This is a genomic window from Halomonas caseinilytica (assembly GCF_001662285.1).
Lineage (GTDB): Bacteria > Pseudomonadota > Gammaproteobacteria > Pseudomonadales > Halomonadaceae > Halomonas > Halomonas caseinilytica.
Map to the genome: position 1 here is coordinate 56,116 of NZ_BDEO01000007.1, position 57,671 is coordinate 113,786.

The following is a 57,671-nucleotide window of genomic DNA, read 5'->3' on the forward strand; positions in this document are numbered from 1 at the left end:
CAGCTATGGCGACGGAAGTTGCGGATCAGGTCGAAGTAACGCGACGAGCGGTAATCCTGCATGGACGTCTGCTCATCGCCGTCCAGCGTCTTGAGCAGCGCCCAGAAATCGTCCGGCAGGGAGACGTTGTAATGCACGCCGGCAATGGCCTGCATGATGCGCCCGTAACGCACGTCCAGCCCCTTGCGGTAGACATGCTTCATCATGCCCACGTTGGAACGGCCGTAATCGGCAATGGGAATGCTCTCGTTGCCGTCGAGCCGGGCCGGCATGCTGGCCGGCCAGATCAGCTCGCCGTTCAGGCGGCGATAACTGAACCGATGCAGGTCGGCGAGAAAGGCCAGCGCCTCCTCGGGCCGGCTGTAGACCGGCGTGATGTACTCGAGCAATGCCTCGGAATAATCCGTGGTGATATGCGGATGGGTCAGCTTCGAGCCGAAATCGGCGGGATGCGGCGTCTGGGCGATGCGCCCTTCGGCGTCGACGCGTAATCCCTCTTTCTCGATGCCTCGTCGCAGGCGGCCGAAGCGCCCCTGGCTGGCCGGCCCGCTGAGTCGTTCGATGAGGGTGGAGAGCGATTCGGACAAGATGACACCCCATGTCGTGGCGGCCGGTCGGGCGAACGGCCGGCTTCCCGGTTATCGGTCAGGCGCCGCGGCACCCATAGAATTCCAGATTATGGCGCCGAAACACGGCGATTCAAGGCTGCCGGCCCGGCGGCGGAATATCGAGCCATGCACGGCTCGGTATGCCTCACCGTATCCTGCGGCTCGCCGCGGGGCTTGCCAGACCTTGCCTGCAAGATTTTCGAATCGTGCCTAGCCATTGCGCTTGGCCTTGAGCAACGCCGCTCCCAGGGCACCGAGCTGTCCCTCGTCCCGGGACGCCTGTCCCTTCGACTTGCCCCCTCCCTTACGAGGCGCCTTGCCACGCCCGCGGGACTCACCACCCTTGCGCGGCCCGTCGCTCTCGACCTCGCCCGGCTGATCATCGAGGCGCATGGTCAGACCGATACGCGAACGCTCCAGATCCACGCTCATGACCTTGACCTTGACGATATCGCCGGCCTTGACGACCGAGCGGGGATCTTCGACGAAGCTGTTGGACAGCGCCGAGATGTGCACCAGGCCATCCTGGTGGACGCCGATATCGACGAAGGCGCCGAAGTGGGTGACGTTGGTCACGCTGCCTTCCAGCACCATGCCCGGCTCCAGATCCTTGAGCGTCTCCACGCCTTCGCGGAATTCGGCGGCACGGAATTCGGGACGCGGATCACGACCGGGCTTGTCCAGCTCCTTGAGAATATCGTTGACGGTGGGCACGCCGAAGCGTTCGTCGGCGAAGTCGGCCGCCTTGAGCGACTTGAGAGTCGCGCTGTCGCCGATCAGTCCTGCCAGTTCACGGCCGCTGCGGCTGGCAATGCGTTCCACCAGCGGGTAGGCCTCGGGGTGCACGGCACTGGCATCCAGCGGATTGTCACCGTTCATGATGCGCAAGAAGCCGGCGCACTGCTCGAAGGTCTTGGGTCCCAGGCGGCTGACATCCAGCAGCTGACGACGCGAGCGGAAGGCCCCCTCGGCATCACGGCGGGCCACGATGTTCTCGGCCAGCCCGGCGTTGAGGCCGGCCACCCGCGACAACAGGGCCGAGGACGCCGTATTGAGGTCCACGCCCACGGCATTGACACAATCCTCGATCACGGCTTCCAGGCTACGCGAGAGCTGAACCTGGGAGACATCGTGCTGATACTGGCCCACGCCGATGGACTTGGGCTCGATCTTGACCAGCTCGGCCAGCGGGTCCTGCAGGCGACGGGCGATCGACACCGCCCCGCGGACGGTCACATCGAGATCCGGCAGTTCACGGGCGGCATATTCCGATGCCGAATAGACCGAGGCGCCGGCCTCGCTGACCATCACCTTGGAGAGTCGTCGCGTCCCGGCCATGGCCTTGACCAGCTCGCCCGCCAGCTTGTCGGTCTCGCGGCTGGCCGTGCCGTTGCCCACGGCAATCAGGGAGACGTCGTGGGCTTCCACCAGCCTGGCCAGCTCGGCCAGCGACTCCTTCCACTGGTGGCGAGGCGCATGGGGAAAAATGGTCGACTGGTCCAGGAACTGGCCGGTGGCACTGACCACGGCCACCTTGCAGCCGGTCCGCAGGCCAGGATCGATGGCCAGGGTCGCCTTGGCACCGGCCGGCGCGGCCAGCAACAGATCCTTGAGATTGGCGGCAAAGACGCCGATGGCCTCGGTCTCGGCACGTTCGCGCAGACGGCCCATCAGCTCGGTTTCGAGATGGGTGTAGAGCTTGACCCGCCAGGTCCAGCGCACCACTTCAGCGAGCCAGCGGTCGGCGGCACGTCCTTGATCCCGGATCTCGAAGTGCCTGGCGATGGCCACCTGCGCCGGATGAACGGTGGCCTCTTCCTCGCCCGGCAGGCGAATGGCCAGCGACAGCACCCCTTCGTTACGCCCTCGGAACATGGCCAGGGCACGATGCGAGGGCACCTTGGCGATGGCCTCGTCATGCTCGAAGTAATCGGCAAACTTGGCGCCTTCGCGCTCCTTGCCGTCGATCAGCCGAGCACTGAGCACCCCTTCGCTCCACAGCCGCTCGCGCAATTGCCCCACCAGCTCAGGGTCCTCGGCGAAACGTTCCATGAGGATCTGCTTGGCGCCGTCCAGCGCCGACTTGGCATCCTCGATGGCCGGAATATCGCCATCCGCCGCGCGCAGATAACCGGCGGCCTGCTCCTCGGGCGAGAGGGTCGGGTCGGCGAGCAGCGCCTCCGCCAGGGGCTCCAGCCCGGCCTCACGGGCGATCTGCGCCTTGGTACGACGCTTCTTGCGATACGGCAGGTAGAGATCTTCCAGGCGCTGCTTGGTGTCGGCCGCGCGGATGCTGGCGGCCAGCGCCTCGGTGAGCTTGCCTTGTTCGTCGATGCTGGCCAGCACCGCCTCGCGGCGCTCTTCCAGCTCGCGCAGATAACCTAAGCGCTCTTCCAGCTGCCGCAGCTGGGTATCGTCCAGGCCACCGGTCGCTTCCTTGCGATAACGGGCGATGAAGGGAACGGTGGCACCACCGTCGAGCAATTCCACGGTCGACGCCACCTGGGGCGCGCGAACGCCGAGTTCCTCGGCGAGACGATCGATGATCTTGGCTTGTGCGTCCATGAAGTCCTTGGCAATCCAGGTCCAGATGATCGCGACAAGGTATCACAAGCCCGTCGCTGACGGCAGACGCTATCGGCAGGCCACTATCCGGGGGCGAGATACACCAGGCAAGTGCTCACCGCTCACGCCCCGAGTTTCGTCTCAGCGCTGCCCCGCCCCTCGCTGCCGTACCGCCTCGAACAGGCAGATGCCGGTGGCCACCGACACATTGAGGCTGGCCACCTGTCCTGCCATGGGCAACTTGACCAGGCCATCGCAGGCTTCCCGGGTCAGCCGCCGCATGCCCTTGCCTTCGGCGCCCATCACCAGTGCCGTGGCGCCGGTGAAGTCCGCATCATACAACTCCGCCTCGGCCTCTCCAGCAGTGCCTGTCACCCAGACGCCCATCTCCTTCATCCGGGCGAGCGCACGCGCCAGATTGGTCACTCGATAGACGGGCACGCTCTCGGCAGCCCCGCAGGCCACCTTGCGCACCGTGGCATTGAGCGGCGCGGCCCGATCCTTGGGCACCACCACGCCATGGGCGCCGGCGGCATCGGCACTGCGCAGACAAGCGCCGAAATTGTGCACATCGGTGATGCCATCGAGCACCAGCAGCAGCGGCGCGGCCTCGGCCGACCAGCCCTGGAGACGGTGCCAGAGCGATGCTTCGGGTTCGAAGGCCAAGGGCGGGCAGAAGGCCACCACGCCCTGGTGCACGGCGCCCTGGGCGAGACGATCGAGGGTGTCACGCGGCTGTGTCACCACCTTGACGTTGCCGTCGCGGGCGAGCGCGACCAGCTCGGCCAGACGCTCGGATGCGTCACCGTCCTGGACCCAGAGCTCGCGAGGCATCTCGCCACGTTCGATCAGGGCGCGCACGGCGTGAACGCCATAGACCGCATCTAGCCCGCCGGGGGCCTGGGCCCCTCGGCGGCGGGAGTGCTTGCTCATGAGAAATGTCTCGTCGCTGGAAGAGGCCTCACCGCTCAGCGGCGACGCGGACCACGGCGGCGGCGCTTCTTGCCGCCCTCTTCGCCCTTGTGGCTGCCATCGTTGCCCTTGCCGCCATCGTTGCCCTTGGCATGTGACGGGGCCTTCGGCTTGTCGGCGGCGTCATTGCGCTTGGAGCGGCGCTTGGGCGCGCGGCGCGGACGCGGCTTCTCGTCGGCCAGCTCGAAATCGATCTTACGGTCGTCCAGATCGACCCGTGCCACCTGGACGGTCACGCCGTCGCCGAGCCGATAGCTCATGCCGCTGCGCTCGCCCTTGAGGCGATGCTTCTCCGGCTCGTAGTGGTAGTAGTCGGAAGGCAGCGAAGTGACGTGCACCAGCCCCTCGACATACACCTCATCGAGGCGCACGAAGATGCCGAACTGGGTCACCGAGGCAATGGTGCCTTCATAGACCTCGCCCAGCTTGTCGGACATGAACTCGCACTTGAGCCAGCCCTCCACGTCGCGTGTGGCGTCGTCGGCACGGCGCTCGGTCATCGAGCAATGCTCACCCAGCTCCAGCATCTGCTCGAAGGTATAGGGACACCACTTGCTGGGTGGCTCCACCGGCGGATTCTCGGCACGCAGCACGGTGTTGGTCTGGCGCGGTCCACGGATCACCGAACGAATGGCCCGGTGCACGAGCAGGTCCGGGTAGCGGCGAATCGGCGACGTGAAGTGCGCATAAGCCGGATAGGCCAGGCCGAAGTGCCCCTCGTTCTGGGGCGAATAGACCGCCTGGCTCATGGAGCGCAGCATGACCGTCTGGATGATGTCGGCGTCATCGCGCCCCTTGATCGTCTCGGCCAGGTCCCGGTAATCCTGCGGCGTCGGCTCGTCACCGCCGCCCAGCGAGAGCCCGAGCTCGGCCAGGAACAAGCGCAGCTTGTCGAGACGCTCCGGCGAGGGGCGTTCATGAATGCGATACAGCGCCGGCAGGTCATGCTTGTCGAGGAAGCGAGCGGTGGCGACGTTGGCCGCCAGCATGCACTCCTCGATGATCTTGTGGGCATCGTTGCGAGAACGCGGCACGATCTTCTCGATCTTGCGCTCGTCATTGAAGACGATGGCCGTCTCGGTGGTCTCGAAGTCGATGGCGCCGCGCTCCTCCCGAGCCTGGCGCAACACCTTGTAGAGCGAATGCAGGTTCTTCAGCGACGGCACCAGGTCACGATACTGCTCGCGCAGCGCATCGGCCTCTTCTCCCTCATCCTCGAGGATCGAGGCGACCTTGTTGTAGGTCAGCCGGGCGTGGGAGCGGAAGACCGCTTCGAAGAAACGATACCGGCTGATGGCGCCGCTCTTGGAGATATTCATCTCGCAGACCAGGGCCAGGCGGTCGACATCGGGATTCAGGGAGCACAGGCCATTGGAGAGCAGCTCCGGCAGCATCGGCACTACCTGCCCCGGGAAGTACACCGAGTTGCCGCGGACGATGGCTTCCTGATCCAAGGGGCTGCCCGGACGCACATAGTGGGAAACGTCGGCGATGGCCACCAGCAGCTTCCAGCTACCGGACTTGGTCTTCCAGGCGCAGACGGCATCGTCGAAGTCCTTGGCGGACTCGTCGTCGATGGTCACCAGGGGATAGTCACGCAAGTCGATCCGCTGCTGCTTGTCGTCCTCGGCCACCTCGTCGGACATGCTGGCGATCTGGTCCAGCACTTCCGGGGGAAACTCCGAGGGAATCTCGTAGCTGCGCAGGGCGATGTCGATTTCCATGCCGGGATCCATGCGCTCGCCGAGCACCTCGCTGACCTCGCCGACCGGCTGCACGCGGGTATCGGGTTGCTTGACGATGTTCGCCGAGACCACCTGTCCATCCTGTGCACCGCCATTGGCGTTATGCGGGATGATCACTTCCTGGGTGATACGCGAGTTCTCGGGAATCAACACCCCGAACTCGGGCGTGTTCTGACGATATACGCCAACAATGGTCTGGGTATTGCGCGCCAGCACCTCGACGATGGTCGCCTCGTCACGTCCGCGCCGATCGCGCCCGCTGATGCGCACCAGCACATGATCATCATGGAAGACGCGACGCATCTGGCGCGGCGGTATCACCAGGTCGGGTTTCTTGCCATCGTCGCGCAGCAGAAAGCCGAAACCGTCACGATGGCCAAGCACCTTGCCCTTGATCAGATCGAGCTTGTCGATCAGGGCATAGGCGCCGCGGCGATTGCGCAGCACCTGCCCATCGCGCTCCATGGCCGCCAGTCGCCGACGTACCGCTTCCTGGAGATCCTCGTCCTCGAGGCCCAGCATCTGGCTCATGGCCTCGTGAGTGATGGGTTTGCCGCATTCTTCCAGGCGCGCCAACAGGTATTCGCGACTGGGAGCGGGCTTGTCGTACTTGTGGGCCTCGCGACTGGCGTGCGCGTCGTCTTCGAGCGTCCAGTGGGTCATGCGGGGAGCATCCTTGGCAGGGTCGGGGACGGCATGCGTTGCGTGACGCGCGGGTGCCGCGGGCAATCGTTGTGGCAATCGGAATATGGTGTCATGGGCGGCAGTATAGCGCCGCCACGCCCATCACCCAACCATACTGCAACTATACCGAGAGACCAGCGCGTCTCAGCCCGCACTCGAGCACGCACACGGGGCTTGCATTATCGCCAGAATTCGGTAACATACGCGCCACTTGCCCAGATGGCGGAATTGGTAGACGCGCTAGCTTCAGGTGCTAGTGTCCTTACGGACGTGGAGGTTCAAGTCCTCTTCTGGGCACCATCGATACCCTCTCGATCATGTTTTGGGTATCATGCTCTTTATCAGCTCGATTCGTTCGTGTTCGCCCAGGTGGCGGAATTGGTAGACGCGCTAGCTTCAGGTGCTAGTGTCCTTACGGACGTGGAGGTTCAAGTCCTCTCCTGGGCACCATAATCGCGCCAGCGATGCCCGGAACACGACGATGCATGATGCGCCCAGGTGGCGGAATTGGTAGACGCGCTAGCTTCAGGTGCTAGTGTCCTTACGGACGTGGAGGTTCAAGTCCTCTCCTGGGCACCACACCCGCGTCATGCAGCTGTGAATGAAAGAGCACCACACGAAGCACCCCACAGGAAACCGCGACGACAGATCGCGGTTTTTTTGTGCCTGAATGTCAGCGTCCCGACAGTCAGAAGCGGCCTGGCAATCGCGCCACTTCCTCGAGCCCCCAGCCCTCGGTGGCCACGCCGGCTTCCAGCGACTCGGCCGCCGCCGGCGAAAGCTGCGGAAAGAAATCCAGCCCAGTGCGCGCCTCGATCTCGTCGATACTGACCACGAAGCGATCCAGGGGCTCATCACCGTTCACGTCCTGGGGCATCAGGAATGCCAGCGCCCGAGGCCGCTCCCCAGGCACCACCAGGATCTTGTAGAAGGCCTCCGGCACTTCCACCAACCCCACGCGATTCAGCATGCCATCCAGGAAATCGTCATCGAACACAGGGCCGGCGATCACCTGGAGCGTACCCAGACGCGGCACGAAGCGATCGATCACCACCTCCTCGAGACGCTGCCAGAGACGGCGATTCAGATCCGGGCGCTGCGGCGTCATGTTGCTCATCAGGAAGGTATCGCGCTGGGCATCACGACCATGCACCACGGCAATGGCATAATTGGGCGCCAGATGTCCCCGATCATAGCCGCTGTGCGCGTAACTGTCCGGCGTGACCGGCCAGAGGCTGCGCCAGTCCTGTCGAAATCCCGGGCGCTCCCCCGCATGGGGATTCTCCACCTCATGCAGAACATTGCTCACCCATAGCGGACTCACCCGCAGATCCGACCAGCCCAGCAGATAGCCGTCGTTGCGCAGGACGCGATGCAAGCTCAGCGGCGTCACCTCCGCCCAGGTCGGCACGCCCATCCAGCTCAGCCGATCGCGCACCTCGCGCTCCTGCATGTACCACAGGCCGCTGCCAACCGCCGCGAACAGCACGGCGACGCCAGCGCGCCGCATCATGCGACGCAGGAAAGTATGACGCAACATCCGGGGGAATCCGTTCCAGTCAGGGTACCGAGACACCTTGCCTCGGCAACGAAGGGGGCGTGTTACCAACCGAGCGAGAACATGGTCTCGAGGTCGTGGCGTGAATGCACCTGCATGGCATTGAGGGTCTCGGTCTCGCGAATCCCCTCCACCTCATCGAGCCGTCCGGTCACCAGCTCGGCCAGGCTCTCGAAGTCCCGGGTGCGCGCGATGGCCACCAGGTCGTAACGACCGCAGGTGGAGAACACCTCGCTGATGCCCTCGACCTCCGCCAGGCGCTCGGCCACCGACTGGATCTTGCCCTTCTCGGCATTGATCAGGATCACGGCATTCTGCATCGGGCACTCCTCGGCTGTCCTTGGCTGAACGATACGCGATAGTGCAGACCACCGCGACTGCGGCGATTATAGCAGCGTCGCGCCTCGCCATCAGCTTGACCCAGGCGACTCCGAATCCTCGTCCTCAGGCAGCGGCCATTGATAACGACGCACCACCTCGCCCTGCTCGATCGACTCCAGCTTGACCGGGAAGCCCCACAGCTGGTGCAGGTGGCGCATCACCGGGTAGACGCTGCGCGCCAAGGGCCGACGATTGTCCTGGACATGGCGCAAGGTCAGCGAACGATCACCTCGTATGTCCGCCGAATAGACCTGGATGTTCGGCTCCCGCACCGAGAGAGCATACTGGGACGCCAGCGCCTCCCGGATACGCCGGTAACCACGCTCATCGTGTATTGCCGTCACCTCGAGCATCTCGTCCTGGTCATCGTCGACGACCTTGAACAGCTTGAGATCGCGAATCACCTTGGGTGACAGGAACTGCTGGATGAAGGATTCGTCCTTGAAGTTGCGCATGGCGAAGTGCAGCGTCTCCCGCCAGTCGCTGCCGGCGGTATCGGGAAACCATTCGCGATCTTCCTCGGTGGGCGACTCACAGATGCGCCGGATGTCGGAGAACATGGCAAAGCCCAGGGCATAGGGGTTGATGCCATTGAAGGCCGGGCTGTCGAAGGGTGGCTGCTGCACCACGGCGGTGTGCGACTGAAGGAATTCCAGCATCAGCCCCTCGTCCACGACACCATCGTCGAACATGCGATTCATCAAGGTATAGTGCCAGAAGGTCGCCCAACCTTCGTTCATCACCTGCGTCTGGCGCTGCGGGTAGAAGTACTGCGCGAGCTTGCGCACGATGCGCACCACTTCACGCTGCCAGGGCGCCAGCAGCGGCGCATTCTTTTCGATGAAGTAGAGCAGGTTCTCCTGAGGCTCGGGCGGATAGCGCCCACCGGCGTGCAGCCCCAGAGGATCTTCCTCATCATCGCGCTCCCCGACTCCCTCGCCTGCCGAGGCGCGCTCGGGAATCGTCCGCCACAGGGTATTCACCTGGGCCTGCAGGTAGGCTTCTCGTTCCTTCTGGCGACGCTCCTCCTCCTCGGCGGAAATCGGCGAGGGTCGCTTGTAACGGTCGACCCCATGGTTCTGCAGGGCATGGCAGGCGTCCAGAAGCTGCTCCACGGCAGTCACGCCGTAACGTTCCTCGCACTCGGCGATGTAACGACGGGCGAACAACAGGTAATCGACGATGGAGCCGGCATCGGTCCAGGTCCGGAACAGATAATTGCCCTTGAAGAAGGAGTTGTGTCCATAGCAGGCGTGAGCCATCACCAACACCTGCATCATCAGGGTGTTCTCCTCCATCAGGTAGGCGATGCAGGGGTCGGAATTGATCACCAGCTCATAGGCCAGCCCCATCTGTCCGCGCCGGTAGGCTTGCTCCACGGCCAGGAACTGCTTGCCGAAGGACCAGTGGTGATACCCCACCGGCATGCCGACGCTGGCGTAGGCATCCATCATCTGCTCGGTGGTGATGATCTCGATCTGGTTGGGATAGGTATCCAGCCGATACTCGTCGGCCAGACGTGCGATCTCCTCCTCGAACTCGGTGAGGATCTCGAAACTCCAGTCGGAACCGGTGGCGATGGGCTTGCGATCGGTCATGCTGCCTCCTTGGCCTCGCCTCAGGACTGGGCGGCGCGACGCCGGAACAACTCGCGGAACACCGGGTAGATGTCGCCGGCCTCGACGATCTGGCGCATGGCGAAGCGGTCGGCATACTCGGCTTCCACACGCTCGTATTCCTCCCACAGTGCCTGATGGGCATGGGGCGTGATCTCGACATAGGTGAAGTACTGCAGCCTCGGCATCAGCGAATTCACCAGCAGGTCGCGACAGGTCAGGGAGTCATCGTCCCAGTTGTCGCCATCGGAGGCCTGGGCCACGTAGAGATTCCACTGGCTCGGCGGATAGCGTGCCTCGATGATCTCGTCGACCAGCGTCAGGGCGCTCGAGACGATGGTGCCGCCGGTTTCCCGGGAGTAGAAGAACTCCTCCTCGTCGACTTCCTTGGCGGCGGTATGGTGGCGCACGAAGACCAGCTCGACCCGCTCGTAGTTGCGCTCAAGAAAGAGGTAGAGCAGCAGGAAGAAGCGCTTGGCGATGTCCTTGTGGGCCTGGGTCATCGACCCGGAGACATCCATCACGCAGAACATCACCGCCTTGCTGGACGGCTGGGGCTGATTGATCACATTGTTGTAGCGCAGATCATAGGTATCGATGAAGGGCACCGCCTCCAGGCGCTTCTCGAGCCGCTCGATCTCGGCCTTGAGTTCGTCGATACGCGCCGGATTGCGCAGCACCGGGTCCTTGCGCTCCTCGGCTTCCAGCGCTTCCCGCGCCTCGCGCAACGCCCGCTTGATCGGCCCGCGCATGGCGATGCGACGGGCATGCGCCTCACGCATGGAGCGCACGATGTTGATGCGTGCCGGCACCCCATCCCGGGTCAAGCCGGCGCGCACCGGTTTCACCTCGTCCAGATCGACCAGCGGCTTGCGCTCCAGGTGCGGCAGCTCCAGCCCATCGAAGACGAAATCCAGGAACTCCTCACGGGTCAGGGTGAAGGCAAACTCGTCCATGCCTTCGCCCTGATTCGAGGCACCACCCTCGCCGGCACCGTCTCCACCGCCGCCGCCACCGGGGCGACGCAGCCGGTCCCCCTCGACGAACTCCTTGTTGCCCGGCGCGATGATGGTGCGCCGACCACCGGGACCATGCTGGAACACCGGCTCGGAAATGTCCCGAGTCGGTATCGAGACTTTCTCGCCACGTCCCATGTCGGTGATGGAACGGCGGTTGACCGCTTCCTCGACGGAACGCTTGATGTGTCCGCGATAACGATCGAGGAACCGCTGGCGGTTGACCGCACTCTTGTTCTTGGCATTGGCCCGACGGTCGATGAAATACGTCATGCTGACCTCCTCTGGGCGCTGCTCACCACGGGGAGCGACGGCCCAGGCCGCCCTCCCCGCGCTTGACCGGTAGCATCAGGTCGCCGCCCGCAGCCCGGGCTACTGCGACTTGCGCACCCGCAGATACCATTCGGAGAGCAAGCGCACCTGCTTCTCGGTGTAACCGCGGTCGACCATGCGTGCCACGAAGTCTTCATGTTTCTTCTGGTCGGCCGTCGATGCCTTGGCGTTGAAGGAGATCACCGGCAGCAGCTCCTCGGTGTTGGCGAACATCTTGTGCTCGATCACCCCGCGCAGCTTCTCGTAGGACTGCCAGCTCGGGTTCATGCCGTTGTTCTGGGCCCGGGCCCTGAGCACGAAATTCACCACCTCGTGACGGAAATCCTTGGGATTGGAGATCCCGGCCGGTTTCTCGATCTTCTCCAGCTCCTCGTTGAGGGACTGACGATCGAACAGCTCGCCGGTCTCGGGATCACGATACTCCTGATCCTGAATCCAGAAGTCGGCATAGGTGACATAGCGGTCAAAGATGTTCTGGCCGTACTCGGAGTACGACTCCAGATAGGCCGTCTGGATCTCCTTGCCGATGAAGTCCACATAGCGCGGCGCCAGGAATTCCTTGATATAGCGCAGGTAGCGCTCGAAGGTCTCGCGGGGCAGCTGCTCCTGCTCGAGACGCTGCTCGAGCACGTAGAGCAGATGCACCGGATTGGCGGCCACCTCGTGGTTATCGAAGTTGAACACCTTGGACAGGATCTTGAAGGCGAAGCGGGTCGAGAGGCCGTCCATCCCCTCGTCCACGCCGGCATTGTCGCGATACTCCTGGATCGACTTGGCCTTGGGATCGGTGTCCTTGAGGTTCTCGCCATCATAGACACGCATCTTGGAGTAGATGCTGGAGTTTTCCGGCTCCTTGAGCCGCGAGAGCACCGAGAACTGCGCCAGCATGCGCAGGGTATCCGGCGCACAGGGCGCCTCGTTGAGCGAGGAATGCTCGAGCAGCTTCTTGTAGATGTTGATTTCCTCGCTGACCCTCAGGCAATACGGCACCTTGACGATGTAGACGCGGTCGAGGAAAGCCTCGTTGTTGCGGTTGTTGCGGAAGGTCTGCCACTCGCTCTCGTTGGAATGCGCCAGGATGATGCCATCGAAGGGAATCGCCCCCATGCCTTCGGTGGGGTTGTAGTTGGCCTCCTGGGTGGCAGTGAGCAGCGGATGCAGCACCTTGATCGGCGCCTTGAACATCTCGACGAATTCCATCAGCCCCTGGTTGGCCTTGCACAGCCCGCCCGAGAAGCTGTAGGCATCGGGGTCGTCCTGGGAGTAGAGCTCCAGTTGACGGATGTCGACCTTGCCGACCAGCGAGGAAATGTCCTGATTGTTCTCGTCGCCCGGCTCGGTCTTGGAGATGGCGATCTGGTTGAGCCGCGACGGGTAAAGGCGCACGACCCGGAACTGGGAGAGATCGCCGCCGAATTCCTGGAGACGCTTGGCCGCCCAGGGCGACATCACGCTCTTCAGGCAACGCCGGGGAATGCCGTATTCCTTCTCCAGCAGCTCACCATCCTCTTCGGGGGAGAACAGGCCGAGCGGCGATTCCTGCACCGGCGATCCCTTGAGCGCATAGAAGGGCACCCGCTCCATCAGGAGCTTGAGACGCTCGGCGAGCGACGACTTGCCACCACCGACCGGCCCCAACAGGTAGAGAATCTGCTTGCGCTCCTCAAGGCCCTGAGCGGCATGCCGGAAGTAGGCAACGATCTGCTCGATGGCCTCTTCCATGCCGTAGAACTCCTCGAAGGCGGGGTAGCGGCGGATCACCTTGTTCGAGAAGATCCGCGCCAGCCTCGGATCCTTGGCCGTGTCGATCACCTCGGGCTCGCCGATGGCCTCCAGTATGCGCTCGGCGGCGTTGGCATAGGCCGAAGGCTGCTCCCGACAGAGTTCCAGGTACTCCTGCAGGCTCATCTCCTCCTGCTGGGTACGGGCATAGCGGTTCTGCACATGATCGAAGATGCTCATCGAAGCCTCCTTTAGACCCGGCGCCCCGGCCATGACTGTCGGCGAACCTGCCGGGGATCGGTAACTTCAGCGTAGACAGCATTAGCGGACAACGATTCTTCATTCTTCAACGCAGCAGCCTGCCACGACTCTTCCGCCACTACATTACTCGCCACTACTTTCCTGCCACCACCCTATATCCCTATGAACCCGGAAGCCGCCTTGTGGTTCGTGGAAAATGGTCGCATGGATTCGACGCCTCGCACTCAGAGCGCGGCGGCCACCCGAGTCCCCTGGTCGATGGCCCGCTTGGCGTCCAGTTCCGCCGCCTTGTCAGCACCGCCGATGACATGCACCGAGACGCCTGCCTCATGCAACGCCTCGAGATCGTCGCGCACCGACTCCTGACCGGCACAGACCACCACGGTATCCGCCTCGATCAGGCGCGGCTCGCCGTCCTGGCGGATGTGCAGGCCCTCGTCGTCGACCCCCACGTACTCACACCCGACCAGCGTCTCGACGCCACGATGACGCAGCGAGGCCCGATGTACCCAGCCGGTGGTGGTGCCCAGCCCCTTGCCAGGCTTGGAGGTCTTGCGCTGCAGCAACGTGACGCGGCGCGGCACCGTCGGCCGACGCGGCTCGCGCAGCCCGCCCGGCGTCGACACCGTCAGATCGACCCCCCACTCTTCGCACCAGGCCTCGACATCCAGGGCAGGATGCCCGGCATGGGTCAGCAGTTCCGCCACATCGAAGCCGATCCCTCCCGCGCCGATGATGGCCACACGCGGCCCGACGCGCTCGGCGTGCACGATGGCCGCCGGGTAGGACATCACCTTGGGATGATCGATGCCGGGCAAGTCCAGACGTCGGGGCCGCACACCGGTGGCCAGCACCACCTCATCGAAGGCCCTCAGGTCATGCACGCTGGGCGCCATGCCGAGGCGCACGCTCACCTGATGGCGATCCAGCATTACCCGGAAGTAACGCAGGGTTTCATCGAACTCCTCCTTGCCGGGAATCCGCCGAGCATAGTTGAACTGGCCGCCCAGCTCGGACTGACGCTCGAACAGCGTCACCGCATGGCCCCGCCGGGCAGCCGTCACGGCGGCCGCCAGCCCGGCCGGGCCTCCTCCCACCACAGCGACGGACCTCGCCTCTCCGGCCGGCTCGATGACCAGCTCGGTCTCGTGGCAGGCCTGGGGATTGACCAGACAGGACGTCAGCTTGCCCTGAAAGGTGTGATCCAGGCAGGCCTGGTTGCAGGCGATGCAGGTGTTGATCTCCTCGCTCCGACCGTCACGGGCCTTGGCGATCCAGGCCGGATCCGCCAGGAAGGGCCGCGCCATGGAAACCATATCGGCCTGCCCCTCGGCGAGCACCCGCTCGGCCACCTCGGGCATGTTGATGCGATTGGTGGTGATCAACGGAATCGACAGCGCATCACGCATGCGGCGAGTCACCTCGCTGAACGCCGCTCGCGGCACACTGGTGACGATGGTCGGCACCCGCGCCTCGTGCCAGCCGATGCCGGTATTGACGACATCCGCCCCGGCTTTCTCCACGGCGCGTCCCAGCGCCACCACGTCCTCGGAGGTACTGCCTTCTTCGACCAGATCGATCATCGACAACCGGAAGACGATGAGAAAGTCATCGCCCAGCTCGGCACGTATTCGCCGTACGATTTCCACCGGAAAGCGAATGCGGTTTGCGAGATCACCGCCCCATTCATCCTCGCGCCGATTGGTGCGCCGGCAGATGAACTGATTGATGAGATAGCCTTCTGAGCCCATCACCTCGACACCGTCATAGCCTGCTTCACGCGCCAGGCTGGCGCAGCGCACATAGTCGTCGATGGTCGAGGCAACCTCGTCACGACTCAGCTCGCGCGGTGTCGACGGATTGATCGGCGCCTGAATCGGCGAAGGCGCCACCGGCTCGGACGTATAGGCATAACGCCCGGCATGCAGGATCTGCAGACAGATCCGACCTTGTTCGGCATGCACGGCGTCGGTCACCTTGCGATGGTCGGCCACCTGCTCGGGCCGCTCCAGAGTCGCCGCGCCCTGGAAGACCGCGCCTTGAGGGTTCGGCGCGATGCCGCCGGTGACGATCAGCCCCACGCCCTCTCTGGCCCGCTCGGCATAAAAGGCAGCCAGGCGCTCGAAACCATTCGGCGCTTCTTCCAGGTTGGTATGCATCGAGCCCATCAGCACGCGATTGGGCAGGGTCAGGTGTCCGAGCGTGATGGGGCGAAACAGATGCGGATATGCGGTCACGGTCGAGTCCTCATGGTCGGGCAACGGAAATTCAAACAACTGTATGATAGTCGCTCGGGTTCCGCAAAGCCCGGGCATTCGCCCAAGGAGGATAGTCGATCTCGACACTCACGCACGCGAAAGGCCCGAGTCTTTCGACTCGGGCCTGGAATTCGTGAGCAGATGGCGGACCGGACGGGACTCGAACCCGCGACCTCCGGCGTGACAGGCCGGCATTCTAACCAACTGAACTACCGGTCCGCGTGGTGGGCGGTACTGGACTCGAACCAGTGACCCCCAGCATGTGAGGCTGGTGCTCTAACCAACTGAGCTAACCGCCCACGCGTTTACTGCCTGGATTGTTTCGCTTGTCATCGTGGCGGACCGGACGGGACTCGAACCCGCGACCTCCGGCGTGACAGGCCGGCATTCTAACCAGCTGAACTACCGGTCCACAAGACGACTGGCGACACAGGATGGATGGCGGACCGGACGGGACTCGAACCCGCGACCTCCGGCGTGACAGGCCGGCATTCTAACCAACTGAACTACCGGTCCGCTTTCGCTACCTGCGACATGATCGGGCATGACTTCGTCATGGTGGGTGGTACAGGGATCGAACCTGTGACCCCCAGCTTGTAAGGCTGGTGCTCTCCCAGCTGAGCTAACCACCCCCGGTCACGTGGCGCTGCATTCTACAGGGACGGCGCTCATTGTCAACGCGTTTTTTTCGCCTCTCCCCGACTGACGCCCGTGGAGAATCCCGCCTCTATCATCTACTTGGAAGCACTGGCAGGCGCGAGACACCGGCTCCAGCGGGAGCCCCGATTCATGTCGCGCACGACGAGAAGCTCGTCATGCGTGGCGCGCCATGAAGGCGGCAATGCCGCGCGCGCCCTCGCGGATCAATTCGCTCTGGGTCAGGCCCGAGGCACGCCGTGGTCGCCAGTCGTGCTCGCCATCCTTCAGCCAGTGCACCTCAGCGACATCGGGCAGGTCATAGCCGTCGACTTCTTCCCGGGTACCGAAGGGATCACGCTCTCCCTGCATCACCAAGGTCGGGCACCGCAATGCCGGCCAATGGTCGAGCCGCCGTCGCTCCGGACGACGCGGCGGATGAAAAGGATAACCGCACAGCGCCAGGCCAGCCGCCCCGTCCCGAGCCGCCAGCATGCTGGCCACGCGCCCACCCATGGACTTGCCGCCCAGCCACAGCGGCGTTTCCAGATGGGGCGACAGAGCCTCCTGCCACCTCGCCAGTTCCTCGACCAGCCGCTCGATGCGGGGCGGCGGCCGGCGCCGTCCCTCGCGGCGCATGCGACGCAGGTACTCGAACTCGATGGCCAGGGTCTGTACCCCGGCATCGGCCAGGGCACGCCGAAGCTCGACCAGAAAGGGGGAATCCTGTCCGGCACCGGCGCCATGCGCCAGCAGCAGGCACCCTGTCCGGCACTCGCCCTGCACCTGGAGCGGGCCGAGTGCTTCGGGACCCTCGACGCATCCCGCGCCCTGTTCGAGCGCTTGGCTCAGCTCGTCGACATCGAGACTGTCGATGCTTCTCATACTTTCTGTTGACACTGTATTGCCTATATTGTGTACCAAATGATTATATAAATGTATTCATTTGATGGATCGACTCGGCTAGACTCCTGCGAATCGGCATGCCAAGAGACAGGCGAGGCTGACCGACACGTCGACAGACTGGAGTTGGATGGAAACCCGCATGAACAACGCATTCGAGCACCCGACCTACAACTACAAGGTGGTCCGACAGTTCGCGGTCATGACGGTGATCTGGGGCATCGTGGGCATGTCCTGCGGCCTTGTCATCGCCTCGCAACTGGTGTGGCCGCAACTCAACCTCGGCCTGCCCTGGACGAGCTTCGGCCGCCTGCGCCCTCTCCACACCAACCTGGTGATCTTTGCCTTCGGCGGATCGGCGCTGTTCGCGACGTCCTACTACGTGGTGCAGCGCACCTGCCAGGCCCGGCTCTGGTCCGACCGGCTCGCGGCCTTCACCTTCTGGGGCTGGCAGGCAGTGATCCTCTCGGCCTTGATCACCCTGCCGATGGGCTACACCACGACCAAGGAATACGCCGAGCTCGAGTGGCCGATCAACCTGCTGCTCGCCGTGGTGTGGATCGTCTACGCCATCGTCTTTCTGGGCACCATCAAGCGACGCCAGACCTCGCATATCTACGTGGCCAACTGGTTCTTCGCCGCCTTCATTCTCACCGTGGCGGTGCTGCACATCGTCAACAACGCGGCCATTCCCGTCTCCGCGATGTACTCGATCTCGATCTACCCAGGCGCCATCGACGCCATGACCCAATGGTGGTACGGCCACAACGCCGTAGGGTTTTTCCTGACCGCCGGCTTCCTGGGCATGATGTACTACTTCGTGCCCAAGCAGGCCGAACGACCGGTCTACTCCTACCGATTGTCGATCGTGCACTTCTGGGCGCTGATCATGGTCTACATGTGGGCCGGCCCGCACCACCTGCACTACACCGCCCTGCCCAACTGGACACAGTCGCTCGGCATGGTGCTGTCGATCATCCTGCTGGCCCCCTCCTGGGGCGGCATGATCAACGGCATGATGACCCTCTCCGGTGCCTGGCACAAACTGCGCACCGACCCCACCCTGCGCTTTTTGGTGGTGGCCCTTTCCTTCTACGGCATGTCGACCTTCGAAGGGCCGATGATGGCCGTGAAGACCGTCAATGCCCTCTCCCACTACACCGACTGGACCATCGGCCATGTGCACTCCGGCGCGCTTGGGTGGGTCGCGATGATCACCATCGGCTCGATGTATCACATGGTTCCTCGTCTGGTCGGCGAGACCCGGATGCATTCGGTGCGCTTGATCGCCGTGCACTTCTGGCTCTCGACCATCGGCACGGTGCTCTACATCGCTGCCATGTGGGTCAACGGCATACTCCAGGGCCTGATGTGGCGCGCGGTCAACGACGACGGAACCTTGATGTACAGCTTCATGGAGTCCGTCGAGGCCAGCGGTCCGGGCTATGCAGTCCGCATGATCGGCGGCATGTTCTGGGTCATCGGCATGCTGCTCATGGCCTACAACGTCGCCATGACCCTGCGCCGTCAACCGACCGGTGCCGAACGTCCCCTGCCGCAGACCGCCTGAGCCGACGGAGAATCCCATGAGACACGAGATCGTCGAAAAGAACGTCGGCCTGCTCGCCGTACTGATCCTGGTTGTCATCAGCTTCGGCGGCCTGGCGGAAATCGTGCCGCTGTTCTTTCAGAAGCAGACCACCGAACCCGTCGAGGGCCTCGAGCCGCTCTCCCCGCTGGAGCTGGCCGGTCGCGACATCTATCGACGCGAGGGCTGTGTCGGCTGCCACTCGCAGATGGTGCGTCCCTTCCGGGCCGAGACGGAGCGCTACGGGCACTACAGCGTGGCCGGCGAGTCCGTCTACGAATACAACTTCCTGTGGGGCTCCAAGCGTACCGGCCCCGACCTGGCCCGGGTCGGTGGGCGCTACAGCGACGACTGGCACCGTGCACACCTCTACAACCCGCGTGACGTGGTGCCGGGCTCGGTGATGCCCGCCTACCCCTGGCTATTCGACAACACCCTCGATGGCGACCATATCGGCGACAAGATGCGTGCCCTCCAGTCACTCGGGGTGCCCTACGACGACGAGCAGATCGCCAGCGCCCGGGAAGCGGTCGAGGGCAAGAGCGAGATCACCGCCCTGGTGGCTTATCTGCAACAACTTGGCACCGTGCTCGAGGACAAGCGCTGATCATGGATACCGGAACGCTGAACGGCATCATCATCATCCTGCTGATTGTCGCCTTCATCGGGCTCACGATCTGGGCTTACTCGAAAGGCCGCCGAGCGGAGTTCGACGAAGCGGCCCGACTGCCCTTCGCCGATGACCCCATCGTGGAGCACGACACACCGCCCGAGCGAGCGGCCGAGAACCGACACGACAAGGGAGGCAGGAAGGCATGAATTCGCTTTGGAGCAACGACCTTTCCGGCTTCTGGAGCGCCTGGATCATCGTCATCACGCTGGGCACCATCGCGCTCAGCGCCTGGCTGCTGTTCGCCAACCGCAAGACCGACAAGCAGCCCGATGCCGAGGGCCATGTGGCCACCACCGACCATGCCGCCGATGGCATCGAGGAATATGACAACCCCCTGCCGCGTTGGTGGTTCAAGCTCTATGTCGGCACGGTGCTCTTCGCTCTCGGCTACCTGGCCCTCTACCCAGGGCTCGGCAACTTCGCCGGCCTGCTGGGCTGGAGCCAGGAAGCCCAGTGGGACAGCGAGATGCAGCAGGCCGAGGCCCGCTACGCACCGATCTTCGCCAGCTACGCCGAACGCCCCATCGCCGAGCTGGCGAATGATGCCGAGGCCATGCAGGTGGGTGAACGGCTTTTTCTCAACAACTGCGCCATCTGTCACGGCAGCAATGCCCGAGGTGGCAACGGCTTTCCCGACCTCAGCGACGATGCCTGGCTCTACGGCGGCTCACCGCAAGACATCGTCACCTCCATCACCCAGGGTCGCAGCGGTGCCATGCCAGCCTGGGAGCACCTGGGCGAAGAGACGCTCGTCGACGTCACCCAGCACGTGCTGTCGCTGTCGGGCAAGGCCACCGACCCGGCGCGGACGGAAAAGGGACGCGAGGTCTTCACCGCCATGTGCGCCAGCTGCCACCAGCCGGACGGGACCGGCAATCCGATGATGGGCGCACCGAACCTGACCGACGACGCCTGGCTCTACCAGGGAGCCGACCAGTCGCTCGAAGCCGCAGTGCTCGAGACCCTGCGCAACGGGCGCAACGGGCAGATGCCAGCGCAGGTCGATTATCTCGGCGAGGACAAGGTTCACCTGGTGGCCGCCTACGTCTACCAGTTGAGTCGCCAAGCCCCGGAAAGCGTCGACTGAGACGTCATCAAGGCGCCGCCGAGGCGGGAGGATGGCATGACCCAGGACATTGCGTATCGCGAAGCCGACGACCGAATCCCCGTCACGGAGCTCGGTCATTCGCTCTACGAGCCTCGCCGACACATCCAGGTGCGCGAGGTCCGGGGGCGCTTCCAGCGCTGGCGGCGCGGTCTCGACACACTGCTGGTGTCAGCGTTCTTTGCGCTGCCCTGGGTTTCGCTCGACGGGCGACCGGCGATCTGGTTCGACCTGCCCGGCCGCGCCTTTCACCTCTTCACCATGACCTTCTATCCACAGGAGTTCATGCTGCTCTCATGGCTGCTGATCATCGCCGCCTTCGCCCTATTCTTCGTCACCGTGCTCGCCGGCCGCCTGTGGTGCGGTTATGCCTGCCCGCAGAGCGTCTGGACCTGGTGGTTCATCTGGGTCGAGCACCGGCTCGAAGGCCCTCGCCACCGACGCCTCAAACGCGACCGACGCCCCCTGGATGTCGACACGGCATGCCGCAAGGGGCTCAAGCACGCCCTCTGGCTCGCCATCGCGCTGGCCACCAGCCTTACCTTCATCGGCTACTTCACACCGATCCGCGATCTGGTCATGGCCCTGCCATACCTGGAAGCCAGCGGCTGGGCGTATTTCTGGCTCGCCCTGATTGCCTCGTTCACCTACCTCAATGCCGGCTGGTTGCGTGAACAGGTCTGCCTGCACATGTGCCCCTACGCGCGGTTCCAGGCCGTGATGTTCGACCGCGACACCCTGACCGTCTCCTACGACGCCGGCCGTGGCGAGCCGCGTGCACCCCGCCGCCGGGAAACCGGCACCCAGGCCACGGAACCGGGCGACTGCGTCGACTGCGGGCTCTGCGTTCAGGTATGTCCCACCGGCATCGATATTCGCGAGGGCCTGCAGCATGCCTGCATCGACTGCGCGGCCTGCATCGATGCCTGCGACGGCGTGATGGACCGACTCGGTCGGCCTCGCGGCCTGATCCGTTACACCACCGAAAACGCCCTGGCCGGCAAGCCGACACGAATGGGCCGGCCGCGCCTGCTCGGCTACCTGGTGGCACTGCTGGCGATGCTCGCCCTGTTCGCCGGGAACCTCGCCGACCGCACGCCGCTCGACCTCGACGTGGAGCGAGACCGTCAACACCTGTTCCGGATGACCTCCCAGGGCAATATCGCCAACGTCTATACCCTGACCGTACGCAACCTGGACAACGTCGATCACCGCTATCGTCTCTCCGCCTCGGGGCTTGACGGACTGCGTCTGGACAGACGGCGACTCGCCGTCCCCGCCGGTCAGTCCCGCCAGCTGGTGGTCGAGGCCAGCGTCGATCGCAACGCCATTCACCGGCCCAGCCATGACATCCAGTGGCGCCTCGAGGCGCTCGATGCCGACATCTCGCTGGTCCACGACAGCCGCTTTCTGGGAGGAACTCCCTGATGCACACGACCTCGCCTCCCGTGACGCCCTGGTACAAGCAGTTCTGGCCCTGGTTCATCATCGCCCTGCTGGCCTCCTCGGTGACCTTCAGCATGGTCTACCTGGTCGCCTCGATCCGCTATTTCGACGGCACCGTGGCACAGGACTATTATCGACGCGGCCTGGCGATCAACGAACAGCTCGCCAAACAGGAAAGGGCCGGCCAACTGGGCCTGGCGGCTCAACTGCGTGTCGATGCCCTCACCGGTGACGTGATCGTCGACCTGCAAGGCCAGCGACGTCCCGAGCAATTGCATCTGGCCTGGATCTTCCCCACCGAACATGGCCGCGACCGCCACCTGACATTGCAACGCGTCCAGCAGGGGCGCTACGTCGGCACCCTCGATGCCCCCTTGCGCTATCGCTGGTATCTGCACCTGCAGCCGACGCCCGGCGACGACGCCGCCTGGCGCCTCACCGGCGAGGCCCGCTTCCCCCACGAGGGCAGCATTGCCCTGACGCCGGGTATCTGAGCCATGGCGGACAGCGCCGAGACCCTCGTGGAGGACGCCCGGACCTGCTATCACTGCGGCGAGCCGGTTCCCGAGCATGCGCCCTGGTCACTCGAGATCGGCGAATGTCGCTACCGGCTCTGCTGTCCCGGCTGCGAGGCCGTGGCCCATGCCATCGTCGATGGCGGCCTGGCAAGCTACTACCGCTTCCGAACCGCCCTGCCCGAACGCCCCCGGCAACGGCATGACATCCACGCCGAGCAGTGGTCATTGTTCGACGATCCCGGTCTTCAATCCCGCTTCGTGCAAGGCGACGACAGCAGCGCCCACACGACCCTGGCAGTGGATGGCATCACCTGTGCGGCCTGCGCCTGGCTGATCGAGCACCGACTCAACGCCCTCGAAGGCGTCATCGGCAGTGCCGTCGATCTCACTCACCACCGCCTGCGCCTGGAATGGGAACCACACCGCATTGCCCTCTCACGCCTGCTCGCCGAACTCGCGGCTATCGGCTATCCCTCCCGCCCCTTTGAACCGGACGAGGCCCAGCAGCGCCTGCAACGCGAGTCTCACCGGCAGATGCGCCGATTGATCGTGGCCGCCCTGGGCATGATGCAGGCCCTGATGTTCTCCCTGCCCTTCTATCTGGCGGGCGATGCCGGGCTCGACGCCGACTTCGACCGCCTCTTTCACTGGCTGGCCCTGGCGCTGACCACGCCGGTGGTGCTGTACGCGGCCCAGCCCTTCTTCCAGCAGGCCTGGCGCGACCTGCGCGCCCGCTCCCTGGGCATGGATGTTCCGGTGTCCCTGGCCATCGGCTCGGCCTACCTGGCCAGCGCCTGGGCGGTCGTCAGCGGCCAGGGCGAGGTCTATTTCGACTCGGTGAGCATGTTCACCTTCTTCCTGCTGTTCGGACGCCATCTCGAGGCCCGCGCACGACGCCGGGGCGGCGCCGCCGGCAATGCCCTGGCCGAGCTGCTGCCAGTCTCGGCGACACGCCTCGACGACGACGGCGAATCGCGCCTTCTCCCTGCCAGCGAACTGCGCGCCGGCGACCGGGTACTGGTCAAGCCGGGACACGTCGTGCCCGCCGATGGCGTGATCGAAAGCGGTGCCTCCAGCCTCGACGAATCGACCATGACCGGCGAAACGCAACCGGTAGCACGGTGCGTCGGCGACGCTGTCACCGGTGGCAGCCAGAATATCGAAAGCCCGCTGACCCTGAGGATCACCCACGCCGGTCGCGACACCCGGGTCGCCGGCATTCTCGACCTTACCGACCGAGCCTTCGCCAGCCGGCCACGCATCGCGCTCAAGAGCGCGCGCCTGGCCCATCACTTCGTGCTCCAGGTACTGCTGATCGCCGCTGTCGTGGCCCTGGCCTGGTGGTTCATCGCCCCTGACCGAGCCTTCTGGGTCACGCTTTCGGTGCTGGTCGTCACCTGCCCCTGCGCCCTGGCGTTGGCCACGCCCACCGCGCTCACCGCCGCCCACGGCCGACTGCATCGGCGCGGCGCCCTGCTGACCCGCGCCGATGCCCTGGAAGCGCTGGACGGTATCGACCGGGTAATCTTCGACAAGACCGGCACTCTGACCACCGGCGAGATGCGCCTCATCGACACCCGCACCCTCGAGGACGATGATCCGCGATACCTTTGCGCCATCGCCGCGGCCCTCGAGTCACATTCGGAGCATCCCATTGCCCGCGCCTTCCACCCGTACCGCCAGCCCGATGTGGTCGCCGATGACGTCACCCGCCAGGCCGGTGCCGGACTCGAAGGCCGCATCGCGGGAACCCGCTGGCGGCTAGGCCGCCCCGACTTCGCCGCCTCCCCGGCGCCAGCACCACCCGACGACGGACACTGGCTGTTGCTCGCCGAGAATGATCGCCCCCGTGCCTGGTTCGCCCTGGAGGACCGTCTACGCGATGATGCCGACACCACCCTGGCGACGTTGCGTCTGGCCGGCATCGAGGTGGAACTGCTTTCCGGCGACGCCGAGCCCCGGGTTCGCGCCCTGGCCGAGCAGCTGGGCATCGACGACTGGCAGGCTGCGATGAGCCCGGAGGACAAACTGGCCCGACTCCGCCACCACCAGGCACGCGGCGAGCGCGTCGCCATGGTGGGTGATGGCGTCAATGACGTGCCGATACTGGCCGGTGCCGATGTAGCCTTCGCCATGAACGGCACCACCGACCTGGCCCGCACCCGGGCCGATGTGATCCTGCTCACACCCCGACTGCAGCGCGTCGCTGACGCGATCGGGATCGCCCGCGCCACCCAGCGCGTCATTCGACAGAATCTCGGCTGGGCCTTGTTCTATAATCTGCTGGCACTGCCACTGGCAGCCTGCGGCCTGGTGCCTCCCTGGCTCGCCGCCATCGGCATGTCCCTCAGCTCGCTGGTGGTGGTGGGCAACGCCCTGCGCCTGGCTCGCCCCGGGAGCTTTCGCCACTTGATCACCCCGGTGTCGTCATGAGCGTTCTCTACCTCCTGATTCCACTGTCGCTCGTCCTGCTCGGCCTGGCCGTCTGGGCCTTCTTCTGGGCAGTGAACAACGACCAGTTCGACGACCTGGAAGGGCCCGCCTACCGCATCCTGTTCGATGAGGATGACCCGCCCGCGCCACGCCCCGTTCACCGACAGCAGGACGATGCCACCGGGCCTTCTCAAGACCGGGAGAATGGCGCATGAATCCGACCGGACTGGAACTCCCGCCCCTGGCGGCCGCCTTCGTCTTCGGACTGCTGGGAGGCGCCCACTGCATCGGCATGTGCGGTGGCATCATGAGTGCCCTGACATTTGCCGTCCCCCCCAGCATGCGCCAGCCAACGCGCCTGGCCGGCCTACTGCTGGGCTACAACCTGGGCCGTATCACCAGCTACATGTGTGCAGGCGGCCTGATCGCCCTGCTCGGCACCATGATCGAGATCGCACCCGGCGCCCGCCTGGCACTCCAGGTGCTGGCCGCCGTGATGCTGATCCTGATGGCGCTTTACATTGCCAACTGGTGGAAGGGCTTGCTGCGCCTCGAAGCCCTCGGGCGACATCTTTGGCGCCACCTGGAGCCCATGGGCAAGCGCTTGATGCCGGTGGTGAAACTGCCCCAGGCCGTGGCACTGGGTGCCGTATGGGGCTGGCTTCCCTGCGGCCTCGTCTACTCGATGCTGGCCTGGAGCCTGGCGACTGCCGATCCCATCCAGGGCATCCTGCTGATGGGCGCCTTCGGCCTGGGCACCCTGCCAGCCCTGCTGGCGACCGGCCTGGTCGCCCGTCAGTTGGGAGCGCTGATCCGCCATCCCGCTACCCGTACCCTGGCGGCACTGGCCATCATCGCCTTCGCCCTATGGCAACTCTGGGGAGTACTGTCCATGGGCACAATGGATCACGACCCTATGAACCATGATCAAATGAATCATGACCAAATGGAGCAGAACCCGATGGATGGGCATTCGGGGCACTAAGAAGAGAGAAGAGAGAAGAGAGAAGAGAGAAGAGAGAAGACAGGCTAGGCCCCAGGGGTTGGGACGCCAAGGGGATTCTGCCCTCTCAAAGGCACGCAGCGCCGTTCTTCTTCCTTAAAGCGATGCAGTCGCGTTCTTGAAAGCCATCAAAGCTCGGTGAAGTCGATACGCGAGGCCTGCATCCGAGCCTGCTTCTCCTCGAGCCCGGCAAAGTCGAAGAGCTCACGGTCGGCAAGCTGCGACGGCGCCACATTGGTGACCGCCTTGAACATGCTCTCCAGGCGCCCGGGATGCCGGGCTTCCCAGTCGGCCAGCATTTCCTTGACCACCTGGCGCTGAAGATTGGGCTGGGAACCGCACAGGTTGCAGGGAATGATGGGGAATTCCATGCGCCGGGAGAACTCGGCGATATCCGCCTCACGGCAATAGGCCAGCGGGCGGATGACGATGTTCTTGCCATCGTCGGAGAGCAGCTTGGGCGGCATCGACTTCAGGCTGCCGCCGAAGAACATGTTGAGAAACAGCGTCTCCAGGATATCCTCGCGATGGTGCCCTAGGGCGATCTTGTTGGCGCCGATCTCCTCGGCATAGCCATACAGCGAGCCACGACGCAGCCGCGAGCACAGCGAGCAGGTGGTCTTGCCCTCAGGCGTCTTCTCCTTGACCACCGAGTAGGTGTCGCGCTCGAGAATGTGATAATCGACGCCGATGCCTTCCAGGTACTCGGGCAGCACGTGCTCGGGGAAGCCGGGCTGCTTCTGGTCGAGATTGACCGCCACCAGCGAGAAGTCGACCGGGGCGTTGCGCTGCAGGTTGCGCAGGATCTCGAGCATGGTGTAGCTGTCCTTGCCACCGGACAGGCAGACCATCACCTTGTCGCCCTCGCGGATCATGTCGTAGTCGATGATGGCGTTGCCGACCTGGCGTCGCAGGCGCTTCTGCAGCTTGTTGAACTCGCGCTTGGCCTTGGCGGCGTTGTGAACGCCGCCGTCACGGGGGTTCCGGTCGGTATGAGAGTCGAACATCACGGCATCTTGCATGGTCACGGCGCTGCCAGGGCATCTACGGAATTCGGGGCGCCCATCCTACCATTCCGACCAGCACAGGCGAAGCGTCCCTCAGCTGCTCCGACGCCGTGCGGCGTCATCACGTGCCAGACGCAGATACATCAAGGCCGTGGTCACCGCATCGCCCAGTGCACTGTGGCGCCCCATCATCGGCACGTCGAGCCGCTCGGCAGCTTCCTCGAAGCGCGGTCGCCCCTCGAGCTGAGGATGCCGATAGCGCTGGCGCCGCTGGAAGAGATGCGCCACATCGATCGCCGCATTGGGCAGATCGAAGCCGAAGCGCGGCCGCAAGCCGCGATTCAGCATGGCCAGCTCGTCCTCCAGGTGCCATCCCACCAGAGGACGATTGCCGACGAAATCGAGAAGCTGCTCTAGGGCGACTCCCAACGCCTCCCCTTCATCCAGGTCGACGCCGCGCAACCCGTGTCGACGAACGGACTCGGCCGTGAGCCCCTCCGGTCGACGCACATGCAGGTCGAGCGATTCGCTGGTCAAGACCCGGTCTCCCCGCAGGCGCACGGCGGCGATCGCCACCGGCTCGCCATGGCCGCTGTCAGGCTCGGTGGCTCGGCAGGCCACGGCGACCATCTCGTCGCCGGTATACGGCTGAAAGAGCCAGCCATATCGACCATCGGCATGGCGCCGGCGATCGGCTGCGCGTCTCAAGGCCTTGAACATGCTGCTTCCCTCCCGGTCGTTCTACATTCCCTGTCGTGTTCGCCACCGCCATCCCTCAGCCATATTCGAGGTGATAGCGATGAGACAGCCGTTGCTTGAAGTCCTTGACGATGTGCAGCGCTTCGCTCAACAGATCACGTTCCAGCGACGACAGCTCCTGAACCACTACGCGGTCCGGCTCGCCTTCCTTGCCATCAAGGCGCTCGAGTTGTTGCTTCAGGCGCAACTCGGTGAACAGTGACAGCGCCTCGCCCAGGTCTTCGGCGAAGCGAGCCTCCAGCCGGCCATCGGCCACCAGGGCATCGAGCCGCTCCAGGGTCGAGGTCACCGTGATGTTGCGCTCCAGGGCCATGACCCTGACGCCATGCACGACCGGAAAGATCCCGCCTTTCTTGATGTCGATGCCGTGTTGCGGCTTTTTCAACGAGCCGAACAATGTCAGCGGCGTCGAAAAGCGCAAGACCGGGCGCGCGAAGTGCGACAGCAGGATCTCGTCGCCGGCGCAACGCTCAAAGAGAGACTCGCGCAAGCGCGCCAGCAACGCCGGATTGCCCGCCATGGCCCGGGCATCGAGCAGGATGGCCAGATTCATCAGCGAGTCCGCATCGCAACGCCGTGCCCAGGTATCGATACGCTCTCGCCATTGCGTCTCCCCTCCAACCCATTGCGGGTTGGACACCATGATGTCGCCCGGACAGGGCGGATAGCCCAATTCGAGAAGCGCATCGCTGAAGGCACGCATACAGGCCTCGCGCTCCGGCCAGGCGAGGTTCTCCTCCAGGATCAGGCCATTGTCCTGGTCGGTCTTGAGAATCTGTTCGCCACGCCCCTCGCTGCCCATGACCATCAAGCACGTCGCGCCGTGATAGCGCTCGTCGACGAGGAAGTCCCACGTCTTGCCGATGATCCGCCCATTCAGCGCCGACAACAGCCCCATGACGAAACGCGGCTTGGCCCCCTGGGCCATCAGTCCTCTGACCAGGTCGGGCATCAGCCGGCTGGCCGCCGACAACGACGCCAGGTCATCAGCCTGTTCCACCTGCAGGCTGACCACATGACTGCGGCTGGAAAAATGGCTTAGCGCATCGGTCAATTCCACCACGCCGACAGGGACGTCATCTTCCATCACCACGACTCGCTCGACACGGTGGCGAGTCATCGCGACCAGCGCCTCGAACAGATACTGGTCCGGTCGCACCGTGATCAGCGAAAAGTTGGCGATGGAGCGCACCGGCGCATCCTGCGGCCACTTCTCCAGCACCAGGGCATTGAGCAGGTCGGTCTTGGTCACCATTCCCACGCCGTTCTCGCCATCGACCAGCAGGCTATCGACCCGACGTGCATCCAACGTGGCCACCGCTTCGGTGATGGTCGCCGCTTTCGTCAGGTGATGTGGCCGGCGCATGCACTCCCTGGAACGCGCCAGCATGGCACCAGCCATGAGGCTTCCCCCCGAAGCACGCTGGGCGGCCAGCAAGCGCGTCTTGTGCGCCAGGTTGCGACGAAAGCACTCGGCAAAGGCGGGGTAGTCATCGCACAACGCCAGGAATTCCGACTTGGGCAACAGGTAGCAGAGACTCTCTTGTTCGGCCCGAAATCGATACCGGCTCTGCCCACGCAGGATGCTGATCGCACCGAACAGGTCACCGGCAGTGTAATGGCCGATGCGTTCCAGTTCACCAGAGCGGGAAACATCCAGTTCGGCGACCTCGCCCTTGTGGATCAGAAAGACGCTCTCTCCCGGCTGACCGGCATCGAGAATGATCTCTCCCAGGTCGAAATAGACCAGGTCGAGGCTTCCGCTTACCCGCTTGCGGCCGTCCTCATCGAGCAAGCTGAACGGCGGTTGGGAAAGATCGACATCGACCATGACGAGGGCCTCGTGGCGTGGTCATCACCCAGCGTCTCTCTGACATCTTCTTCGGCAAGACGGGGTCGTGCATTCACCATTGATGCATCCATCATCGAACGAAAGCATCCACCCGGGGACAGTCCCCGACATCAGACTAACAAAGCCACACCAATGGCAAGAATCCATACCATGGTTCTATATGCCGAAGTCGTACGACACTGAGTCATGGAGACGATGGCGTAATACCATCGTGTCATGCTGTACGACTTTCCTCTCTCTCCACTACCTTCTTGGCCGCTATACCATGGTCCCATATCGACTTAAGGACTATATCCGAAAAACCTTCAAAACACTCATAATCCACTGATTAAAAAAAGAAACCATAGATACACAAAAATACTTGCCGCTCATTGATACCAAAGTATGGGCTTTCTTTTTTCACATTATTGACCAGCATTACTCGTGACACAGTGGATGATGACTTCGCCTCATCACTGCTCCCTTCAGGTGCAACTTTCCGACCTCGACAACAAACGGAGAGCAACACAATGGCAGACAAAAAATCCAACGCCGAAGCCTACTGGGCGGCCAACATCCGGCTGATCGCCGGATGCCTGGTCGTCTGGGCCCTGGTGTCCTACGGCTGCGCCATCCTGCTGAGGCCTCTACTGGCCGGCATCGCCATCGGCGGTACCGACCTTGGCTTCTGGTTCGCCCAGCAGGGTTCGATACTGACCTTCATCGGCATCATCTTCTTCTATGCCTGGAAGATGAACCGACTGGATAAACAGTTCGGACTCGAGGAGTAACCCACATGAGTCAATTTGCCATCAACGTCCTCTTCGTGGGCGCCTCCTTTGCCTTGTACATCGGCATTGCCATCTGGGCCAAGGTCGGGTCGACCAAGGACTTCTATGTGGCCGGTGGCGGTGTCCACCCCATCACCAACGGCATGGCCATCGGCGCTGACTGGATGTCGGCGGCTTCCTTCATCTCCATGGCGGGCCTGATCGCCGCCGGTGGCTACGCCAACTCGACGTTCCTGATGGGCTGGACCGGCGGCTATGTCTTGCTGGCGACCCTGCTGGCGCCCTACCTGCGCAAGTTCGGCAAGTTCACTGTCCCGGAGTTCATCGGCGACCGCTTCTACAGCAAGCCGGCCCGCATGGTCGCGGTGGTCTGTCTGATCGTGGCCTCGGTGACCTACGTCATCGGCCAGATGGCCGGTGCGGGCGTGGCCTTCTCGCGCTTTCTCGAGGTGGATGCCACGACCGGCCTGTTGATCGCTGCCGTGGTGATCTTCTTCTATTCGGTACTGGGGGGCATGAAGGGCATCACCTACACCCAGGTGGCCCAGTACATCGTGCTGATCATCGCCTACACCATCCCGGCAGTCTTCATCTCGCTGGAGCTGACCGACAATCCCATCCCACCGCTCGGGCTGTTCTCCGACCACAGCGAATCCGGCGTTCCTCTGCTGGCCAAGCTCAACGAGGTGGTCACCGCCCTGGGCTTCAACGAGTACACGGCAGACGTGGACAACAAGCTCAACATGGTGCTGTTCACGCTCTCGCTGATGATCGGCACCGCCGGCCTGCCTCACGTCATCATCCGCTTCTTCACCGTGCCCAAGGTGGCTGATGCCCGCTGGTCGGCCGGCTGGGCCCTGGTGTTCATCGCTCTGCTCTACCTGACCGCCCCTGCCGTAGCCTCCATGGCACGTCTCAACATCGCCACCACGGTCTATCCCGAGATGGCCGGCCAGGTCGAGAACGTCGAGCAGGCCACCGCCGATCCGATTCTCTACGAGGATCGCCCCGGCTGGATCCGCACCTGGGAAGAAACCGGGCTGATTCAGTACGAAGACAAGAACAACGACGGCCGCATCCAGCTCTACAACGACAGCGAGGACTTCGCGTCGACCGCCGAACAGCGCGGCTGGGAAGGCAACGAGCTGTCGGTCAACAATGACATTCTGGTCCTGGCCAATCCCGAGATCGCCAACCTGCCCGGCTGGGTGATCGGCCTGATCGCGGCGGGCGGCCTGGCGGCGGCACTGTCGACAGCCGCGGGACTGTTGCTGGCCATTTCCTCGGCAATCAGTCACGACCTGATCAAGGGGGCCATCAATCCACGCATCAGCGAGAAGGGCGAGTTGATGGCGGCCCGCATCTCGATGTCCGTCGCCATCATCGTGGCTACCTATCTGGGGGCCAATCCTCCGGGCTTCGCGGCACAGGTCGTGGCACTGGCCTTTGGCATCGCCGCCGCCTCGCTGTTCCCGGCACTGATGATGGGGATCTTCTCCAAGCGGGTGAACAATACAGGCGCCATCACCGGCATGCTGACCGGCCTGATCTTCACCCTGGTGTACATCTTCATCTACAAGGGCTGGTTCTTCATCCCCGGCACCAACAACCTGCCGGATACGGCGGAACACTGGGTGCTGGGCATCTCGCCGCTGTCCATCGGGGCCGTGGGTGCCATCATCAACTTCGCGGTGGCCTTCACCATCTCCCGGATGACCGCAGAACCGCCTCAGGAAATCCAGGAGCTCGTCGAGAGCGTGCGCTATCCCAAGGGCGCTGGCACCGCCACCGGCCACTAGGCCATAATCCCACCTCGGCGTCGTCCGCGGCGCCGGCCACAACCCTTGCATCGGGCTTCCTTCGGGAAGCCCGATGATCGTCAGGAAGCCCGACATGATTTGGCATTTGATCGCGGCGATCTTCGCCGGCCTCGGCGCGGCAGGTCTCGGACTGCTGCTGCGCACTCTGAGCGGCAAACGGCTGCCGCGCTGGATCGTCCCCGTATGCGCCGGCCTCGGCATGCTCGGCTACCAGATCCAGCACGAATACGGCTGGTTCGACCATAAGCGCCAGCAACTGCCCGATTCTGCCCAGATCATCTCCACCACCCAGGAGCCGGCCTTCTGGCGTCCCTGGACCTACCTGCTGCCAATGACCACGGCCTTCACGGTGGTGGATCGCGACGATCGCGTCGTCACCACGGCGGACGGACAGCGACTGGTGGAATTCATTCTCTACCGCTTCACCTCCGGCGCCTCCGAACGCGTGATCCATCAGGCCCAGCTATTGAACTGCGACAGCCACGAACTGGTCCCGCTCGGTGAGGAACAACGCCAGCCGCAGATCGACGAGCTGCGCCGTCTGACGGGCTCGGATCCGCTCTACCAGGAGATCTGCCAAGCGAATTGAGGGGCACCCACGAGTCGCTCTCTCGCCCATTTTCCCGTCGCCATGCCTCCCCTGCGACTCGCTACCCTATGTCGACCGTCAACAGGGGCGTTTGACTGCCCGCCAGGCTGCTAGAATGGCCGCATCAAGTAAGGGAGATGCGCATGTTCGCTGGCTGGCTACTGATCGTCGTTTCACTGCTGTATGTCGCCGTCCTGTTCGCCATTGCCTGGCGCGGCGACCGCCTGGCCAGGTCACGGGGCGCCACACGACGCCGTCCGATCGTCTACAGCCTGGCGCTGGCCATCTACTGCACCTCCTGGACCTTCCATGGCGCCGTGGGCCAGGCTGCCACCTCGGGTTGGTCCTTCGCCAGCATCTTCGTCGGGCCCATTCTCACCCTGCTGCTGTTCTGGCCGGTGCTGGCCAAGATGATCCGGGTCGCCAAGCATCAGAACGTGACCTCGATCGCCGACTTCATCGCCTCGCGCTACGGCAAGACCCAGTCCCTGGCCGCCTTCGCCAGCCTGGTAGCCTTGATCGGCACCCTGCCCTACATCGTGCTGCAGCTGAAGGCCGTCTCCACCTCCTTCAGCGTGCTGACCTCGGAGGCGGACATCACCCGCGCGCCGCTGTTCGGCGATACCGCCTTCTATGTGGCCCTGGTGATGGCGGCCTTCGCCATTCTCTTCGGCACCCGCCATACCGATGCCACCGAACATCATGAAGGCCTGATCCATGCCGTGGCCTTCGAGTCGCTGATCAAGCTGGTGGCCTTCCTGACGCTGGGCGCCTACGTGACCTGGGGCATGTTCGATGGCCTCGGCGACCTGCTGGCCTTCGCCGATATCCAGCTCGAGCTGCAACGCCAGCTTGCCCAGCAGGACTTCGGCCAGGGGTTCTGGGCACAAACGCTGCTGGCCATGCTGGCCATCCTCTGCCTGCCGCGCCAGTTCCATGTCGCGGTGGTGGAGAACACCCATCGCGACGATGCCGCCAAGGCCCGCTGGCTGTTCCCGCTCTACCTGGTGGCCTTCGGCTTCTTCGTGCTGCCTCTGGCGGCCGCCGGCCTGACCATCTTCGCCGATACCGATGTGCCGCCCGATACCTATGTGCTGGCACTGCCCATGGCTGCCGGCAGCGAATGGCTCACCCTGCTGACCTTCATCGGCGGCTTCTCGGCCTCCACCGGCATGGTGATCGTCGCCGCGGTAGCGGTGTCGATCATGATCTCCAACGAGATCGTCATCCCCGCCCTGTTCCGTCTTCGCTGGTTCGACACCAAGGCCCGCGACTACGGCCGTCTGGTGCTGCGTGCACGGCGCATCACCATCGGCGTGATCCTGGCGCTGGCCTACGGTGCCTACCAGTTGCTCGGTGACTTCAGCTCCCTGGCCGCCATCGGCATGCTGTCCTTCGCCGCCGCCGCCCAGTTCGCCCCGGCTCTGATCGGTGGCCTCTACTGGAAGCGCGGCAATCGCCTGGGCGTGATCGTGGGCATGAACGCCGGCTTTGCGATCTGGGCCTACTGCCTGCTGATGCCGGACCTGATCGCGGCCGGCGTGCTTCCCGAGACCTGGCTGCAAGGCGGTCCGCTGAACATCGGCTGGCTCTCGCCCACCGCCCTGTTCGGACTCAATGTGGGCGACAGTTTCACCCATGGCGTGATGCTGTCGTTGGGCGTCAATCTGGTCGCCTACATCTTCGTTTCCCAGATGACCCCGCAGCGCGTGGTCGAGCGCATCCAGGCCTCGCTGTTCGTCGACAGCGTCGAGACCCGTCAGACCTCGGTGAACCGCCCCTGGACCGGCGCCACCACGGTGGGCGACCTCAAGGTCCTGTGTGAACGCTTCCTGGGTGCCGGCCAGGTCAGCCGGGCCTTCGACGACTATGCCCGCCGCATCGGCAAGCCGCTGGAGGACAATACCCGCGCTTCCATCGATGTCATCCAGTTCACCGAGCGCTTTCTGGCCTCGGTGCTGGGCGCGTCCTCGGCCCGTATCGTGGTCAATTCGGCGCTGCAGGGCCGAGGCATCGGTATCTCGGATGTGATCTCCATCGTCGACGAGGCCTCCCAGGTACTGGAGTTCAACCGCGCCCTGCTCCAGGCGACCATCGAGAACATCAACCAGGGCATCAGCGTGGTCGACCAGAACCTGCGCCTGGTGGTGTGGAATCAGCGCTATCTGGAACTGTTCCGCTTTCCCGATCACCTGATACGGGTCGGCGCGCCGATCGATCGCATCTTCCTCTACAACGCCCACAACGGCGAATACGGCCCCGGCGACCCCGAGGAACACGTCAAGCTGCTGCTCGACAACATCCGCGAGGGCCAGCCCCACCGCTACGTGCGCTACCGCCAGGACGGCAGCGTCCTGGAGGTGCAGGGCAATCCCATGCCAGGTGGTGGATTCGTCTACACCTATCAGGACATCACCCAGCAGAAGCGCACCGAGGAAGCGCTGATCCGCTCGGAAAACAACATCCGCATCTATACCGACAATGTGCCGGCGCTGATTGCCTATTTCGACAAGGACTGCCGCTACCTCTTCACCAACCGAGCCTATGAGCAAGCCTTCGAGATCGATCGCAACGAGGTCATCGGCAAGCCCCTGCAAGCGGTGATTCCCGAGGACATGGCCAGGGAGCGCGCGCCCTGGATCGATCGCGCCCTCGCCGGCGAACGCGTCAATTTCGAAGTCTCGCTGCAGTTGCCCGAAGGCATTCGCTACATGCTGGTTACCTATACGCCGCACTTCGGCGACAGCGGCGCCATCCTCGGCTTCTTTGCCCTCTATCAGGACATCACCGAGCGCCGCCGCGCCGAGATCGCCCTCAAGGAGACCAACGAAACCCTGGAGGAACGCGTCCGCGAGCGCACCCAGGCGCTCTCCGAGGCCAATGCCGCCCTGCGCCAGGAAAACCGGGTCCGTGCCGAGGCCGAGCAGGCATTGCGCCAGGCCAAGCAGGTGGCCGAGGACGCCAACGCCTCCAAGACCCGCTTCCTCGCCGCGGCCAGTCATGACCTGCTGCAGCCCCTCAATGCTGCGCGCCTGTTCACCTCGGCCCTCACCCAGGAGATGGATGCCGACGACATGAAGCGCACCATCGGCCATATCGACAATTCCCTGCAGGCCGCCGAGGAGCTGCTCGGCACCCTGCTCGATATCTCCAAGCTCGACGCCGGCGCCCTGACCCCCCGACGCAGCCATTTCGCCCTGGCAGACATCTTCCGGCCGCTGCGCGCCGAGTTCGACGTCATGGCCGAGGAGCGCGGCCTCGACCTGGTCGTCGTGCCCAGCCGCGCCTGGGTCGACAGCGATGCCCAGATGCTGAGACGCATCGTGCAGAACTTCCTCTCCAACGCCATCCGCTACACCCAGGAAGGCCGCGTACTGCTGGGCTGTCGTCGTCAGGGAGAGCGGCTATCCATCGAAGTCTGGGACAGCGGCCCGGGCATCCCTGAGGCCAAACAGGCCGAGATCTTCCAGGAGTTTCGTCGCCTCGACCAGGCATCGCGCCACAAGGAAGGTGAAAAGGGGCTCGGCCTGGGGCTTTCCATCGCCGAGCGCATGAGCCGGGTGCTCGACCATCCCATCCGCGTGCGCTCCGAGGAAGGCGCCGGTACCGTCTTCGCGGTCAGCGTGCCGGTGGTGGAGGCCCGCAGCCAGGAAGTTGCCGAGGAGAAGAGCAAGACACGCCGTGCCGGCAACAAGCTGGCCGGCACGCGCATCCTGTGCATCGACAACGAGACGCTGATCCTGGAGGGGATGAAGGCGATGCTCACCGGCTGGGGCTGCGAAGTCTTCACAGCCACCTCCATCGGTGGTGCCAAGTCGGTACTGCGCCATCTGGATGCCGATCCCGATGCCATCCTGGCCGACTACCATCTCGACAACGAAGTCACCGGCCTGATGGCCATGGAGGCGCTTGCCGAGCGTCTGAACGGCAACGTCCCTGGCATCGTGATCACCGCCGACCGTACCGAGGAAGTCGCCGAAACGGTCAAGCGCGCGGGTTACCACCTGTTGCTCAAGCCGGTACGTCCCGCTGCCCTGCGGGCCTTGTTGACCCGAACCCTGCAGGCCAGCCGGGCCGCTGCCCGCTGATGGCGCGATGAGCGCTCGCCCCTTCGATAGTTAACATCAATCGAAGGGGCGAAGGAAGGCTATTGGTCAACGTGGCGACCATGAGTTAACTTCGAGACCAGTTATTAACCATGGTTAACAGACCCTGCCATGCTTTCCACCATTTCCAACGATGCGATTCGCGACAAGGCCGCCGCAACGCTTAGCGGCCGTCGTCGACGCTGGGGCTGGACCCCGTTCTTCGGCCCGGCGCTGATTGCTGCCGTGGCCTACGTCGATCCCGGCAACTTCGCCACCAATATCGAGGCCGGCTCGCGCTATGGCTACGCCCTGCTGTGGGTGGTGCTTGGCGCCAACCTGATGGCGATGCTGATCCAGACCCTGTCGGCACGCCTAGGCCTGGCCACCGGCCGCAACCTGGCCGAGATCATTCGCGACCGCTATCCCCGTCCGCTGGTCTGGTGCTACTGGGTCCAGGCCGAGATCGTCGCCATCGCCACCGACCTGGCCGAATTCCTCGGTGCGGCCCTGGCCTTCAACCTGCTCTTTGGTCTCTCGCTGATGGAAGGCGCCCTGCTCACGGGCCTGATCACCTATCTGGCCCTGTTACTGCACCGCCAGGGATTTCGCCTGATGGAGATCGTCATCGGCGCCATGATCATGGCAATCGCCAGTGGCTTTTTGCTGGAAATGCTGCTCGGCACGCCCGACCCCACGCCACTGCTCGAAGGACTGCTGATTCCGGGCTTTCCCGATGGCTACGCCCTCTACCTGGCCGCCGGCATCCTCGGTGCTACCGTGATGCCTCACGTCATCTACCTGCACTCGGCACTCTCCCAGAACCGCATCCAGACCGATGACGAGGGACAACGCAGGCGCTTGATGCGCTACTACCGGCTCGACGTCATCATCGGCATGGCGGTCGCCGGCCTGGTCAACCTGAGCATGCTGGCCATGGCGGCGGCGGTCTTCCATGCTCAGGGACGGCTCGATGTCGCCACCATCGGCGACAGCTATCAGCTGCTCTCGCCGATGATGGGCCAGCAGGCGGCCAGTCACATCTTCGGCCTGGCTCTGCTGCTGGCCGGACTGTCCTCCTCGATCGTCGGTACCCTGTCGGGCCAGGTGATCATGCAGGGCTTCGTCAACTTCACCATTCCCCTGTGGCTGCGCCGGCTGATTACCATGGTGCCGGCATTGGCGGTCATCATGATGGGCATCTCCGAACAGAAGGCCCTGGTCGCCAGCCAGGTCATCCTCAGCTTCGGCATCCCTTTTGCCCTGATCCCTCTGTTATGCTTTACCGCTGACCGCCAGCTCATGGGCAGCCTGGTCAACGGCAGGGCCGTCACCCTCATCGGCGGGGGCATCTGCGCGCTGATCATCGCGCTCAACGGCTATGTACTCTTCTTCACCCTGACGGGACACTGACAGGTCGCGAATGCCAGCCTTGCCCAAGCACGAATACTTCCGGCGTGTTCGACAGGATCACCAGACGGAGCTGGTCGAGGACTACGTCGAGGAGATCGCCCACCTGCATGCCCGGCATGGCGAGGCGCGTGCCAGCGACCTCGCCGAATGCTTCGGCGTCAGTACTGCCGCCGTTTCCAAGGTGATCACTCGGCTCAAGCGCGATGGCCTGGTCATTGCTCGCCCCTACCGCGGCATCTTCCTGACGCCGCTCGGTGACGACATGGCCAGACGGGTCGCCAAGCGTCACGCCGTGGTGCTGGAGGTCCTGCGCAAGCTCGGCGTGCCCGAAGAGATCGCCCGGGCCGACTCGGAAGGCATCGAGCACCACTGCAGCGAGGCAACGGTGGAGGCCATGCGCCGTTACCTGGACGACGACTGACGCGCTGCACTTCCGTCGCCGGAAACCGAAAACGCCGCCCCGAAGGGCGGCGTTCGCATTGATGGTGGGTACATCCGGCCAGGCCGTCAGGACTCTTCCACCTTCGGCGGCTCGACCTCGAGCTTCTGGGCCGCGATCACTGCCTGGGTTCGCGAGTGCACGCCGAGCTTGCGCAGGATGGCCGTGACATGGGCCTTGATAGTGGCCTCGGAGACATTGAGTTCGAAGGCGATCTGCTTGTTGAGCAAGCCTTCGGTGAGCATGTTCAGCACCCGGAACTGCTGCGGCGTGAGCGAGGCAATGGCCTCGGCAAAGCGCGTGTCTTCCTCGTCGGCCTCACCCAGGGCTTCGGCCATTTCCTCCGGCAACCATACTTCGCCATCGAGAATCTCGCCCACTGCCTCGGCAATCAGCGCCAGCGACGCGGACTTGGGAATGAAGCCGGAAGCCCCGTAATCGATGGCGCGACGCACCACGTGGAGCTCATCGCTGCCGGACACCACGGCCACCGGGATATCCGGCGTCTGGCCGCGCAACTGAATCAGCCCGGAGAAGCCATGCGCCCCCGGCATGTGCAGATCCAGCAGGATCAGGTCGGCATCCGGGTGACGGGTCACCACCTCGGTCGTGGCTTCCATGGTATCGGCCTCGACGATCTCGGCCTGGGGCGCCAACTGGCGCAACGCCTGGGTAAGGGCCGCGCGGAACAACGGATGGTCATCGGCGACGATGAATTTCTGGGCAAAAGCCATGGTTCTCCTCCGGTTCCGGATGCAACGGGCGGGGCCGCCGCCTGCTGGACGCTTGTATTTTACCGCATGTTACCCCATGGCCGAGGCAATGCCCAAGCGATCCGCCTGAATTGTCGACACTTTCCGTCAACGTCACGAAAAAGCCGGCCCATGGCCGGCTACGATGCGGAATGGTGACCGGGCGGCCGGCAACATGCCCCGCCCGTTCCTGCATTCCAGGGATCGCGCTGATCACGATGATCAGCGATTGGCGCGATGCTCGATCAAGTCCTCGACCACCGACGGATCCGCCAAGGTGCTGGTATCCCCCAGGCCGTCGCACTCGTTGGCAGCGATCTTGCGCAGGATTCGGCGCATGATCTTGCCGGAGCGGGTCTTGGGCAGGCTCGGCGCCCACTGGATGATGTCCGGCGAGGCGATCGGCCCGATATCCTTGCGCACCCACTGGGTCAACTCCTTCTTGAGTTCGTCGCTGGGCTCGTGCTCATCATCCAGGGTCACGTAGATATAGATGCCCTGCCCCTTGATGTCGTGGGGGAAGCCGACCACGGCGGCCTCGGCCACGGCCTCGTGCGCCACCAGCGAGGACTCGATCTCGGCGGTGCCCATGCGATGGCCGGAGACATTGAGCACATCGTCGACCCGACCGGTGATCCAGTAGTAGCCATCCTCGTCGCGACGGCACCCATCGCCGGTGAAATACATGCCCTCGTAGGTGGAGAAATACGTCTGGACGAAGCGTTCGTGATTGTTCCAGATCGAGCGAGCCTGCCCCGGCCAGGAGTCGAGTACGACCAGGTTGCCGTCGGTGGCGCCCTCGAGCCGATTGCCTTCGTTGTCGACCAACGCCGGCTGCACGCCGAAGAACGGCAGAGTCGCCGAGCCGGGCTTGAGGTCAGTCGCCCCGGGCAGCGGCGCGATCATGATGCCGCCGGTCTCGGTCTGCCACCAGGTGTCGACGATCGGGCAACGTTCCTTGCCGATCACCCGATAGAACCACTCCCAGGCCTCGGGATTGATCGGTTCACCCACCGAGCCCAGCAGGCGCAGGCTGTCGCGCTGGCTGGAATCCATGACATGGTCGCCATGGGCCATCAGGGCGCGCACCGCCGTGGGCGCGGTGTACAGGATGTTGACCTGGTGCTTGTCGACGATCTCGCCCATGCGGCCGTTGGTCGGATAGCTCGGCACCCCCTCGAACATCAGGGTCGTCGCGCCATTGGCCAGCGGCCCGTAGACGATGTAGCTGTGGCCGGTCACCCAGCCCACATCGGCGGTGCACCAGTAGACCTCGCCGTCCTGATAGTCGAAGACGTACTGATGGGTCAGGGCAGCCTGCAGTAGATAGCCGCCGGTGGTGTGCTTGAGGCCCTTGGGCGCACCGGTCGAGCCGGACGTGTAGAGAATGAACAGCGGATCCTCGGCACCGACTTCCTCGGCCGGGCAATCGGTGGACTGCTTGTCGACCAGTTCGTGGAACCAGACGTCCCGACCGTCCTTCCAGTCGATCTGTCCACCGGTGCGCTGGAACACCAGCACCTTCTCGGCCACCTCCGTGCCTTCACGGGTCAGAGCCGCATCGACATTGTCCTTGAGCGGCACCTGCTTGCCGCCACGCACCGACTCATCGGCAGTGATCACCACCTTGGAGGCGGCGTCCTTGACGCGCTGGGCCAGGGCATCCGGCGAGAAGCCACCGAACACCACCGAGTGCACGGCACCAATGCGCGCGCAGGCGAGCATGGCCATGGCCGCCTCGGGCACCATCGGCATGTAGAGCGTGACGGTATCGCCCTTGCCGACGCCCAGTTCCTTGAGGGCATTGGCCAACTGACAAGTGCGCTCGTAGACCTCGCGGTAGGTCAAGGTCTTGGAATTGGCGGGATCGTCGCCCTCCCAGATGATCGCCGGCCGGTCGCCGCGGCTGGCCAGGTGACGATCCAGGCAGTTGACGCTGGCATTCAGCTTGCCATCCTCGAACCAGCGGATGTCGACGTTGTTCGAGGCAAAGGAGGTATTCTTGATGACGCTCGGCGCCTTGAACCACTCCAGTTGCCGGGCCTGCTCGGCCCAGAAACCGTCCGGATCATCCACGGAGCGCTGGTACATGGCCTGGTAGGTGTCCTTGTCGGCCCAGGCCTTGGCGGCGATGTCATCGCGTACCGGATAGATATGCTGCTGATCGCTCATCGAAATGCCTCTGTCCTCGGGATGATCCCTTCAGGTGGATGAAGCCGACCGGGCGCGACGCAGCGTCGATCGGCACCATGTAAAGTATTCCCAGCATACCCCCCTGCTGGCCTGGCTTCACTTTAGACATTGGTATGAACGATTTTCTTTTTTATAACAAATAGTTAAATCGAATCATCGACCGCCGAACATCTCATGTAGACCAATGGCTGACCGCACTTTCGGCACTGGTAGCATCGCCCCTGCCGAGCCAGGCCATGACGACGCGCCGAGAACCCATGTTCTCGACAGCCACAGCGATAGCGATAGGGTTCGGGACTCGCGCGTCCGGTATCGAAACGATGCGTGGCATGTGGCACCAGCCCGAACAGGTCGCGCATCACCGTCTGCCATTCGTGCCCATGGGGCCGTGCGCGATAGCCATCCGCCAGATGATGTACCAACCAGTGGGCCACTTCGTGGGGCACCACCTCGACCAGGAAAGCACGGCGGTTCTCGTCGAAGAGAACCGGGTTGAATCTCAGGCCACCACGACCGAAATGGGCCTGCCCGGCGCCCTTGCCACGCAGGTCGAGCCAGACGGCCGGGCGCGGCAAGGTGCCATGCACCTCGCGACACAGCCGCCAGGCGGCCTCTACCCGCTCGCGCAACACGCGCTGGCTGGCAGCGCGATCGAGAGAGTCGAGCCATTCGGTATCGGGTTCGGGCAACGCGGGATGGATCATGGGGTGCTAGAATGGCGCCACGCCAAGGCGGCGTAAAGCCCCGCGCGAGACGACACCTGCGAGTGAGAGACATGTCAGACGACACCCCCCAGCCCCAGCCGCTCCTTGACGACGAGGCCCTCGACCGGCTCGACGACTTCCTCGAGTCCGAGCGGGTCGATGCCGACGCTCTGGACCTGATCGGCGCCCACGGCTTTCTCGTTGCCCTGGCCGTGGCCCCCAACGACTTGCCCGCCACCGCCTGGGTACCGGAACTCTTTCACGGTGAGCCGGCCTTCGCCGATGACGCCGAACGGGAGTCGGTCCTGGCACTGCTCGAGCAGTTGCGCCATAACGCCATTCAGGTACTGGAAGGTGGCGGCCTGCCCGAACTGCCGTTCGACCTGGAACTGGGAGGCCTGGCACCGGAAGATACGCCGATCGGCGACTGGTGCGCCGGTTTCATGGAAGGCGTCTTCCTGGACGAAGCAGCCTGGTTCGCCGACGACGAGGAGGCCGCCGCCACCTTGTTGCTGCCCTTCATGCTGCTCTCGGGGCTGTTCGCCGATGAACCCGACATGGCCGAGCTGGCCACCGACGAACAACGCCTGGAAAGGCTGGTGGCGCAACTCCCCGAACTGGTGCTCGATCTCTATCTGCACTACCGGGTTCCGCCGGAAACGCCCAAACCCAAGCCACGCCGCAAGGGGCCATCCGGTCGTGGCAAGAAGACGCGCAAGACGTAAGCTGGAAGCTGGAAGCTGGAAGCTGGAAGCTGGAAGCTGGAAGCTGGAAGCTGGAAGCTGGAAAACAGCATGAACCCCGACAACATGGGGTCAAGGTTTTTTCTTCCAGCTTCAAGCTTAAGCCCGCAAAGCGGGCGTTCTTCCAGCTCCGGGCCGGGCGCTGCCCGGACCGAGTCAGCGCAGCCTCGTCACCATGCCGTCCAGTATCCCGAACAGCCATTCCTTGAACCGTTGTCCGCGTGGCCGACGCGCCCAGTCGTCACGATGCACTTCCCGGCTGGCGGCGAAATTGCGCTCGAACAGCGCGGCCACCTCAGTGGCGAAGTCGGCGTCGTCCACTTCCTGATTGGCCTCGAGGTTCCACTGCAGGCTCCAGTGGTCGAAATTGCAGGAACCAAGGCTCACCCAGTCATCGACCATCGAGAACTTGGCATGGATGAAGGACGGCTGGAATTCGAAGATGCGCACGCCGGCACGTAGCAGACGCCCATAGAAACGCTGGCCGGCGTAACGCACGCCGGGATGGTCATGATCCCCGCCGGGCAGCAGCAGACGCACGTCCACTCCGCGCCGTGCGGCGCGTGCGAGTCGACGCCGCAGGCTCAGCGTCGGCACGAAATAGGGCGTGCATATCCAGATACGCTGGCGAGCCTCATCCACGCGACGCTGCAGGGACAGCCGGATGGCCTGATAGCGATAGCCTCGCCCCCAGACAACGCGGCCCCGCATGGTGCCTCGCGATGGCACCGCCGCTCCAGGCAGCCGACACTGAGCCCGTGGGGCGCCCTGGTTGCCTCGTGTCATCGGCGAGTCCCAGAGCGACACGAACAAGCGCACCCAGTCATCGACCACCGGCCCCTCGATGCGCACCGCCACCTCGTACCAAGCCTCGAGAAAGTCATCGACCGCCCCGAAGCCGCCGGTAAAGGCCACCCGGCCATCCACGACCACCAGCTTGCGATGGTCGCGCGTCAAGTTGCGTGCCAGGGAATGCCATCCCAGCGGATTGAACCAGCGCAGGGCCACGCCGCCTGCTTCAAGTCGACGACGATCCGCCGTCGACAAGCCCATGGCACCATAGCCATCGAGCAGCAACCTCACCGACACGCCACGCGACGCCGCTGCCAGCAAGGCATCGATCACCATGGTGGCCAGGCGCCCCGACTCCATCAGGTAGAGCTCGATCAGCAACGATTCCCGGGCCGCGCCGACGGCCTCGAACATCGCCGGCAGAAAGCGCGCCGCCTCCGGCAGCAGCTGGAAATGATTGGCCTCCCGCCAGACTCCCGACATCGTCCCGTCTCCCATTGCTCCCACGCCTCCTGACCCCACCGCAAGGCACCGCTATACTGGCCCCTCATCCTCTTCAAGAGCGATCGCATGGCCAGTGCCACTTCCGTCAATCCGCTCCGCGCACCATTGCGCCGCTTGATCGCCGCCTGGACCCAGGTACGCCTGCTCGAACCCGCGCCGGAGGCTCTCGGCCTCGATCCCGACCTGACGACCTTGTACGTCCTGCCGCGCTCCTCTCTCTCCGACAGCTTGCTGCTCGACGTCCTGGCCCGCCAGCAAGGCCTCCCCGACGCCACCCTGCCAAGGCACCTCGGCGATCATACCCTGCCCGCCCAGCTCTCGCTGCCCACCACGCGGCGGCACCTTTGGCAACGTCGCCGGGGGCCACGCTCGCCATTTCGAGCGGTCATCGAAGCTCACCGCGACACAGGCCGCGATATTCAGCTGGTCCCCGTCAGCATCTTCTGGGGGCGCGCGCCGGGCAAGCGTTTCGGACTCTGGCAGCTACTCGCGGCCGACAGCTGGCGCCTTACCGGTCGCCTGCGACGCCTGCTGGCCGTCATGGTCAACGGTCGCGACCTGGAGGTCCACTTCGGCGCTCCCCTGCGCCTCGCCGAGCTCGATGACGGTCGCGAGCCATCGCTCACCGACCGCAAGGCAGCCCGCCTGCTCCGCGTGCATTTCCGGCGCATGCGCTCCCGCGTGCTGGGACCTGATCTGTCCCACCGGCGCACCCTGATCGAGGGCGTGGCACGCAGCGAGCCAGTACGCCGCGCCATCGAGGAACAAGCCGGGCACTCACCCCGTCAGCGTGCGCGCCTGACGCAACGCGCACGACGCTATGGCCGGGAGATCGCCTCCAGCATGAGCTATCCCGTGCTGCGCTTCCTCGATGGCGTGCTAGGCCGGTTGTGGAATCGCCTCTACGATGGCGTCGATGCGCGTGGGCTGGAAGATGTCAAACCGCTGGCCGGTGAATGCACCCTGGTCTATGTGCCCTGTCACCGCAGTCACATCGACTATCTGCTGCTTTCCTACGTACTCTACGCCCAGGGGCTGATGCCACCCCACATCGCCGCCGGGCGCAATCTCGACATGCCGCTGATCGGCCCGCTGCTGCGTCGTGGCGGCGCCTTCTTCATGCGCCGCAGCTTCCGCGGCAAAGCCCTGTATTCGGCGGTCTTCAAGGAATACTTGCACCGCCTGCTCAACCGAGGCCATCCTCTGGAATATTTCATCGAGGGCGGACGATCGCGCAGCGGTAGAATGCTGCCACCCCGCCCAGGCATGCTGGCCATGACGCTGGACTCCTTCCTGCGCAGCCAGCGGGAAGGCGGGCAGCCGCTCGTCTTCGTGCCTGTCTACATCGGCTATGAACGCATCCTCGAGGAAGCCAGCTATCAGCGTGAGCTTGCTGGCGGTGGCAAGCGCAAGGAGTCGCCCCTGGCCTTGCTGCGGGTCGTGCGACGGCTGCGCGAGCCCCATGGTCGCGTTGCCGTGAACATCGGCGAGCCACTGGCGCTGGATGATTTCCTCGACCGCACCCGGCCTGGCTGGCGTGACGACTCCCTGGACGCCGCACCGCCCGAATGGCGGCGCACCGCCGTCACCGAGCTCGGTGAAACACTGGCGCGACGCATCAATGCTGCCGCCTCGCTCAACCCGGTAAACCTGGTCGCCCTGGGCCTTCTGGCCACGCCGCACCATGCCATCGAAGCGTCCTTGCTGGAGCGCCACCTGGCATTGCTGGCCTCGCTGGGGCGCGAGCATGCCTTCGCCCTGCCGCCCGGCGAGCCCGCCGACTGGATCGCCCAGACCCGTGCGCTGGGCATGCTCGAGCACAGCCCTCACGCGCTGGGAGACCTGGTCACTGCCGAGCCCGCCCAGGCCACGCTGCTGGGCTGGTATCGCAACAATGTCCTGCACCTCTATGCGCTCATCGGCCTCACCGCCTTCGCTTTCCGCCACCAGCCCTGCCATACCCTGGATGACCTGGAGCGCCTGCTGGCACCGAGCTGGCCGGTGCTGGTACGGGAATTCGCTATCGCGCCGCCGGCCTCGTTGCGCGAGGCGCTGGCCGACACGTTGGAACGTCTTGCCGAACAGGGGCTACTGGAAGACGATGGCGACCGATGGCGGCGTACCTCCTCGCTGACCGGCGAAGAACAACTGCGCATGCTCGGCAGGTTGATGCAACCACCGCTGGAACGCGGTTACCTGCTGCTCTCGGTGCTGCTCGGTGAGGCGCCGGGACATTTCACCCGTGACGCCCTGACTGAACGCACTCGCCAGCTGGCCGAACGACTGGGGCGACTGACCGGACGTGATTCACCGGAATTCTTCGACGCTCGCCTGTTCGCAAGCCTGGTGCAGAACCTCGAGGCCGAAGGCTGGCTCCGCACCCGGGATGGGCGCCTGTATTACGGTTCACGGCTGCGCGAAGGCGCGCTACGTGGACAGACGCTGTTCGACCCTGCGCTGCGTCATCGCCTGCAACGAATCGCGCGACATGCCCAGGCGTGAAACGGCGATCATGACGCCGTCAGCGCGCGATGGACATACAGATCGTAGCGGCTGGTCTTGCCTTCGAGGGTGTGCCGGGGCGACGGCCCGGCGATGGGCGGCGCCTTGCGTGGCCGCTTGACGACCACGCGATGCGTCGCCACGTCCAGCGCCGCCTCCAGCAGCCGCGGAGCATCGGCATCGTCGCCGGCCAGTTCACGGAACAACCGCATCTCCTTTTTGACCAGTGCCGACTTGGTACGATGCGGAAACATGGGGTCCAGATGGATGACCTGCGGGGCAATGCCACTTTCCTCTACCCGACGAGCCAGATCGCGACCGGCATCGCCATGCACAAGGCGCATGCGTGCCGCGATCTCGGCGGTATCGGGATCGGCGGACGCCCGGGCCAGACCATCCTCCAGCAAGGCGGCAATCGCCGCCACGCGCTCGACCAGCAGCACCTCGGCACCCAGCGACGCCAGCACGAAGGCATCACGCCCCAGCCCTGCCGTGGCATCCACCACCGAGGGTGTCACCCCCTTGCCGAGGCCGCAGGCTCGAGCGATCAACTGGCCTCGCCCGCCCCCGAAGCGACGTCGATGCGCGACCCGTCCGGCCACGAAATCCACCGCCAGTGGATGGCCGTAAGTGCCCGGATCACCGGCCAGAACGAGGCGCCCGGCCTCGACGCGCAACATCAGCGGGGCATCCGCCGCCTCGACGCGCAAGGGCAGCGCCCAGCGCTTGGCCAGGTCAGCGTCACTCTCGACCGCGACGCGACTGCCGATGCTCATTGCGACTTGCGCCAGGCCACCTGGTCGCGCAGGTAGACAGGCTGCACTTCATGGGCCGCTCGCCCCTCTCCGGCGGCGAAGGCCTCGATGGCCAGCAGCGCCATGTCTTCGGCGGCAGCGTCCATATCCGACAGACAAAGGCTCATCGCCACCTGCGTCTCGGCCGGCATGGACTCTCGCAGCGTCCAGCCGGAGCCCACACCCACCCAGTCGTGATCGTCATGCCCCTCGGGCAAGCGCAACCGCTCCGGAGGCAGCACCGCCTCGGCGTTGAGCGGCTCGACGCGTCCCCGATCGCAACGCCAGCAGGCCGCATAGACCTCCCCCATGCGGGCATCAAGGGCCGTCACCAGGTAGCGATAGTGATGGTGGCGATGTGCCCGCAGCGCCAGGGCCTGCAGCGTCGACACACCGAGCAGGGGCCGATCCAGACCGAAGGCCAGCCCCTGAGCGGCACCCGCTGCAATGCGCAGGCCGGTGAAGGAGCCCGGCCCGCGACCATAGGCGACGGCATCGAGCTCGGCCGGCGCCACCCCTGCTTCATCGAGCACCTCGTCGACCATCGGCAGCAAGCGGCGGGTATGCGCCCGGGGAGCAAGCTCGAAACGAGAGATCACCTCGTCCGGATGATCATCTTGGCGGCGCAGCAAGGCGGCGGAGCAGGCGCTCGAGGAAGCGTCCAGGGCGAGCAGGATCGTCATGGGAAATACGCGTCGATGGAAAATGGCAGGACATTATACGACAACAGCCCGCGCGATGCGGGCTGCCGAAGGTCAAGCGTCACTCAGCCCTCGAGGGCCTCGATCACCTGGGTGGTGATGTCATCGACGCTACCCACGCCCTCGACGCGATGGTAGCGGGGCGCCACGTCGGGTTCCTGCCGCGCCCAGTCCTGATAGTACTCGACCAGCGGCGCCGTCTGGTCGTGATACACAGACAACCGGTTGCGCACCGTGGCTTCGCTGTCGTCGTCACGCTGAATCAGCGGCTCGCCGGTGACATCGTCCTTGCCCTCCTCGCGCGGCGGGTTGAGATCGACATGATAGATCCGGCCGGAGGCAGGGTGCACACGACGCCCCGCCAGGCGATTGACGATTTCCTCGTCGGGTACGGCGATCTCGAGGACATGATCGATCTTCACGCCGGCATCCTTCATGGCATCAGCCTGAGGGATGGTGCGCGGGAAACCGTCGAACAGGAAGCCGTTGGCACAGTCGGGCTGCGCAATGCGTTCCTTGACCAGGGAGATGATCAGGTCGTCGGACACCAGACCACCGGTTTCCATGATCTCCTTGACCTGGAGGCCCAGTTCGCTGCCTTCCTTGACGGCGGCACGCAGCATGTCGCCGGTGGAGATCTGCGGAATGCCGAAGCGCTCGCAGATGAATTGGGCCTGGGTGCCCTTGCCAGCGCCTGGCGCGCCTAACAGGATCAAACGCATCTAAACTGCTCCTTGAGAAAGCGGGAAGTGTCGTAGCTTGGAAAAAGGGAGAAGCGAACCATACCCGTGCCATTCTCGCCAGACAAGCGAGATGGGAAGTCGCCTCTTTACGGTCCATGAAAAAAATTTTTATATCAGAAAGTTAGAGCCACTAGCACTTTCGTCTGCCCAGGGGGACAAGACATTGAGCAGGCAGCAAACAACGACGGCGCCTTACGGCGCCGTCGTCACACTCTTGGTGTCGCCACGTTTCAGAGCAGCAAGCGGCGGATATCCGTCAGCACCTGTCCCAAAAAGGCGGTGAAGCGTGCCGCATCGGCGCCATTGACCGCACGATGGTCATAGGACAGCGATAGCGGCATCATCAGACGCGGCTGGAAGGCCTGACCGTCCCATACCGGCTTGGTCTGGGACTTGGAGACGCCGAGGATGGCCACTTCCGGGGCATTGACGATCGGCGTGAAGGCGGTGCCGCCGATGGACCCCAGGCTGGAGATGGTGAAACAGCCACCGGTCATCTCCTCGCGCTTGAGCTTCTTCGACTGCGCCTTGCCGGCCAGTTCCACGGATTCCTTGGCCAGCTCGATCAGCGACTTCTGGTCGGCGTCACGAATCACCGGCACCATCAGTCCGTCCGGCGTATCCACGGCGATGCCGATATGCACGTACTTCTTGTGCACCACGGTTTCGCCGTCGCTCTTCAGGCTGACGTTGAACTGCGGGAACTTCCTGAGCGCGAAGGCGCAGGCCTTGATCAGGAACGGCAGCGGCGTGAGCTTGGCCCCCTGGGCCTCCGCCTCGGCCTTCATGGACTTGCGGAAGGCCTCCAGCTCGGTGATGTCGGCCTCGTCGAACTGGGTCACGTGAGGCAGATTGACCCAGCTGCGATGCAGATTGGTCGCGCCCATCTTCATCAGGCGACCCATCGGCTTCTCCTCGACTTCGCCGAACTGGCTGAAGTCGACGTCCGGCACCGGCGGGATGCCCGAACCGCCCTCGGCGGCGGCACCCGCGGGCACCTTGGCCTGGCCGGCCATGACCTGCTTGACGTAGTTGTGGACGTCTTCCTTGAGCACCCGCTCCTTGGGACCGGTGGGCTTGACCAGTTCCAGGTCGACACCCAGCTCGCGGGCCAGCATGCGGACCGCCGGACCTGCGTGCACCAGCTTGCCGTCGCGGGGCTTGTGGGCGGCCATCTCGGCCTCGGGGCTGGGGCGGCCGACCGGTGCGGAGGACTTGCTCTCGCCCGATTCACGCCCGGCGCTCGAGGCCTTGGCTGGCTTCTCGGCCGGTTTCTGCTCGGTCTTCTTGGGTGCCGGCTTGGCAGCGGCGGTCTCGATGATGGCGATCACATCGCCCTCGGAAACGCTGTCGCCTTCCTTCACCTTCAGCTCGACCAGCTTGCCCTTGTGAGGGCTCGGCACGTCCATGGAGGCCTTGTCGGACTCCAGGGTGATCAGCGGGTCCTCTTCGTCGACCTCATCACCCTCGGCGACCGCCACCTCGATGATCGGCACGTCGCTGGAACCACCGAGGTCCGGCACACGAACCTCCTTGCGCTCAGGTTCGCCGCCGGCGGTGTCGTCTTCGTCCTCAGCCTCGGGGTCAGCAGCGGGTTCCGGCTCGCTCGGCGCCTCGGCGCCCTCGCTCGCCGCGTCCCCGTCTGACTCACCGGCGACTTCCATGCTGCCGATCACGTCGCCTTCGGAAACCGTGTCGCCTTCCTTGACGGTCAGGCTGATCAGCTTGCCGGCATGAGGGCTCGGCACATCCATGGAGGCCTTGTCGGACTCCAGGGTGATCAGGGTGTCCTCGGCATCGAGCGTGTCGCCCTCGCTGGCCGCCACCTCGATGATCTCGACATCAGCGGCGCCCCCCAGATCGGGTACCTTGATCTCCACCGTGCGGGAGCCGCCACCGGACTTGGCGGCAGGCTCGGCCGGTGCCTCATCGGCCGGAGCTTCCTCGGCCTCGGCGCTCGATGCCTCGGCGGAGGTGTCTTCTTCGGCCTGGTCGGCATCGCCGCCGCCTTCGGCTTCGATTTCGACGATAGCGTCACCCTCGGAGACGGTATCGCCCTCCTTGACCAGCACCTTCAGCACCTTGCCGCCCTGGGGCGATGGCACATCCATGCTGGCCTTGTCGGATTCCAGTGTGATCAGGGTGTCCTCGGGCTCGATGACATCGCCTTCCGACACCGCGATCTCGATGATTTCGACATCAGTATCGCCACCGATGTCGGGCACTTTGATGATTTCGCTACTCAAGGTCGCGCTCCTTCAAACTCTTGACGGGGGCGGGCCCTACGGCCCGCCATGCCACCGGATCGGTCGACGACTCACACCTCAAGCGGATTGGGCTTGTTGGGGTCGATGCCGTACTTCTCGATGGCCTCGGCCACGACCTTGCGATCGATCTCGCCACGGTCGGCCAGCGCCTTGAGCGCGGTCACGGTGACGAAGTAGCGATTGACCTCGAAGAAGTGACGCAGCTTCTCGCGGGTGTCGGAACGACCATAACCATCGGTACCCAGTACATGATAGTCGGTCGGCACCCAGGCACGGACCTGGTCGGCGAACAGCTTCATGTAGTCGGTGGAGGCGATGGCCGGCCCCTGACGACCTTCCAGGCAAGCGGTGACGTGCGGCTTGCCCGGCTCCTCGGCCGGCTTGAGGAAGGCCTGGCGATCGATTGCCAGGGCCTCGCGGCGCAGTTCGTTGAAGCTGGTGACGCTCCAGATATCGGCGCCCACACCCCACTCCTCGGCGAGCAGCTCGGCGGCCGCCTCGACCTCGAGCAGGATGGTGCCGGAGCCCATCAGCTGAACGCGCGCCTTGTCACCCTGGGTCTCGCGCAGCAGGTACATGCCCTTGATGATGTCCTCGGTGGGCACCTCTTCCAAGGCAGGCTGCTCGTAGTTCTCGTTCATCACCGTCAGGTAGTAGAAGCAGTTTTCCTTGTCGGCATACATCCGCTTCAAGCCATCCTGAACGATCACCGCCACTTCATGGGCATAAGTGGGATCGTAGCTCCGGCAGTTCGGAATCATCGAGGCCTGCAGGTGACTATGGCCATCCTGGTGCTGCAGGCCCTCGCCGTTCAGGGTCGTGCGACCGGCCGTGCCGCCGATGAGGAAGCCGCGTGCCTGCATGTCGCCGGCGGCCCAGGCCAGATCGCCGATCCGCTGGAAGCCGAACATCGAGTAGTAGATGTAGAACGGCAACAGCGGCAGGCCGTGGTTGCTGTAGGAGGTCGCCGCGGCAATCCAGGACGACATGGCGCCGGCCTCGGTGATGCCCTCCTCGAGGACCTGACCCGCCTGGTCCTCGCGATAGAACATCAGCTGGCCCTTGTCCATGGGCTCGTACTTCTGCCCTTCGGAGGTATAGATGCCGAGCTGGCGGAACATGCCCTCCATGCCGAAGGTACGTGCCTCGTCGGGCACGATCGGCACGACGCGCTTGCCGATCTGCTTGTCCTTGACCAGGCCATTGAGAATGCGCACGAACGCCATGGTCGTGGAGACTTCACGCCCCTTGGAGCCGCTCAGCTGCGAAGCAAAGATCTTGTCTTCGAGAGACGGAATCTCGAGCGCCTCGAAGTCCGGGTTGCGCGCCGGCAGGTAGCCCCCCAGACGTTCGCGCTGGAGATGCATGTACTTGATCTCCGGACTGTCGTCGTCCGGCTTGTAGTAGGGCATCTCGTTCTCGATCTGCTCGTCGGAGACCGGGATGCCGAAACGATCGCGGAAATCCTTCAGGACTTCCGGGTCATCGATGGACTTGACCTGGTGGGCCTCGTTGTCGGCCTCGCCGCCGGCGGCGCCCAGACCATAGCCCTTGACGGTATGCGCCAGGATGACGGTGGGACGACCGTTGGCGTTGTGGAAGGCCTCATGGTAGGCGGCATAGATCTTGAACGGATCGTGGCCACCGCGGTTGAGCTTCCAGATGTCCTCGTCGGACATGTCCTTGACCAGCTCGGCAGTCTCCGGGTACTTGCCGAAGAAGTGCTCCCGGGTATAGGCGCCGCCGTTGGCCTTGTAGTTCTGGTATTCGCCGTCGACCGCCTCATCCATGCGCTTCTGCAGGATACCCTTCTTGTCCTTCTCGAAGAGCGGATCCCACAGCCGGCCCCAGACCACCTTGATGACATTCCAGCCGGCGCCGCGGAACACGCCCTCGAGCTCGTCCATGATGCGTGAATTGCCACGCACCGGACCATCGAGGCGCTGCAGGTTACAGTTGACGACGAAGTTCAGGTTGTCGAGTTTCTCGCGGCTGGCAAGGTGAATGGCCCCGAGCGTCTCGGGCTCGTCGCACTCGCCGTCGCCGAGGAAGGCCCAGACCTTGCGATCCTGCATCGGCTGCAGGCCGCGCTGATCCAGGTACTTCATGACGTGGGCCTGATAGATGGCCATGATCGGCCCAAGCCCCATGGAGACCGTGGGCAGTTGCCAGTAGTTGGGCATCAGCCAAGGGTGCGGATAGGACGACAGGCCATCGCCATCCACTTCCTGGCGGAACTTGTCCATCTGCTCCTCGGTGAGGCGGCCTTCCAGATAGGAACGCGCATAGATGCCCGGGGCGCTGTGCCCCTGGATGAACACCAGGTCGCCCTTGAAATCACCGTTGGGAGCACGGAAGAAATGGTTGAAGCCCACGTCGTAGAGAGTCGCACTGGACATGAAGCTGGCCAGGTGACCACCGATCCCCTTGTTGGCCTTGTTGGCCCGGGTCACCATGGCGGCCATGTTCCAGCGAATCAGCGAACGGATGCGACGCTCCATGAACAGGTCGCCCGGCATCGGCGCCTCACGATGCACCGGAATGGTGTTGCGATGCGGCGTCGTCACCGAGAAGGGCACTTGCATGCCGTCGCGGCGATAGCGATCCGCTAGCCGGGTCATGAGGTACCGGGCCCGGTCCTCACCCTCGCGATCCAGAACCGACTCCAGGGAATCCAACCACTCCTGGGTTTCGACCGGATCGAGATCTTCTCGTGTCTCAAGACTCATAGACGTCTCTCCGAATGACGGTGGGGCGACAGCCCCGCAGCGAGGGGCATGTGGCGCTCTGAGGGAAGGCATGGAGGGCAATTCCACGCCATCTGCCAGATTTGTAGTCGTTTTACAAGACAACGCGACCAATGTCGGTGGGTGCGTTGACGATACCGTAAACACTCACTGGTGCCAATTGAAACAGACATGGAAATTTTTTTCAAAAGCCTTGTGGCGCCCATAACACGTGGAATAACCCCGCCTTCATAGTGGATCGCACCAGAAACGCCGCGTTAGTAGAACAACGAGCTGGTTCGGGGCTCAACAGAGCTCACCCGGCAATTTGAATGTTTTTTTACGTACTATCGGGTCACTTCAGCCAACAATTGGCGAAAATAGGCCCAGTCGAAGGCCGGCCCGGGGTCACTCTTGCGTAGCGGTGCAACACGCGCATGGCTGGTGATGCGCTCGGGCGTGATGGCCGGATAATGCGTCCACAAGGCACGGCAGGCACGCACCAGCGAGTCATACTGGGCTTCGGTATAGGGCGTCACCTCGTCGCCTTCCAGCTCGATGCCCACCGAGAAGTCGTTCAACGCCCGGCGCCAACGCTCGCCATCGCGCCACCAGGAGCGTCCGGCGTGCCAGGCGCGGGCCGTGAACGGCACGAACTGCACGCATCCCCCATCCCGCCGGATCAACAGATGGGCCGACACCCGCAGCCGATGGATGCCGGAGAAATAAGGATGCGCCTCGGGATCCAGGCGGTTGGTGAACAATCGCTCGATAGCATCGCCGGAGAACTCCCCCGGCGGCAGGCTGATGGAATGCAGGACCAGCAAGGAGATCTCTTCCTCCGGCCGTGCGTCCTGATTGGGCGACACCACGCGACGCGCCCCTCCCAGCCATCCCTGGTCAATCGACATGCTTTCCCCCTGACGTCGATGCTTCGCTTTCCTCTATAATGAACGTCTCCCGCTTTCCAGCACAGAGACGATCCCCGCCATGCACTATCAGGATGCCCTCGCTGAAGAGATCCGCGACAGCGCCGCCCGGCTGCTGGCCGAGGATGTCGGCCCCGGCGACATCACCGCCGAACTGATTGCCGAGAAACACTGGGCCCGCGCCCGGGTGATCACCCGGGAGGACACCGTGCTGTGCGGCGTGGCCTGGGTCGATGAGCTCTTTCGCCGCCTCGACCCCCGCGTCATCCTGCACTGGCAGGCCGCGGACGGCGACCGGCTGAGCGCCGATCAGGTCTTCCTCGAGCTCGAGGGGCCGGCACGCAGCCTGCTGACCGGCGAGCGCGCGGCACTGAACCTGCTGCAGACACTCTCCGGCACCGCCACGCGCACCCGCCATTACGTCGACCTGCTCGCCGGCACTGGCGTGCGCATGCTCGACACCCGCAAGACACTACCGGGCCTGCGCCTGGCACAGAAATACGCGGTGTCCTGCGGAGGCGGCCACAATCACCGCATCGGTCTCTACGACGCCTTCTTGATCAAGGAGAATCATATCGCGTCCTGCGGCAGTATCGCCGCAGCCGTCCGGGAGGCCCGGGATATCGCCCGAGACCTGCCGGTGGAGGTCGAGGTGGAAAGCTTCGAGGAGCTCGACCAGGCCCTCGAAGCCGGGGCGGACGTGATCATGCTCGACAACTTCTCGCTGGACGACCTGCGCGAGGCCGTGCGACGCACCGCAGGCCGCGCCACGCTCGAGGCCTCCGGCAATGTCGACGATTCCACGCTCAAGGCCATTGCTGCCACCGGCGTGGACTGCATCTCCAGCGGCGCCCTGACCAAGGACGTCAAGGCGATCGACCTGTCGATGCGCTTCCTCGGGCAAGACGACTGATTCTCTCAGGTCTCGACGGCCACCAGCGACTTCTCCAGGATCCGCCGGCGCAGTCGCTGGCCGCCGCGCTCGACCCACTCCTCGCGCACCCGTCGCCAGCCTCGGCTTTCCAGGCTATCGGCCAGGACCAGGCTGGCGGCGATATCGACCCGATCGGCGCCCTGCTCGACCAGCAGACGTTCGGCGTGCACCAGCAGGGTCGAGCCAATGCCGCGACGAGCCAGCGACGGCCACACATAGAGCGACTCCACATGCTGGCGTCGCAGATCGAGTTCCAGAAAGCCCACGCAGCGGCCATCGCAGCTTGCCACCAGAGTGGTGTAGAGGGCCTGTCGCGCCACCCAGGCGCTACCGTCCCGGGGTAATACGGAAGCCCAGGCCTCCCGTGCCTCCTGCGAGTAATGCGCCATGGCACCCTGCATCACGGCATGATGGAAGACCTCGGCCTGATCGGCACCGTCCCGCGCCTTGGCGAGCCGGTAGAAAATGCGTGGCGTTTTCCGTTCCTGGGAGGCATCGCGGCCAGGAGCCGCCGATGCCCGCTCGATATCGGCATGACGCATGCATGACTTCCTGAGATGATGAAACCGCCAAGAGACTACAGAAGCCAGGCCGCCGGGCCAATGCCCGAACGCGACAAGCCGTGGAATCGAGAATGCCCGCATCCCCTTGCACCAGTGTGAGCCTGACCCCCATCGGCCGCATCGAAAGCGACTATCCCGACAAGTTCGGCGTGCCACGACAGCCGGGACTGGCCGATGCCGCCCGGGCCCGTCTGGTACTGACGCCTCCCTTCGACGACCCCCTGGCGGTGCGTGGCCTGGAGGCCTTCAGCCACCTCTGGGTGACCTTCCTTTTCCATCTCAGCCCCGAGCGCTGGACGCCCCTGGTACGCCCGCCCCGCCTGGGCGGCAACGCCAGGATCGGTGTCTTCGCCAGCCGCAGCACTCATCGCCCCAACCGGCTGGGGCAATCGCTGGTGGAACTGGAAGGCATCGACACCGACGCGGGCGTAAGCCTGCGCCTGCGCAGCGTCGATCTGGTCGATGGCACCCCGGTACTGGACATCAAACCCTACCTGCCTTGGGCGGAAGCCCGCCCCGAGGCCCGTGCCGGCTTCGCGCCCGAGGCCCCCGCCTTGCTGCCGGTACGCCTCACGCCGGAGGCACAAGCGACCCTGGCCGCCCGACCCGATGCCACCTCGTTGCGGGAGCTGATCCACCAGGTGCTGGCCCAGGACCCACGCCCCGCCTATCGCCGCGGCGCGGAGGATCGAATCTACGGAGTGCGATTGCGCGACGTGGACGTGCGCTTTCGCGCCGTGGTCAACGATGAGAGCAAGACACTGCTGGAAGTCATCGAGATCGTGGTGGTGTAGGCGCCGGAGGCCAAGAGGGGAGCGCCGGGGGGCAGTCGAAGAGAGGGGCCGATACCAGGGATGGAATCGGTAGACCCAGGGAAGGGGTCACAGCGCCTCTCGGAGACTGCCGAAGGAGAGCCCCGCGAACTACGGCACTCGACCGTCAACTGCGATAGTTCGGGAGCAGACACGGCGGAAGGGCCCCGCAGGGCCCTTCATGCAGGAGCGTGTAGATCTCCTCAGGAGAAATCGACGCCGATGCGCCTTCCCACTTCCTCATAGGCCTCGAT

45 protein-coding genes and 8 tRNA genes (2 of these 53 only partly in view) are annotated in these 57,671 nt (G+C 64.3%); 22 read left to right on the forward strand and 31 right to left on the reverse strand.

The features are described from left to right. From gshA to rnr, 4 genes are all read right to left on the reverse strand, one after another. Window positions 1-587, reverse strand: partial view of a glutamate--cysteine ligase gene (gshA, locus tag HSDC_RS08005; RefSeq protein WP_064699423.1) — the 5' end (the start) only. The gene continues 1,042 nt to the left of window position 1, outside the view; 587 of the gene's 1,629 nt are visible here — the first part of the coding sequence; the start codon lies at window positions 585-587; its stop codon lies off the left edge, out of view. 231 nt (window positions 588-818) lie between these two features. After that, entirely contained in the window at window positions 819-3,173 is a 2,355-nt protein-coding gene (locus tag HSDC_RS08010) for a Tex family protein (protein WP_064699424.1), read from the reverse strand. A 141-nt stretch (window positions 3,174-3,314) separates the two neighbouring features. Then, a complete protein-coding gene (gene rlmB / locus HSDC_RS08015; protein ID WP_064699425.1) occupies window positions 3,315-4,106 on the reverse strand; it encodes a 23S rRNA (guanosine(2251)-2'-O)-methyltransferase RlmB in 792 nt (263 codons plus the stop codon). 35 nt (window positions 4,107-4,141) lie between these two features. Further along, on the reverse strand, window positions 4,142-6,553 hold the full coding sequence (gene rnr / locus HSDC_RS08020; protein WP_064699426.1) for a ribonuclease R: 2,412 nt from the start codon (window positions 6,551-6,553) through the stop codon (window positions 4,142-4,144). Window positions 6,554-6,787: 234 nt separating this feature from the next. On the opposite strand from rnr, the gene HSDC_RS08025 reads away from it, so the two are divergent. The 3 genes from HSDC_RS08025 to HSDC_RS08035 all read left to right on the forward strand — a co-directional run bounded on the left by HSDC_RS08025 (window position 6,788) and on the right by HSDC_RS08035 (window position 7,153). Continuing rightward, window positions 6,788-6,874, forward strand: a tRNA-Leu gene (locus HSDC_RS08025). Between the two features lie 63 nt (window positions 6,875-6,937). Next, window positions 6,938-7,024 (forward strand) — tRNA-Leu (locus HSDC_RS08030). A 42-nt stretch (window positions 7,025-7,066) separates the two neighbouring features. Continuing rightward, window positions 7,067-7,153, forward strand: a tRNA-Leu gene (locus HSDC_RS08035). Between the two features lie 109 nt (window positions 7,154-7,262). Here HSDC_RS08035 and HSDC_RS08040 read toward each other — a convergent pair. From HSDC_RS08040 to HSDC_RS08095, 12 genes are all read right to left on the reverse strand, one after another. After that, the gene (locus HSDC_RS08040; protein WP_064699427.1) at window positions 7,263-8,114 is read right to left on the reverse strand and encodes a DNA/RNA non-specific endonuclease; all 852 of its coding nucleotides are present in this window, start codon (window positions 8,112-8,114) and stop codon (window positions 7,263-7,265) included. A gap of 62 nt (window positions 8,115-8,176) precedes the next feature. Next, window positions 8,177-8,452: an Lrp/AsnC family transcriptional regulator gene (locus HSDC_RS08045; protein ID WP_064699428.1), complete on the reverse strand. Its 276-nt coding sequence runs from the start codon at window positions 8,450-8,452 to the stop codon at window positions 8,177-8,179. Window positions 8,453-8,542: 90 nt separating this feature from the next. Continuing rightward, complete coding sequence (locus HSDC_RS08050) at window positions 8,543-10,111, reverse strand: SpoVR family protein (protein WP_064699429.1); 1,569 nt, start codon at window positions 10,109-10,111, stop codon at window positions 8,543-8,545. 20 nt (window positions 10,112-10,131) lie between these two features. Next, window positions 10,132-11,418 carry a YeaH/YhbH family protein gene (locus tag HSDC_RS08055; protein WP_064699430.1) on the reverse strand — a complete coding sequence of 429 codons (1,287 nt, stop codon included), beginning with the start codon at window positions 11,416-11,418 and terminating at the stop codon, window positions 10,132-10,134. A 99-nt stretch (window positions 11,419-11,517) separates the two neighbouring features. Further along, window positions 11,518-13,440 carry a PrkA family serine protein kinase gene (locus HSDC_RS08060; RefSeq protein WP_064699431.1) on the reverse strand — a complete coding sequence of 641 codons (1,923 nt, stop codon included), beginning with the start codon at window positions 13,438-13,440 and terminating at the stop codon, window positions 11,518-11,520. A 245-nt stretch (window positions 13,441-13,685) separates the two neighbouring features. Next, the gene (locus HSDC_RS08065) at window positions 13,686-15,698 is read right to left on the reverse strand and encodes an NADPH-dependent 2,4-dienoyl-CoA reductase (protein ID WP_064699432.1); all 2,013 of its coding nucleotides are present in this window, start codon (window positions 15,696-15,698) and stop codon (window positions 13,686-13,688) included. A 163-nt stretch (window positions 15,699-15,861) separates the two neighbouring features. Beyond that, window positions 15,862-15,938: transfer RNA gene (locus tag HSDC_RS08070), tRNA-Asp, on the reverse strand. Between the two features lie 3 nt (window positions 15,939-15,941). After that, window positions 15,942-16,018 (reverse strand) — tRNA-Val (locus HSDC_RS08075). A gap of 36 nt (window positions 16,019-16,054) precedes the next feature. Then, window positions 16,055-16,131 (reverse strand) — tRNA-Asp (locus HSDC_RS08080). Window positions 16,132-16,158: 27 nt separating this feature from the next. After that, window positions 16,159-16,235, reverse strand: a tRNA-Asp gene (locus HSDC_RS08085). Between the two features lie 40 nt (window positions 16,236-16,275). Beyond that, window positions 16,276-16,351, reverse strand: a tRNA-Val gene (locus HSDC_RS08090). Window positions 16,352-16,532: 181 nt separating this feature from the next. Continuing rightward, on the reverse strand, window positions 16,533-17,240 hold the full coding sequence (locus HSDC_RS08095; protein ID WP_064699433.1) for an alpha/beta family hydrolase: 708 nt from the start codon (window positions 17,238-17,240) through the stop codon (window positions 16,533-16,535). A 160-nt stretch (window positions 17,241-17,400) separates the two neighbouring features. On the opposite strand from HSDC_RS08095, the gene ccoN reads away from it, so the two are divergent. From ccoN to HSDC_RS08140, 9 genes are read left to right on the forward strand one after another with little or no spacing between them, the layout of a single operon-like run. Further along, window positions 17,401-18,828: a cytochrome-c oxidase, cbb3-type subunit I gene (ccoN, locus tag HSDC_RS08100; protein ID WP_064699434.1), complete on the forward strand. Its 1,428-nt coding sequence runs from the start codon at window positions 17,401-17,403 to the stop codon at window positions 18,826-18,828. 16 nt (window positions 18,829-18,844) lie between these two features. After that, window positions 18,845-19,453, forward strand: a complete 609-nt coding sequence (gene ccoO / locus HSDC_RS08105) for a cytochrome-c oxidase, cbb3-type subunit II (protein ID WP_064699435.1) — start codon at window positions 18,845-18,847, stop codon at window positions 19,451-19,453. 2 nt (window positions 19,454-19,455) lie between these two features. Beyond that, a complete protein-coding gene (locus tag HSDC_RS08110) occupies window positions 19,456-19,665 on the forward strand; it encodes a CcoQ/FixQ family Cbb3-type cytochrome c oxidase assembly chaperone (RefSeq protein WP_064699436.1) in 210 nt (69 codons plus the stop codon). After that, window positions 19,662-20,606 (forward strand): cytochrome-c oxidase, cbb3-type subunit III, encoded by a 945-nt coding sequence (gene ccoP, locus HSDC_RS08115; RefSeq protein ID WP_064699437.1) that lies wholly within the window; start codon window positions 19,662-19,664, stop codon window positions 20,604-20,606. Before HSDC_RS08110 ends, ccoP begins: the two co-directional genes overlap by 4 nt. Window positions 20,607-20,642: 36 nt before the next feature. Beyond that, entirely contained in the window at window positions 20,643-22,052 is a 1,410-nt protein-coding gene (ccoG, locus tag HSDC_RS08120; RefSeq protein ID WP_064699438.1) for a cytochrome c oxidase accessory protein CcoG, read from the forward strand. Continuing rightward, window positions 22,052-22,564 (forward strand): FixH family protein, encoded by a 513-nt coding sequence (locus HSDC_RS08125; protein ID WP_064699439.1) that lies wholly within the window; start codon window positions 22,052-22,054, stop codon window positions 22,562-22,564. The genes ccoG and HSDC_RS08125 overlap by 1 nt, the downstream gene beginning before the upstream one ends. A gap of 3 nt (window positions 22,565-22,567) precedes the next feature. Continuing rightward, a complete protein-coding gene (locus HSDC_RS08130) occupies window positions 22,568-25,021 on the forward strand; it encodes a heavy metal translocating P-type ATPase (protein WP_064699440.1) in 2,454 nt (817 codons plus the stop codon). Beyond that, window positions 25,018-25,236 carry a cbb3-type cytochrome oxidase assembly protein CcoS gene (ccoS, locus tag HSDC_RS08135; RefSeq protein WP_064699441.1) on the forward strand — a complete coding sequence of 73 codons (219 nt, stop codon included), beginning with the start codon at window positions 25,018-25,020 and terminating at the stop codon, window positions 25,234-25,236. The genes HSDC_RS08130 and ccoS overlap by 4 nt, the downstream gene beginning before the upstream one ends. Further along, window positions 25,233-26,006, forward strand: coding sequence for a sulfite exporter TauE/SafE family protein (locus HSDC_RS08140; protein WP_064699442.1), 774 nt, complete (start codon window positions 25,233-25,235; stop codon window positions 26,004-26,006). The genes ccoS and HSDC_RS08140 overlap by 4 nt, the downstream gene beginning before the upstream one ends. 146 nt (window positions 26,007-26,152) lie before the next feature. On the opposite strand, the gene ttcA is transcribed toward HSDC_RS08140, so the two are convergent. The 3 genes from ttcA to HSDC_RS08155 form a co-directional block, all read right to left on the reverse strand. Beyond that, a complete protein-coding gene (gene ttcA, locus HSDC_RS08145) occupies window positions 26,153-27,031 on the reverse strand; it encodes a tRNA 2-thiocytidine(32) synthetase TtcA (protein ID WP_064699443.1) in 879 nt (292 codons plus the stop codon). Window positions 27,032-27,124: 93 nt separating this feature from the next. Continuing rightward, entirely contained in the window at window positions 27,125-27,751 is a 627-nt protein-coding gene (locus HSDC_RS08150; protein ID WP_064699444.1) for a 3'-5' exonuclease, read from the reverse strand. A gap of 55 nt (window positions 27,752-27,806) precedes the next feature. Beyond that, window positions 27,807-29,621, reverse strand: coding sequence for a putative nucleotidyltransferase substrate binding domain-containing protein (locus tag HSDC_RS08155; protein WP_064699445.1), 1,815 nt, complete (start codon window positions 29,619-29,621; stop codon window positions 27,807-27,809). A 530-nt stretch (window positions 29,622-30,151) separates the two neighbouring features. Here HSDC_RS08155 and HSDC_RS08160 point away from each other — a divergent pair. The 6 genes from HSDC_RS08160 to mntR all read left to right on the forward strand — a co-directional run bounded on the left by HSDC_RS08160 (window position 30,152) and on the right by mntR (window position 38,740). Then, window positions 30,152-30,412, forward strand: a complete 261-nt coding sequence (locus HSDC_RS08160) for a DUF4212 domain-containing protein (RefSeq protein WP_064699446.1) — start codon at window positions 30,152-30,154, stop codon at window positions 30,410-30,412. Between the two features lie 5 nt (window positions 30,413-30,417). Further along, a complete protein-coding gene (locus HSDC_RS08165) occupies window positions 30,418-32,211 on the forward strand; it encodes a sodium:solute symporter family protein (RefSeq protein ID WP_064699447.1) in 1,794 nt (597 codons plus the stop codon). A 94-nt stretch (window positions 32,212-32,305) separates the two neighbouring features. Then, complete coding sequence (locus tag HSDC_RS08170) at window positions 32,306-32,821, forward strand: hypothetical protein (RefSeq protein WP_064699448.1); 516 nt, start codon at window positions 32,306-32,308, stop codon at window positions 32,819-32,821. 143 nt (window positions 32,822-32,964) lie between these two features. Beyond that, on the forward strand, window positions 32,965-36,909 hold the full coding sequence (locus HSDC_RS08175; RefSeq protein WP_064699449.1) for a hybrid sensor histidine kinase/response regulator: 3,945 nt from the start codon (window positions 32,965-32,967) through the stop codon (window positions 36,907-36,909). A gap of 129 nt (window positions 36,910-37,038) precedes the next feature. Then, complete coding sequence (locus HSDC_RS08180; RefSeq protein ID WP_064699450.1) at window positions 37,039-38,319, forward strand: Nramp family divalent metal transporter; 1,281 nt, start codon at window positions 37,039-37,041, stop codon at window positions 38,317-38,319. 10 nt (window positions 38,320-38,329) lie between these two features. Then, complete coding sequence (gene mntR / locus HSDC_RS08185; RefSeq protein ID WP_064699451.1) at window positions 38,330-38,740, forward strand: manganese-binding transcriptional regulator MntR; 411 nt, start codon at window positions 38,330-38,332, stop codon at window positions 38,738-38,740. Between the two features lie 86 nt (window positions 38,741-38,826). On the opposite strand, the gene HSDC_RS08190 is transcribed toward mntR, so the two are convergent. From HSDC_RS08190 to HSDC_RS08200, 3 genes are all read right to left on the reverse strand, one after another. Then, window positions 38,827-39,492 (reverse strand): response regulator, encoded by a 666-nt coding sequence (locus HSDC_RS08190; RefSeq protein WP_013333318.1) that lies wholly within the window; start codon window positions 39,490-39,492, stop codon window positions 38,827-38,829. 240 nt (window positions 39,493-39,732) lie between these two features. Then, a complete protein-coding gene (gene acs, locus HSDC_RS08195; RefSeq protein WP_064699452.1) occupies window positions 39,733-41,682 on the reverse strand; it encodes an acetate--CoA ligase in 1,950 nt (649 codons plus the stop codon). Between the two features lie 164 nt (window positions 41,683-41,846). Beyond that, window positions 41,847-42,407 carry a SprT family zinc-dependent metalloprotease gene (locus HSDC_RS08200; RefSeq protein ID WP_064699453.1) on the reverse strand — a complete coding sequence of 187 codons (561 nt, stop codon included), beginning with the start codon at window positions 42,405-42,407 and terminating at the stop codon, window positions 41,847-41,849. Window positions 42,408-42,478: 71 nt separating this feature from the next. On the opposite strand from HSDC_RS08200, the gene HSDC_RS08205 reads away from it, so the two are divergent. Next, a complete protein-coding gene (locus HSDC_RS08205; protein ID WP_064699454.1) occupies window positions 42,479-43,132 on the forward strand; it encodes a YecA/YgfB family protein in 654 nt (217 codons plus the stop codon). Window positions 43,133-43,306: 174 nt separating this feature from the next. Here HSDC_RS08205 and HSDC_RS08210 read toward each other — a convergent pair whose 3' ends face one another. Next, window positions 43,307-44,425, reverse strand: a complete 1,119-nt coding sequence (locus HSDC_RS08210; RefSeq protein ID WP_064699455.1) for a phospholipase D-like domain-containing protein — start codon at window positions 44,423-44,425, stop codon at window positions 43,307-43,309. A gap of 87 nt (window positions 44,426-44,512) precedes the next feature. On the opposite strand from HSDC_RS08210, the gene plsB reads away from it, so the two are divergent. Further along, window positions 44,513-46,948 carry a glycerol-3-phosphate 1-O-acyltransferase PlsB gene (plsB, locus tag HSDC_RS08215; RefSeq protein WP_064699456.1) on the forward strand — a complete coding sequence of 812 codons (2,436 nt, stop codon included), beginning with the start codon at window positions 44,513-44,515 and terminating at the stop codon, window positions 46,946-46,948. A gap of 8 nt (window positions 46,949-46,956) precedes the next feature. On the opposite strand, the gene HSDC_RS08220 is transcribed toward plsB, so the two are convergent. From HSDC_RS08220 to ampD, 6 genes are all read right to left on the reverse strand, one after another. Then, complete coding sequence (locus HSDC_RS08220) at window positions 46,957-47,724, reverse strand: class I SAM-dependent methyltransferase (protein WP_064699457.1); 768 nt, start codon at window positions 47,722-47,724, stop codon at window positions 46,957-46,959. Then, entirely contained in the window at window positions 47,721-48,425 is a 705-nt protein-coding gene (gene tsaB, locus HSDC_RS08225; RefSeq protein WP_064699458.1) for a tRNA (adenosine(37)-N6)-threonylcarbamoyltransferase complex dimerization subunit type 1 TsaB, read from the reverse strand. Before tsaB ends, HSDC_RS08220 begins: the two co-directional genes overlap by 4 nt. A gap of 83 nt (window positions 48,426-48,508) precedes the next feature. Next, complete coding sequence (adk, locus tag HSDC_RS08230) at window positions 48,509-49,165, reverse strand: adenylate kinase (protein WP_064699459.1); 657 nt, start codon at window positions 49,163-49,165, stop codon at window positions 48,509-48,511. A 251-nt stretch (window positions 49,166-49,416) separates the two neighbouring features. Further along, the gene (aceF, locus tag HSDC_RS08235; protein WP_064699460.1) at window positions 49,417-51,432 is read right to left on the reverse strand and encodes a pyruvate dehydrogenase complex dihydrolipoyllysine-residue acetyltransferase; all 2,016 of its coding nucleotides are present in this window, start codon (window positions 51,430-51,432) and stop codon (window positions 49,417-49,419) included. Window positions 51,433-51,503: 71 nt separating this feature from the next. Next, window positions 51,504-54,182: a pyruvate dehydrogenase (acetyl-transferring), homodimeric type gene (gene aceE, locus HSDC_RS08240; RefSeq protein ID WP_064699461.1), complete on the reverse strand. Its 2,679-nt coding sequence runs from the start codon at window positions 54,180-54,182 to the stop codon at window positions 51,504-51,506. Between the two features lie 344 nt (window positions 54,183-54,526). Further along, window positions 54,527-55,090 (reverse strand): 1,6-anhydro-N-acetylmuramyl-L-alanine amidase AmpD, encoded by a 564-nt coding sequence (ampD, locus tag HSDC_RS08245; protein WP_064699462.1) that lies wholly within the window; start codon window positions 55,088-55,090, stop codon window positions 54,527-54,529. Between the two features lie 79 nt (window positions 55,091-55,169). Here ampD and nadC point away from each other — a divergent pair, with 79 nt between their 5' ends. After that, window positions 55,170-56,021 (forward strand): carboxylating nicotinate-nucleotide diphosphorylase, encoded by an 852-nt coding sequence (gene nadC, locus HSDC_RS08250; RefSeq protein WP_064699463.1) that lies wholly within the window; start codon window positions 55,170-55,172, stop codon window positions 56,019-56,021. Window positions 56,022-56,026: 5 nt separating this feature from the next. Here nadC and HSDC_RS08255 read toward each other — a convergent pair whose 3' ends face one another. Continuing rightward, window positions 56,027-56,584 (reverse strand): GNAT family N-acetyltransferase, encoded by a 558-nt coding sequence (locus tag HSDC_RS08255; RefSeq protein ID WP_082919995.1) that lies wholly within the window; start codon window positions 56,582-56,584, stop codon window positions 56,027-56,029. A 92-nt stretch (window positions 56,585-56,676) separates the two neighbouring features. Between HSDC_RS08255 and tsaA the strand changes: the two genes are divergently transcribed. Further along, on the forward strand, window positions 56,677-57,399 hold the full coding sequence (gene tsaA / locus HSDC_RS08260; RefSeq protein ID WP_064699464.1) for a tRNA (N6-threonylcarbamoyladenosine(37)-N6)-methyltransferase TrmO: 723 nt from the start codon (window positions 56,677-56,679) through the stop codon (window positions 57,397-57,399). Between the two features lie 221 nt (window positions 57,400-57,620). Here tsaA and purC read toward each other — a convergent pair whose 3' ends face one another. Beyond that, window positions 57,621-57,671, reverse strand: the end of a protein-coding gene (gene purC / locus HSDC_RS08265) for a phosphoribosylaminoimidazolesuccinocarboxamide synthase (RefSeq protein ID WP_064699465.1). Its footprint extends 663 nt past the window's final position; 51 of the gene's 714 nt are visible here — the last part of the coding sequence; its start codon lies off the right edge, out of view; the stop codon is at window positions 57,621-57,623.

Bases quoted from the DNA above. Each gene is read 5' to 3' on its own strand.
- HSDC_RS08010 (WP_064699424.1), bottom strand. From the start codon at position 3,173: ATGGACGCACAAGCCAAGATCATCGATCGTCTCGCCGAGGAACTCGGC.
- rlmB (WP_064699425.1), bottom strand. From the start codon at position 4,106: ATGAGCAAGCACTCCCGCCGCCGAGGGGCCCAGGCCCCCGGCGGGCTA.
- rnr (WP_064699426.1), bottom strand. From the start codon at position 6,553: ATGACCCACTGGACGCTCGAAGACGACGCGCACGCCAGTCGCGAGGCC.
- HSDC_RS08040 (WP_064699427.1), bottom strand. From the start codon at position 8,114: ATGTTGCGTCATACTTTCCTGCGTCGCATGATGCGGCGCGCTGGCGTC.
- HSDC_RS08045 (WP_064699428.1), bottom strand. From the start codon at position 8,452: ATGCAGAATGCCGTGATCCTGATCAATGCCGAGAAGGGCAAGATCCAG.
- HSDC_RS08050 (WP_064699429.1), bottom strand. From the start codon at position 10,111: ATGACCGATCGCAAGCCCATCGCCACCGGTTCCGACTGGAGTTTCGAG.
- HSDC_RS08055 (WP_064699430.1), bottom strand. From the start codon at position 11,418: ATGACGTATTTCATCGACCGTCGGGCCAATGCCAAGAACAAGAGTGCG.
- HSDC_RS08060 (WP_064699431.1), bottom strand. From the start codon at position 13,440: ATGAGCATCTTCGATCATGTGCAGAACCGCTATGCCCGTACCCAGCAG.
- HSDC_RS08095 (WP_064699433.1), bottom strand. From the start codon at position 17,240: ATGAGAAGCATCGACAGTCTCGATGTCGACGAGCTGAGCCAAGCGCTC.
- ccoN (WP_064699434.1), top strand. From the start codon at position 17,401: ATGAACAACGCATTCGAGCACCCGACCTACAACTACAAGGTGGTCCGA.
- ccoO (WP_064699435.1), top strand. From the start codon at position 18,845: ATGAGACACGAGATCGTCGAAAAGAACGTCGGCCTGCTCGCCGTACTG.
- HSDC_RS08110 (WP_064699436.1), top strand. From the start codon at position 19,456: ATGGATACCGGAACGCTGAACGGCATCATCATCATCCTGCTGATTGTC.
- ccoP (WP_064699437.1), top strand. From the start codon at position 19,662: ATGAATTCGCTTTGGAGCAACGACCTTTCCGGCTTCTGGAGCGCCTGG.
- ccoG (WP_064699438.1), top strand. From the start codon at position 20,643: ATGACCCAGGACATTGCGTATCGCGAAGCCGACGACCGAATCCCCGTC.
- HSDC_RS08125 (WP_064699439.1), top strand. From the start codon at position 22,052: ATGCACACGACCTCGCCTCCCGTGACGCCCTGGTACAAGCAGTTCTGG.
- HSDC_RS08130 (WP_064699440.1), top strand. From the start codon at position 22,568: ATGGCGGACAGCGCCGAGACCCTCGTGGAGGACGCCCGGACCTGCTAT.
- ccoS (WP_064699441.1), top strand. From the start codon at position 25,018: ATGAGCGTTCTCTACCTCCTGATTCCACTGTCGCTCGTCCTGCTCGGC.
- HSDC_RS08140 (WP_064699442.1), top strand. From the start codon at position 25,233: ATGAATCCGACCGGACTGGAACTCCCGCCCCTGGCGGCCGCCTTCGTC.
- ttcA (WP_064699443.1), bottom strand. From the start codon at position 27,031: ATGTTCGACTCTCATACCGACCGGAACCCCCGTGACGGCGGCGTTCAC.
- HSDC_RS08150 (WP_064699444.1), bottom strand. From the start codon at position 27,751: ATGTTCAAGGCCTTGAGACGCGCAGCCGATCGCCGGCGCCATGCCGAT.
- HSDC_RS08155 (WP_064699445.1), bottom strand. From the start codon at position 29,621: ATGGTCGATGTCGATCTTTCCCAACCGCCGTTCAGCTTGCTCGATGAG.
- HSDC_RS08160 (WP_064699446.1), top strand. From the start codon at position 30,152: ATGGCAGACAAAAAATCCAACGCCGAAGCCTACTGGGCGGCCAACATC.
- HSDC_RS08165 (WP_064699447.1), top strand. From the start codon at position 30,418: ATGAGTCAATTTGCCATCAACGTCCTCTTCGTGGGCGCCTCCTTTGCC.
- HSDC_RS08170 (WP_064699448.1), top strand. From the start codon at position 32,306: ATGATTTGGCATTTGATCGCGGCGATCTTCGCCGGCCTCGGCGCGGCA.
- HSDC_RS08175 (WP_064699449.1), top strand. From the start codon at position 32,965: ATGTTCGCTGGCTGGCTACTGATCGTCGTTTCACTGCTGTATGTCGCC.
- HSDC_RS08180 (WP_064699450.1), top strand. From the start codon at position 37,039: ATGCTTTCCACCATTTCCAACGATGCGATTCGCGACAAGGCCGCCGCA.
- mntR (WP_064699451.1), top strand. From the start codon at position 38,330: ATGCCAGCCTTGCCCAAGCACGAATACTTCCGGCGTGTTCGACAGGAT.
- HSDC_RS08190 (WP_013333318.1), bottom strand. From the start codon at position 39,492: ATGGCTTTTGCCCAGAAATTCATCGTCGCCGATGACCATCCGTTGTTC.
- acs (WP_064699452.1), bottom strand. From the start codon at position 41,682: ATGAGCGATCAGCAGCATATCTATCCGGTACGCGATGACATCGCCGCC.
- HSDC_RS08200 (WP_064699453.1), bottom strand. From the start codon at position 42,407: ATGATCCATCCCGCGTTGCCCGAACCCGATACCGAATGGCTCGACTCT.
- HSDC_RS08205 (WP_064699454.1), top strand. From the start codon at position 42,479: ATGTCAGACGACACCCCCCAGCCCCAGCCGCTCCTTGACGACGAGGCC.
- HSDC_RS08210 (WP_064699455.1), bottom strand. From the start codon at position 44,425: ATGTCGGGAGTCTGGCGGGAGGCCAATCATTTCCAGCTGCTGCCGGAG.
- plsB (WP_064699456.1), top strand. From the start codon at position 44,513: ATGGCCAGTGCCACTTCCGTCAATCCGCTCCGCGCACCATTGCGCCGC.
- HSDC_RS08220 (WP_064699457.1), bottom strand. From the start codon at position 47,724: ATGAGCATCGGCAGTCGCGTCGCGGTCGAGAGTGACGCTGACCTGGCC.
- tsaB (WP_064699458.1), bottom strand. From the start codon at position 48,425: ATGACGATCCTGCTCGCCCTGGACGCTTCCTCGAGCGCCTGCTCCGCC.
- adk (WP_064699459.1), bottom strand. From the start codon at position 49,165: ATGCGTTTGATCCTGTTAGGCGCGCCAGGCGCTGGCAAGGGCACCCAG.
- aceE (WP_064699461.1), bottom strand. From the start codon at position 54,182: ATGAGTCTTGAGACACGAGAAGATCTCGATCCGGTCGAAACCCAGGAG.
- ampD (WP_064699462.1), bottom strand. From the start codon at position 55,090: ATGTCGATTGACCAGGGATGGCTGGGAGGGGCGCGTCGCGTGGTGTCG.
- nadC (WP_064699463.1), top strand. From the start codon at position 55,170: ATGCACTATCAGGATGCCCTCGCTGAAGAGATCCGCGACAGCGCCGCC.
- HSDC_RS08255 (WP_082919995.1), bottom strand. From the start codon at position 56,584: ATGCGTCATGCCGATATCGAGCGGGCATCGGCGGCTCCTGGCCGCGAT.
- tsaA (WP_064699464.1), top strand. From the start codon at position 56,677: ATGCCCGCATCCCCTTGCACCAGTGTGAGCCTGACCCCCATCGGCCGC.